This is a genomic window from Paenibacillus radicis (ex Xue et al. 2023) (assembly GCF_024722015.1).
GTDB lineage: Bacteria > Bacillota > Bacilli > Paenibacillales > NBRC-103111 > Paenibacillus_S.
In genome coordinates this window covers 115,344-173,014 of sequence record NZ_JANQBD010000007.1, presented here as the reverse complement: position 1 = coordinate 173,014, position 57,671 = coordinate 115,344, and the positions used below count along the sequence as shown (strand labels likewise).

The window sequence follows — 57,671 nt, the reverse complement described above, 5'->3', positions numbered from 1 at the left end:
ATAGGCAGTATGCCTGTTGTCCTGGATGTATCCCGTTGGTCGTTGCAGCAAAAGGACAGTACCTTATCTTCCAAGCTACTGCTCAAGCTGACGAATAAGGGGAAAGCCAGCATCCGCATGCCGGCCTATCAGTACACTCTGCGCGCCGCTAACGGTGCTATGTACCCGCTTGAGAGTGTATTGGAAACAGGTGCAGCTTCCATGCTGTTACAGCCTGAAGTGACAGAAGAATTGCAGCTGAAGGCAGTTCATCTGCCGGTGTCAGCGGCTTCAGAGGTATGGGATTTGCTGATTAATCAGACGGTGACTGTAAGCAATGAGCTCAAGCTGAGCTATCCCATGGCCGCGCTTCGAATACCAACGGATTCCTCGGATATTCCCCAATTGGGGGATAGCGTAGAGTACTTGAATTCTCAGGGAACCTATTTGTTAAAGGCTGAGAAGCTAAGCCGTACCCCTTGGGAGGATCAGGATATCCTGACTACAGATTTGGCCGTTTCCCATAATCAAGCGGATGCTCTGCCTTTTCCGGCTTTAAAAGCCTACTATGAGCTGGATGGAGGGGTCGTAGTGGAGGCGAAGGTAATTCAGACTGACAGAGCAGTTGGCGTGCCGCCGGGTGTGCCTGTCCATGTGCAAGTGGTTGCCAAAGTCCCTTATACGTATCCATTTGCCCAAACCAAGCTCGTTATTGAAGAAAAGGTGAATGCAAATCTAACGGAAGAAATGGCACAATTCAAGCTGCCTCCAGCCAGTGTCAAGCTACCCTATCTCTCGTATGGCGAGTCGCAGCCCATTACAGGTGCAGGCCGTGCAGCTCAATACGCTCCGCGCGAATTGAATTTGTATACGGATGGAAACAGTACTTTGCTGGAGGCACAGGTGGAGGTAGTCAACTTGGAGAAACGTTCCAATAGTATTCCGCGGCTGACAGCTTTTTTCAAAACAGAAGAAGACGCCTTGTATCCAACTAAAATACGTGAGGTTAAACAGAAGCTGAATCCACAAGGCAAGGCGCTTCTATCCTTCTCCAGCAAGATTCCTAAGGAGTTAAGCACTAAAGGATTAAGGCTTGTTATTGGTGAATCGGTTACCGAACAAAGACTTAGCGGTGTTGAAGATAAAGCCGATGCTTATATCAATGCTGTAGAAATGGATTTGGCGGTTTTGAACGAAGCAATTAATCCAACACTGAAGGATGTTACCTTTTATCCATATACCATTTCTTTGAGCAATATCCAGACATGGTTGGACAATAAACAGCTTAAGGTTAATTTCACGTATAATTTAAGTAAAGACAGCTATTACGAAACAAGTAACGAAGGCAGCAAGCTGGTTATTCAATTTACGGACAGTAACGGCAAAGTGAATATTGATGAAACCTTTTATCTGGAAACGGCCCCCGAGGATACTGACAAGCGGGTTACTCTGGGTGAACATGATTATAGGATAGTCCGTCAGGATGATACCCTGTTGTTTAAAATCGAGTCATTAAAGCAATTTAAAATGAGTATTTATCATGAGTTTCAAGGCAAACGAAAGCTTCTTGCTTCCCAGGTACTGGATTGGTTCGGAGTAACCAAGTAACCTGATCTGTATCGATGAGATAAGAGCATCCCTGGGTGCTTTTTTCTTTTCCTTTAGTTATGGTAAAATGAAGCAAGTTGCAGTTAATGCTTACGATGCATGTTTTGCTGAAGCAAAACTCTGCGAATGCATCCCATGCAGGCTTTCCATTCGGAAAGCCAATAGAAAGGAGAAGATCTCAGTGCGCTTAGGGATTGTATCCGACACGCATATGTTCGGGCGGGCAAAGCAGCTTCCGAAGGCTCTGGTTGCAGGGCTGCAGGGAGTAGATCAGATTCTGCATGCCGGCGACTGGATGGACGCAGAGGTTGTAGGCTTGTTTGAGCGGATTGCTCCGATCGATGGTATTGCAGGCAATAATGATGGTGCTGATATTGTTGAACGTTTTGGACGCTGTAAGGTGCTGCAAATGGGTAATTATCGAATAGGAATGGTCCACGGGGATGGAGGAAGGAAATCGACGCTGGAGCAAGCATTGGACGTATTTAACGGCATGAGTGTTGATGTGATTATTTTCGGTCACTCTCATACGCCTTACCAAGGTATGCATAATGGCGTTCTTCTGTTCAATCCGGGTTCTCCTACTGATAAACGGCGTCAATCTCAATATTCGTATGGCATTATTCAACTAGGCAAGACAATAGAAGCTGAGATCTTTTATTACAATGACAAATCTTAAAGACATGCATTTCAACTAATGGAGGGAATACCAATGACTCAATGGAAAGAAATTACAAGCCAGGATGAATGGAATGAACTGTTTGAAGGAAGCACACAAAAGCCGGTTGTCGTTCTTAAGCACAGCACTACTTGCCCTGTAAGCTCGAATGCTCTGGATGAATTTGAAAGCTATTTGCAAAAGGAACCGAATACAGGCGTTGAATACGTATTGGTCAAGGTCATCGAATCCCGTCCGGTTTCTAACCAGATTGCCGAGGATACAGGTGTCAAGCACGCTTCCCCACAAATATTGTATGTCAAGAACAAAGAAGCTGTCTGGAATACATCTCACTGGTCAGTTACACGGGCTCATATTACTGCCGTGCTTGACTAGAAGGAGCTTCTTATGACTGTCCGGCCGCATCCCTTTTTCTCCGGGGCATTGTTTGCGCGTAAATCATGTTTCGTCTATTTGCCGGAAGGCTATGAAGATACGGATCAATGTTATCCTGTTATTTATTTGCTGCACGGCATGTATGGCAGTGAATCACATTGGCTGCTTAAGGGAAACGCAGAACAGACTTTGGACCGGATGATATCCACAAGTCAGCTTCGCAAAAGTATTGTGGTTATGCCAAATGATGGCGAATACGGTCTAGGTACGTTTTATATGGATTGGTACGATGGAACCGGTAACTTTGAGCAATATTTCATTTATGATCTGATACCGGATATCGACAAGCATTATCGAACTATCAAGGCGGCTCATTCGCGTGCTGTATGCGGCCTCTCTATGGGAGGATTCGGTGCCTTCTCGCTGTCTTTACGCAACCCTGGTTTGTTCGGCGCGGCTGCCAGCTTATCCGGTGCACTGACATCAACAGCTTATGTTGCTGAGAGATTTTCCCGCAGCGACGTAGCGAGGATGATAGGGCCTCTGCAAGGACCCTATGCACAAGAGTATGATTTGCAAGTATGCGCGAGTAAACGGGTTATGGACGAACAGAGACCAGCCTTGTATTTTGACTGTGGGACAGAGGATTTTCTGTACAACACCAATGCAGATTATCATGAGCATCTCAATCAGATCGGATATGCGCACAGGTATCAGCAATTTCCTGGTGAGCATAACTGGAAATATTGGACGGAGCACTTGCCGGATGCGTTAAGCTTTATCGAAGATTATTTTGCTTCACAAGATAAGTGAAATTGGAAGTCCTGCTATTATCGTTGTGGCGGGGCAGAATAAGCCTTAAGGCCTTGGAAATCAAGGGCTTAAGGCTTTTTTAACTACCTCCGATTACTTTTTCTTGAAATGAACCGTAAATGTTGTACCGGAGCCTTCTACGGAATGACACTCAATGGAGCCCTCATAATGAAGCAAATAATTTTGTGCGATATGCAAGCCCAATCCAGAGTTGGTAGCGCCCGGCTTGGTGGAGAAGCCTTTGTCAAATATATGACTAAGATCCTCCTCTTTAACAATTGACCCTGAGTTGAACACAGAGAGCATATAAGTGTGATTCTGCTCTTCTATTGTCAGCCTCACCGTTCTTAAGAGGTCCTCCTGAGGAATGGCTTCCACAGCATTTTTAAGCAAATTATGCATAATGCTTGAAAAATAGCTGATGGGCAGCGTTAAGCTCTCAAATGTACACTCCAGATGGCCATTGACCTGAAGATCGATTTTATTGGATATGCAGGATAGGCTAATATTGTTCAAGACGACACCTAAAACCGGAAATTTGATAGAGTTTACAACAGACTGCTGAACGATCTCTTTGCACCATACCGAGATATAATCCTTTGCCATGTCGTATTTGTTCATCATTAATAATGCATGGATGGTTTGCACATTATTGATAAGCTCGTGCTGAGACTTTCGAATATTCAGCATAGTGGCTTCGGAAGATTGAACCCACTGCTCCTTCTCATCAAGCTGCAATCGAATATTTTTCTCCTGCTCCTCCAGAAGCTGAAGCTTGTAATCCTTGTATTCCAAATTGGAGTACAGCTTTGCATTTTCAATCGTTACGGCAATTTCAGCCGTCAACAGCTTCAACGTATCCAAGCGCTGCTCGTGAAAAACATGGCTGGCCAAATTGTTTTCTAAATAAAGAAGACCGACCATTTTCCCCAACTTCATAATGGGTACAATTAATAGTGATTTAGGGTGGCAACGCTGGATATAGTCGTCCTTGCTAAACATGTCGGAGCTAGCGGCGTCGTTGAGCAGAACGGTTTGCTCGGTGCGAACAGCATACTGTATAGCGGTAATAGCTGCTTGATTATACCCATCCAAAGAAATCGATTGTAAGGCTCTACAGGCCTGGCCCGGAATTTTCTCCACCTCGATATACATACCTTGTTCCCGCATCAAAAGCAAAAGCCCCTTTTCCGCGCCTGCATTCTCGATCACGATGCTCATAAAGCTTTCCAGCAGCTTATGAAACACCGCTTCATTGGAAAGAGCATGAGAAGCTTTAGCCATTGTAGAAACATCGATAACTGCTTGATCCGCAGGATTTCTGCTAATCAGATAAGGATGCATTTCCTCTAAATGAGCGACTTTTCTTAGAGCTCCCCATTGAGTGTACAACGCTTTAGCTTCATGCCAATATGTCTTGGCTATTTTTAACTTGCCGGTTTGCATGTAAAACTTCGCGGCGCATTCATTGGCAACAGCTTCATGTTGAACAAAGCCTTGTTTATTTGCGTGAAAAATGGCCTGCTCATATTGTTCAGCCGCTAATAGATGATTCCCATAGATTCGATTTATCTCGGCCTCCATCAGTAGTTTGAGATGTAAAAAGTTTTCTGGCGAGTGATCGGCCCACTTTTTCATAAGCTTCAAATATTTGCTCAGCTTTTTATCGTACAGCCTTTGGTCAGATTTGCTTGCAGCAGAATAGAGGGCGGTCATAACAAGCGAACTCATGAAGTAATGAAGATGAACATGAATAAGACCGAATACGGCTTGCAAAGTTTCCTCGGCGGCTTCCATAATTGCTTTGGCTTCCTCAAGACTGTCCAGTAAATAACAACTCATTAGCTGAAGAGCGTAGTAAGTATGTATAGGAGCTTTATTACTGAAGCTTTGCAGCTGCTGCAGCTCATCTTGGTTGATGAATAAATTGGATTTATCCATGAACAAAGGCTGAGGTGAGAGAGGATCCTCATTCATAAATAGCATAAACCTTTGCAGGACCATTAAAATATACATCGTATCCTTATCCTGTGAACGTTGGACAAAAGGTTGATATGTATCCGATTCCTCATAAACATCACGCAAAACATCACCCTTGAACAGCCGCAGGAAGAAGCTGAACGTAATGGAATAGCCGGCATATACAAAATCTCCGCCCTCTACCCCGAATAGATGGGCTTGCTTCAAGTAATCAATTTGGGTTTTAATATGCTGCTTTATGTTGCTCGTGAATGCTCCGTGGCCAAAATACACTTTGCTTTTTATTGGCAGCCAATCATAGGCATCGCTCAACCGAAGTCCGACTTCACCGTATTGTACACCGACATTGAGATTGCCCATAATGGAGCTGGTAATAACGCCGTAGGTTGAATAGGAGAGGGCGGAACCTTCTGAATTACCGTTGCGCAGCGAATAATTAAACATTTTGAGCATTAAAAATACATACAAATTTGAATCTAAATAATAGGTTGGCGGGATCAGGTTAACCATAAGCTTCATTACGGCACGCTGAACATGATCCGTCATTGGAGGCAGATCGAACAGCTGCTCTGGCTTTTTGGAAGTCATATTCCATCTGGCCTTTGCCATTTCCCACAATATGGCTGCCTTGTTAACCTTCGGAGGTATCGAAATTCCGAATAAGTGCAATCCCTCCAGCCCTATATGCATCGCCAGCTCATGCAGTCCCAGATTTGTATAGAGCACTATCATTAAATTGTAGACGTCAGCTTTCTCCAACTGGGTACATGCTTGCTTGAGGATGAGTTGGAAGGAGCGCTTGGCTGCTTCAAAATGTCCGCATAAATATTCCAGCTCAGCGAGCTCCGCATAAACGGCGTAAGATAACTCATACTGGCTAATCCAACTGTTTTTATCCAGCAGCTGTAAACTCTGAGTTGCGTATTTTAAGGCAGTTTCGTATGCCGTGTTTGCTTTGGCTTTTTTACTCGCTTTTAAGTTGAGCTCTATCAGCTGCTCTTTTTCCCGTGTTAGCGTTAGCAGCTCTTTGCCCATATTCAGTTGATTCGTCATGACGAATAAATAGTCGGAATGGTCATCCGGATTTATTGACAGCAGCATTTGTTTGCCAATTTGGTAATGAAGCTCCTGCTTCTGATCTTTGGTAACGAGCGAATACACGGCTTGATGTACACGGTCATGCAAAAACTTGTACGATGCTGCCTTGTCACCCGATTGTGCTGTATTCAACGGAAGGATCAAGCCTTCATGAAAAGCGGCAGCCAAATGAGCTTCTATATACTCAGGTGGGATTGAAGCAGTTAAAGCAAGCAGCTCGACTGAAAATAATCTCCCGATACAGGAAGCATGCATAAGCAAAGCCTGCACCGGATGGGCAAGCCTGCGGATTCTATCAAGCATAAGCTCGACTACATCGTCTGTAATGTGGAGTTCTTTCATCTTACTAATATTCCAGCTCCACTGACTGCTTTCGTAATTAAATTCAAGCAGCTGCTGATCGTAAAGCGAATGCAAAAATTGTTTGGTAAAGAAAGGATTGCCTTTCGTTTTCTGAATCATTAAGGAAGCTAATTCCTCTAGCCCGAGGTCAGAATCAGGCATTAGAATATCCTTAAGCATCTGGATGATTTCATTGATATTCAACGGCTCAAGGTCAAGATGAGTAGAATGGATATTGGACATTCGATCTAGTTTGTCAATCGTCCAGCGAAGCGGGTGTGCATCTGTAATATCATTCCCCCGATAAGCTCCAATGAACATGAGATATGAAGAAGTTGCAAGTGATGCCAGATCTTGAATCAACTGTAAGGAACAATTGTCCGCCCATTGTAAATCATCGATAAAAATAATAAGAGGCTGCTCTTTTACTGCAAAAACGTCTATAAATTGCTGCAAAGTGTGCAGGAAACGATTATGCGTTTCAACTGGAGGCCGCTTTGGAAGCGGAGGCTGCTTGCCGAGTATTTTCTCCATGTCAGGGATCAAATCAATCAGCACTTGACCATTCGGGCTGACAGCATAAGCAAGCTTCTGCTTCCAAACCGCAAATTTTTCTTCCGGCATCGTTAATACGTACTGAATGAGCTGCTGCCCAGCTTGAATGATAGCTTGGAAGGGAGTATCTCGGTTGTACTGTTCGAATTTGCCGGAAATAAACAGTACTCTCTCACGCTGAATTGATTTCTGAAACTGTTGAATAAGGTACGACTTGCCAATCCCCGACATACCTGACACAAGCACCATTTCATTACTGCCGAGCAAGGTTCTCTTGTAAGCCTCGCGAAGCTCCAGCAGTTCTGCTTCCCGGCCGTATATTGCATCAGGAATTCGGAAGCTATCGGAGACAGCAGGGGACAGATCCGGCAAGCTATCGAAGTCTTGGAAGCCTGCTTGAAGGAAGCCTTCTTGACAAGCCTCCAAATCACGTCTTAGTTCAAATACGCTTTGGTAGCGATGCTCAGGCTGTTTGGCTAAGCATTTCATAATGATGTCAGAAATCGGCTTAGGCACGTTAGAAGCGATATGCGACGGAGCATCAGGCTCCATGGCCATATGCTGGTGAACAAGCTCGGAGACATCCCGTGAAAGAAAGGGGAGCCTGCCGGTCAGCAGTTCATAAAATACAACGCCTATAGAATAAATATCGGTCCGATAATCAACCTGCCGATTCATGCGCCCCGTTTGCTCTGGAGCCATATAGGGAAGACGGCTAGATGGAAACATCATTGGCTCGTATGCAGACGGCTTGCTATTTGAAAGATGCAGCAGATCATTGAAATCGGTGAGCTGCACGATCCATTTATCCTGCTCAATGATAAAGGCATGGGAAGTGATGTTTAAATGAATGTTTTTGGATTGATGCAGTTTAAGTAAAACCGAAGTGCAAGCAATGGCCACACGTAAAAACAGTGTAATTTCCAATTGACCCGAAGCTAATAAAAGAGAGAGCGGTCGCCCATTGGAAGTTTCCATGTAAAGGTGGAAGGTCTTATTATAAGGCTCCAAGCGCAGCGGCTTAATCATCTCATCCAAATGAAGCTGCAGACTATTCTCGTATTCAGCTGTTATCCACTGAACTTCTTCTTGCGAGGGGTAATCGGCTTTTAACGCTTTGATCCAACAGTCTTCCTGAGTGGCTGGATTTATGCCTCGGTACATCGTAAAAGGATCGTGATCGTACATTTTCTGTAATTGAAAATCGTTAAATGTTAATGACAAGCAAGTAGCCTCCGATACATTACTAGTGCCTTCATTTTACTTTTTACCCGAAAAGTAATCAATATAAATTTACAGAATGTTACAATAAACGACAAATTCTTCATGTCAATGAGTTCGATTTGAAAGAATAAAACCCGGCTTAGAGGCGTTATTTGTCGGAAATAATTCGATGCGTGCGTTGTGTTTTTTGTTGTGTCCTTTTAAGGGGATTTGTTTAGGGTATAATTTGTTATATAATGCTTTTATATATAGAGATAATCTGAAAGTGAGGAACCAGAGATGAAGATTGCCATTACTGGCGGTTCCGGTTTTGTGGGTCGCCATTTGACTCAATATTTTTTAGAACGCAAACATTCCCTGATCATTATCTCTAGGCAACGTCAAGCATCGAAACATCCATTAATTCGTTATGCTACTTGGTCGGAGCTGGAGAAGGATGTTAAATTGATGGAAGGCACGCATGCTATAGTGAATTTGGCTGGAGAGTCTATAAATCAGCGGTGGACAAAAGCGGCGAAGGAAAGAATTCTTCAATCAAGGCTTGAAACGGTAGGGAAAGTCGCTAATATTGTAGACCGAATGCAGATCAAGCCGTCTGTTGTTGTCAACGCATCAGGGATTTCCATATACGGTACTTCGGAGAAGGCCTCCTTCGTGGAGCACAGCGACCCGAATGTTATGGATTTTTTATCAGGGGTCGTAGAGCAATGGGAGCGGGCTATGGATCAGATTCAGCAGACCCGCGTAGTTAAACTTCGTCTTGGAATCGTGCTGGGGAAAGACGGGGGAGCATTTCCCAAAATGATGACTCCCTATAAGCTTGGAATCGGTGGCCGAATCGGCAGCGGTAAGCAGATAATGTCCTGGATACATATAGAAGATCTATGCAGGTTGATCGAATTTTGTATCGAGAATGAGGATATTATTGAGCAGATAAATGCAACCTCCCCACATCCGGTGACCAATGATGAGTTTGGACGAGCCTTAGCTCAAGCGATGAAAAAGTCACATCGAATACCGGTGCCTGCATTTATGATGAAGCTGATCTTTGGCGAGTTATCTACGCTGCTCCTTGATGGTCAGAAGGTAATGCCTCTGCTGGCGGTTGAATATGAATTTCAATATAAGTATCCGGTTATTGAGCTCGCCTTGAAGGATTTGGTTAAATAACAAACTGCTTATCGGTAAAGCTTGGGCAGAGAATGATTGAAAAGAGGTAGCAGTATGATTCAATATGGGTCAGAGCATAATGCAGATTTGAAGTTTCTACAATTACAAGCCTCAATAGAAGTGCGTGACAGTCAATGGGTTGATGTAGAATTGAGCTTCGAGCTATCCGAGGACAGCTTGATGCCTACAGATTTAACGGATTTGACTGCGCTGCTTGTTTGTACCCGTTCCGGTGAAATTTTTCAAATCGTCCCTCAGGATGAGGGACGTGATTGTGAGTACCAATTCACCGAAGCAGAAAAGGTGCAGCTGCGTCAATTCTATGAAGCTCAGGTGAAATCCAGGCTGCTGCAGGCGGTCAAAGCTGAGGTACAGGTTTAATAAACGTTTAACATAAGCAGCAGCATCCGTTACGTTAGGATGAGAGAAGCAATTGTTAACTACAGATTAAAGAAAAGAGGAGCGGGCGAAATTCGCCTCACTCCTCTTTTTGTTTTTGCAGCGCTGCCTTCAATGCTTCTTCCAAGCTCGAGCCAATAGTAGTGTTATCGCTAAATTGCTTGATCATCTGGGCAGAGTTCCGTTTGGCGGCTTTTCCGCCCTCCCGCGGCCCGTCGGTAAGCATTTCTATAACATTACAATGACGGCATTGCGCGTATTTACCTGCCTTGCCTGTGTGTATTTCCATCTTTTTATGGCACTGAGCACAACGTTTGTTAGACAGCTGAGGCTCAGACGCTCGCTTGTAGCTGCATTCACGATCAATACAAACTAGCATTTTTCCTCGTTTGCCTTTGATCTCCTGCAAGTTTTTGCCGCATTCCGGACATTTGGAATGAGTCAGATTATGCGGCTTATACTCGATGCTGCTTTGCTTCACAAGCCGTACCATATCGGTGGTTTGTCCGCGGATGGCTTGTATGAAATCCTTCATGCTGCCTTTGCCTTTGGAGATGCGCTCCAGCTCTTGCTCCCACTTGGCGGTTAGCTCCGGGGAACGCAGTGCGGGTACTACAAGCTCTATTAACTGCGCACCTTTGCCTGTTGGCTGAAGTGTGTTCATTTTCCGTTCAATAGTATCGGTAGACAGCAGCTTTTCAATGATATCCGCACGAGTTGCTGGAGTACCTAGACTATTCTTTTCCATAACTGACAACAGAGCAGCTTCTGTATAGCGTGACGGCGGCTTAGTTGCGCGCTTATCCAGGCTGCAGCGGGCTTCGCGAAGCACATCTCCAACCTTTAGAACGGGCAGCGCTTGCGTACCGTGCAGCTCATCCTCGGATTGTCCGTCAGCATCGCTATCGGCCGAATCCGATAAGCTGGAAGCAGGCGAGCTATCCTGCCCGTACACAGCCTTCCAGCCGGTATCTTTCGTAACGCGGCCCTTGGCATAGAAGCTTTCTCCAGCCAGCTCAACCGTAACGGATGTTTCATCGTAGCGGAAGGCGGGGTAGAACAAAGCGATAAATCTGCGAGCTATCAGGTCGTACAGCTTGCGCTCATCAGCGCTTAAAGTATGAAGCAACGGTGCCTGCTCAGTAGGGATGATAGCATGATGATCCGATACCTTGCTGTCGTCGACGATCCGCTTGGTGACGGACAAAGGCTTGCGCAGCAGCGGTTTAACAAGGGCTGCATAAGGCTGTACACTGATGCTGTCCAGTCGTCCCTTTAAGGTAGGAATCATATCCGAGGTCAGGTACCTGGAGTCCGTTCTTGGATAGGTGACCAGCTTGTGCTGCTCATACAGCTTTTGCAGTACATTGGATGTCTGCTTGGCAGAAAAGCCATATTTGCGGTTGGCATCCCTCTGCAGCTCCGTCAAGTCGTAGACGAGTGGATGCGGCTCGCTTTTCTCCGTTACTCTCAGCTGTGTAACCTTAGCTTGGGCACCCTGAATCTTCGCAAGCAGTGTATCGGCAGCCGCTTTGTCGAACAAACGACCGTCCGTCTGCTGCTTGCCCCTCCACATTGCTTGAAAGCCTCCTAATTGTGCCTTGAGAAGCCAATAATCTTGCGACTGAAATGATCTGATTTCCTTCTCGCGCTCCATCATCATGGCAAGGGTAGGAGTCTGTACTCTGCCGGCAGCAAGCTGAGCATTGTATTTGCAGGTTAGGGCACGAGTAATGTTCAAACCGATCAGCCAGTCGGCTTCCGCCCGACACACAGCGGCTTGGTACAAGGCATCATAGTCTCGACCCGGCTTGAGCTTGGCAAATCCATCCAGAATGGCTTTGTCCGTCTGTGAGGAAATCCAGAGCCGCTGGAATGGCTTGCGCCACCGGATCAGCTCCATAATCCACCGTGCAACAAGCTCGCCTTCACGTCCAGCATCAGTTGCGATTATCAGCTTGTCTAAATCACTTCGCTGGGCAAGCTGTGAAATGGCGCGAAATTGAGGTGTTGTTTCTTTAATAATTTTAAGCTTCATTCGTTCTGGCAGCAGTGGAAGATCTTCAAGCTCCCAAGTTTTATATTTTGTATCATAATCTTCGGGCTCCGCTAACGTGACTAAATGGCCGAGAGCCCAAGTGACGACATATTTAGGTCCTTCTATAAAGTGCTTTGACTTCTGATGGCAGCCGAGCACGCGTGCTATTTCCTTGGCAACACTCGGTTTTTCTGCAAGTACTAGTGATTTCATACATACTCCTTATATGGTTTTATTTAACATTGTTAAGATCTTTGTCTAAAACTTTTCTAATAAGTTTTTGCTATGATGAAGCTTATATACAGGAGAAGAGGTGGTTCTATGCTGTGGGGATTATTTGTTAATCTTATTGCAAATTTAGCGTTAGTTACAGCGTTTTTATTTTTCTCAGACCGTTTTTTAAAACACAGTGAATCGAACCGGGTCCTGTCCAAATATAAGCTGACGGTGGGGGCTGCGCATGGTTTATTCGGTATTTTGTTAATGTTTTTCAGCGTCCCCATCGATTCAAACACTTTTCTGGATTTCAGGCAAATTGCCATTATTGCAGCAGCACATTTTGGAGGCTTTTACGCTTCATTAATATCAGGAATACTCATTGCAGCAGGCAGAATTTCATTGTTTGGAGGCGTAAATGTATCATCCATGACTGCAACAACAACGGTTCTAATAATGGGCATCGGGAGTGGACTGATCTCACAATATGTTCAAGATTACTGGAAAAAGTGGTATTTGTCCATTTCCTTATGCGTTATCGTTATTTGCGGCAGCATGGTATTCCTTCTGGGGAATGATCGTGTAGTGCAAATAGCGCCTTTTTTTATAGCATTAATCGTTGTTGGAGGTCTGTTCACGGCTTATTTAATTCGCTATTTATGGAAGGCCAATCAGCTTGTGCAGCAGGTGGAGCAGAGTGAAGCACGCTACCGTCAATTGCATATTTTACATGAAGCCATCTTACACTCGGCTACTGAAATGGCGATTGTAGTTACGGATGTGCAGGGGCGAATTACGATATTTAATAGTGGTGCCGAACGGATGCTTGGATACCAGGCTGAAGAACTGATTGGTAAGCATACGCCGGCCCTGTTCCATCTGGCAGACGACCTTCAAGAGCACGTGGAAAAACGGAACATGAGTATGCAACAGGAGGCAAATGCTTTTGAAGTACTTATTGCAGCAGCCAGAAATGGACAAACAACAGAGCGTGAGTGGACCTATGTGCTTAAAAATGGAAATGCCATTAAGGTTGACTTAATCATCAGTCCGGTGAAGGAAAACTATGATCATATCCTCGGGTTTATGTTTATGGCAACTGATATCACATTAAAGAAACAGTCGGAGGAGCGGCTCTTGAGAGCGAACGAAATGCTCCACCAATTAACGCTTTTGGATGGTTTGACCCAAATCCCGAACCGCAGGTCCATGGATGAAAGCTTGTCAGCTTGCTGGGAGTTTGCAGATCGCAGCTCACAGCCGATATCGCTCATTATGATCGATATCGATTGCTTTAAAAGCTATAACGATACATATGGCCATCTTGGGGGAGACCAATGTCTGAAGCAGGTGGCAAAGACCATCCAAAGCACAATTCGAATAAATGATTTGGTTGCACGTTATGGTGGAGAAGAATTTGCCGTAGTGTTACCTTCAACCACTTTGGAGGAAGCAGAAAAGCTGGCGGAAGAAATTCGTGCCCGCGTTGAACAGCTGCATATTCCACACAGCGGCTCTGTATCCTGCGGCTGGGTCACAGTTAGTCTTGGGGTCAGTTCCATTATTCCTCACTCAGGTGTTCAGTCCGAGCAGCTCATTTGTACGGCGGACAAAGCTCTTTACCTGGCCAAACAGGAGGGAAGAAACCGGGTGGCCAAGGATCATACGTTAATTTTTCCAGTATAAATCCCTGTAGTCGGAAGGTGTCATGCCTTCCTGCTCCAGAAACCTCTTGTTAAAATAGCTTGTACTAGGGTAGCCGGAATCCAGTGCAATCTGTCGGATCGTAAGCTCCCGCTTCTCCAGAAGCCATTGTTTGGCTAATTGCAGCCTGCATAGGGTGACAAAGGTCATGGGAGACATTTGAGTTACTTTACGAAAGAGTTTGCAAAAATAATAGGTGCTGACTTCCGCTTTCCCCGCCCAATACTCCAATTCAAAAGGCTTGCAAGCATCCTGCTGGATTTGTGGAAGCAAATGCAGAATTCGATTGAAGGTTTCTTCATTTTTATTGGTAGACAATGGCTCAGCTTGATTGACGAACTCGGCAATGACAGAATAGGTAAGCGTCGAGAGTCGTGTCAGCCTGTAGAACGTGTTCTCCTCCGCTTCCAGCAACAGCTCATGATAGGCTTGCACCAATGGCTTCCACTGACGAACGGTCCACAAATGGGAACGGTGAAGCCCTCTCTCCAGCAAATAATCCTTCAGCTTTGAGCCGTAAAAATGCATCCACCGAACCTCCCAGGGATCATCCTGACTGGAATAATAACGCTGCTTTTGCAGTGGGAAGTATAAAAAGGCATCTCCAGCTTGCAGGCTGTAGGTTTGATTCTCTGCGACTAAAAAGCCTTTGCCTTTTACAACCATATGAAGGCTGAAGTTGTTCAAAGCATTTTCCTGACGGTCCACTGAATGCCAGGGAGCATCCTGATACCAGCCAACGGATTCCGGCAAGCAAAAAAAGGCATGATCTGCCAAGGTCGGGAGTGTGCGCTGGCGCTGCATGATCAAAAGAACCTCCTCCGTATAATGATGACAATATTGTTATATCCTTGCGCAAAAAGCTTCTATATTCATATTAAATATTGTTTTCTATAATAGCAATATAGTCTTACTTAATATATTTCATAAGGAGTTGGAGTTGTAATGGAACAACGGAAGATACGCTGGGGGATCCTTGGCTGCGCAGGAATCGCGAAACGTGCGGTAATCCCGGGTACCAAGCAGTCGGAGACAGGCGAGGTTGCGGCTATTGCGAGCCGAGATGAGAGCAAAGCGATCCAGACGGCACAAGAATTAGACATCCCGGTTGCTTATGGAAGCTATGAAGCGCTGTTAAGCGATGACAGTATTGATGCCATTTATATCCCTTTGCCTAATCACTTACATAAAGAATGGACAATTAAAGCAGCGGAAGCTGGCAAGCATGTGCTATGTGAAAAACCGATTGGCTTAAACGCTGCGGAAGCTGAAGAGATGAAAGCAGCTTGTGAGAAGGCGGGTGTTAAGCTTGCAGAGGCCTTCATGCACCGGCATCATCCCAGATATGCCATGATTAAAGAAATTATTAAGTCTGGCGAAATAGGCCAGATTCGCGGAATTCACGGAGCATTTACATTTAACAGCTCACAAAATCATGGCAATGTCAGATTTAACGAGTCCATGGGTGGAGGCTCGCTCTATGATGTTGGTGTATATCCGATCAGCGCAGCACGGTTTCTGCTTGAACAAGAGCCGGAAGCTGCTACTGTACACGCCTTTTTCTCACCGGAACATGATAATGTCGACATGATGGCTTCTGGTCTGCTGGAATTTCCAGGTGGTGTAGCGCTGACTTTCGACTGCGGTATGTGGGCCGCGGGCCGCAATATACTTGAGGTTCTTGGCACAGAAGGGCGTATTGAATTGCCATGCGCGTATGTATCCCGATTGAATGAGGAAGATCATTTCTTTGTAACTGTGAAAGGTGAGCGCAGGGAAGTAAAGGTGCCATATATTAATCAATACTCTCTTCAGGCGGATAATTTTGGACGCAGCATTCTGGAAGGTGCTCCACAGTTATTTGACGGGTCCGATGCAATTCTTAATATGAAGGTAATTGATGCTTGCCTCAAATCCGCTAAAGAACGCAAACGTGTAGAAATCTAAGAATCCTTTGAGCATATAGAATGCTCGCTATTATACCAACCCAACTTAAAGGAGTGTTGAAACAATGAATACAATTCGTGTACAAGGCTTGGAAAAAACGGTAAGCTGTCTTATTCAAGGCTCAGACTTCTTTACACATGAGGTTTATGACAAAGTATGTACGGTATTGGATCAATTTTTTGCAATGGGTGGAAATACCATTGATACTGCCTTTAATTACCGCGGAGGCCAGAGTGAAGAGACAATCGGAAGATGGATGCAGGAGCGGGGCAATCGCAAGGATGTTGTCATCTTGACCAAAGGTGCGCATCACGATGCAACCGGACCGCGTGTTAATCCAACAGCTATCGCAAGCGATCTTGCAACAAGTTTAGGTAGGCTACAAACCGATTATGTGGATTTGTATGCCCTGCACCGCGATGACGTCAATATTCCGGTAAGTGTCATTATAGATGCGCTGAATGAACATATCCGCGCTGGCCGCATTATTGCAATTGGAGCTTCCAATTGGTCACATACAAGATTGCAGGAAGCTAATGACTATGCAGCAGCGAATGGGTTAACCGGCTTCTCTTTCAGCAGCCCTAACTTAAGCTTGGCGAAACCAAATGAGGCAAGATGGGCAGGCTGCATATCTGCTGATACAGAAACCTGCGCATGGCATGAGAAAACTCAATTGCCGCTGCTTTCATGGTCATCACAAGCAGGCGGCTTTTTCACCGGCAACTTTGCCCCGGATAAGCTGGAGAACGCAGAAATGGTTCGTGTCTATTACAGTGACGCTAACTGGGAGCGTTTGCGCCGCGCTGAAGAGCTTGCCAAGAAGAAGGGAGTCAGCCCTATTCAGATCGCGCTTGCTTATGTTTTGAATCAGTCATTCCCTAGCGCTGCCTTAATTGGTGCCCAAAACAAAGCAGAGCAGGAGTCCTGCCTGGAAGGCTCTCAAATTAAGCTGAGCCCTGAAGAGGTGCAATGGTTGGAAAATGTACAGCTTGTTTAACCCTATTCGTATTGGAGTAAAACGAAAGGTTATAAGCTGCTGAACGCTCATTCTTGATACAAAACGCCATTCTCAATCATAGACTGCATGTTGCAGTTTAGAATTGAAAATGGCGTTTTTTTGGGATGGATTCTAACTTGATGAATTCCAGCTATTAGCGGCGTTTACGATTCAGCCATAATAAACTAATGGTGAGAACCACTATAAGCAGAAAAGTGATGGGAAATACATAGGGATTAAAGCTGCCGCCACTGTTATTGAAGAAGATTCCCGTGTTTGGATTTTGAGACTTAGGGGGAAGAGGTTCTTCTTTGACTGGAAATGCATGCACTTTATTTTGACTATCGATTATTACAAATTTACCGGTTATTTTGTTGCTTTCGACTGGGCTTGTAAGAGCAGTGGTAATGGATGCTCCACGCTCAGCAGATGCAGCAGACATAATCAATAAGCTGTTGTTCGGATTAAGCGGTGATTGTGTTATTTGAATAACCGCTGAGTTGTTTTGCAGCTCACTCAATAATTGGACATCACTCTCATGAGAAAGGATTTGATCATCCTTAAATTGAACCTGGCTGCCAGAAAAGCCATTCATAAAGTCAGGCAAGCTTTTGGATGTACCCAAGTAAATAATGTTAAGGTCTTTAAGAAGTTCTTTTAGACCGGGTGTTGAAGTTTTAATCAACACTAATTGATTATTATTTATTTGTGCGTTTCTTCCAATCATTCCAGCCAGCGTCAAGGCCATGCTTAATTCGGTCGTTCCTGCTTGCTCCGGCAGCAGCAGAGCTGTTTGATCCCAGTGCCCATTTACAACAAATGGGTAAGGGAGTGATTCCAGTCTCGGGGTTTGCCTCTGAGCTGGGATATAAGTCAAAGTAGAGTTCTTATCAATTACTGCCCAGTTTCCAAGGTTGCTAGTACTGGAGCAGTAATCTTTAACGTTCTGATTTTGCGCATCGTTACTATTACCTTTGGCATTTATAAATTGAAACATTACGTCAATTTCGAGTGTCCTGCGAGAGCCGATTACACTTGGCTCCAATACCAACTCAAGCAGCCCTGAATCAGCTGTAGTTTCGGTCAGACGTTGACTTTCAACAGGAATGCCATTGAGTTTCACCGATACAACGGATTGTTTCAAATCAATGGATCTGGAATGTTTGAACAGCAGCTTAAGTCCGGCTCCGTTATCTATGTCCCAATTACCTGGAATGGGATAATTGATCCGTACATTTCCTTGCTCTGTTCCTTCTATCGTAATATTGGTATAACCCATCTTCTCCAAGGTTACGGTGTAAGGATTTCCAATCTTCCAATCAGCAGGAGCTTCTTTTTTGCTCACCTTTGCTGGAATGACAGAAACATTGCCTTGTAGTTGAGAAAATAAGGTTTCGTCTGTTAAGATGGTCGCAGCATTGGATAGTTCCTCGGCATTTCCTGTAACTGTCAGCTGCGTATTTGCGGAATTCCAAGGAGAAGGCGCTACACCGATTACCCCTTGCCATTGGTTAGCCGGAGAGCCTGTGAGCTTGCGCAATGCTTCTATTGCAGCTTGCCCGCGTTCCTTCCAGTGGTCCGATCGTCCAAACCAGATCACATTATTATCGCGTAAAAGCGTGTCTGTAAGCTCTGATTCGGAATATACAGGAAACTTAATCCGCTTATCCGATGCTAGGGAGGAGAAATACTGCGCTAGCTGGGCGACTGATGTGAACTCGTTCTGATCTATATTATCAGGTACTGCAATAATGGACTGCAGCGGGTTCGTGCTCCCCTTTTCCAAGAAAGGACTTGGGTATGTAGTCAGGTCTGCTTTATCATAGCTTGGAATTAAATTCAGGTTGACTCTGCTGTTTTTAAGGATAACCATCCAATTTGCTGTATTTTGAGGATCCACACAAACATTGTTTGCTATTTCCATGTGCGTCTGTAAAGTTACTTTGTGAAAGCCCGATTTAAGTCCCAGCTTGGAAAAATCAACCCGCCAAAGCGTTTGTTCTTTATTAGACTCATCGAGGGTAACACTGCCGATTGGAAGATCATCAATCAATACGGTTAAGGAGGAAGCTTTAGGAAGAAGCGTTGGTGAATGGCCATAATATAAATCCAAGTAGGAGCCCGCGGCAGCGGCACGCCCTTTGCCAATTTCAAAATAGGATTCGTCCCGGGCATTCTCTCCTCTTATGACTCGATCGTCAGCAAATAGGGGGAAGTTTTCCGGGGTGGCCTGTGCTTGTCCATACACACTAATGGCATGAATAGGAGTGGCGAGCATCAAACAAGCCATAAGAATACATAAGCGTGCTAGCAGCTTTAGCTTCATTTATAAGTCCCTTCCTTATAACTTTTTACGAAATGGGTACGGTCCAGGCCGCTGTAATGTAACACTAAACACTTATTATTAAATCAAGCTTGGCCTTATCGTAAATCTCTTGAAAGTTCATACCGTCCTGCGGACAAACGGATCGCCCATAGCGCAGTCTGGCCCTGACTGTTCCTTCGCGCCGAGGTCTGGACAACAGTAAGGAATTAAATTTATCATCCATCCATTCAATGGAGATGCTTATATTCATCTGCTCGGATCCGGTTAAGATAACTCCGAACAGGCCATCGCCCAAATATCCTTTACAATCTACATCGCGCATGACATCACGGATCAGCTCAGCAATTCTGTGCACCAGCATCTGTGATTGCTCATGGCCGTATTCATTTTTAAACTCTTGAAAGTATTGAACTTCAATAAGCATTAAAGTTAACGGGCGCTTAGCGCGCAACCCGCGAAATACTTCTTCTTGCAGCTTTCCCATAAACCTGGTGGAGTCTGCAAAGCCCATCATCGTATCCAATTCAATGGTTCCGTCAAAGGGGTGCTGCTCATCAAATTCGCCTTCAGCATGGTTGGCCCCGGTAGTTCTCATCGCATTTGATTTTGAGCGGACATCATTCCTGCTAATTCCACCCACAAGCGCGTAGAAAGGAAAGATGATTAGCCAGACGATATCATTCCATCCGATTTGGTAATGAGTTTTGCCCATGTAAAGCAAGTACAATGTGTAGCACCCGTATAGGAGAACTACTACCAGACAAGCGATCAAAGCTTCATTGATTATACGGAGATAACCGAATACTCCTAATGATAGAGCTAGTATAAACCACACGTAGTTGACCGGGTATAAATGGCGTGTGAAATATACATAAAGAGTCAGAAATATAACAGCCAGCAGTTGAACAAAAATATTCGCATACATCCGCCCCGACAAATTCATCTTTGTTGATCCTCTCCACTTATAATAACTGTTTCTCCATAGTTATTCCTATTTCGACATAACTAATATTCCCCGTTATCTTATCAATTCCTTTTTATAGAAATCAAGCTATAGTCAAATTTATTAGTCAATTTTCGTACTTTTTAACATGTTTTATGTATAGGTGCCCATTAAATGCCTATGGTATGATAATTGAACAAATAATGAAAACGGTTACTCTATCCTTGGGGGCTGAAAAAATGAAAATGAATCCTTTGACCGTGTTGGTTGTTGACGATGAACTGCCTCTGAGGGAGGAACTGCGTTTATTTCCGTGGTCTGCTTGTTCGGCTGAGCTCGTTGGAGAGGCGGAGAACGGGGCGGAAGCATTGGAGCTGTGCCGCAAGCTATCTCCTGATGTGGTCATTACAGACATAACGATGCCCATAATGGATGGAATGGAACTGTTTAGGATCATTAAGAGTGAATTTCCGCAAACCCAGGTTATTCTGCTTACTTGTCATAGCGATTTCGAATACGCGAGGGATGCAATAAAGCTTGGAGCTTTGGAGTATCTCATTAAAATTTCACTGTTGGACAGTGAGCTGGAGCAAGCACTGGATAGAGCCAGGCAGGCGATCGACCGTGACAGAAACCATCGTCGAAGCGAATTGGATAAGCAGCGCTGGCAGCTGTCTATGCTGCTTTCTCAGCCTGGAGCAGGAGCTATGGTACCCGATATATTGGGTCCTCTATTTAAAACCTGGAAGCTTGAATTTCCGCTGCGTTTTATTCGTATTCATCTCAATGTAAGAGCAGAGAACGAGATGTATGTGCATCATGAGCTGCAGCTTGCATTAAGTGAGTGGGAGACCGCTACACGTACTTTTTATCGCTGGCTTCCTTTAGGAAATACGGATTATTTGTTATTGTGTCATTCACCTATTCACGAGCAAGCTCCTCTCCTGCATGAACAAGTTAAAAGCATACTTGCAAGTTTACAAGACGAATTGGATCACCGATTATCCTTTGTAAGCGAAGCGGTGCGCTTGTTTGCAGTAATTAGTGAGGCGATACAGGAACCCTCGAGTTTATTGCCGGAAATAAACCGTGTCCGGCTGCCTTCGGCAGCATTTTTCTATGATAGTACTGAAATTTTGTATAACGATACGTTGGAGGGAAGCGGAGCCAATGCTCCAATGAGCGAGCAGATAAAGAACATGCTGCTGGCCCAAATTCGCGAAGCTGCAGCCTGCGGCAGAGATGAGCTTATTCATTTTGTGAGGACCGGGTTCACCGATTGGGCCAATGGATATCGTCCTGATCCCGAGGAACTGAAGCAATGGCTACTGGAATCATCCAAAGAACTATTTAAGACTAAAGGAAGCGAGCATGGGACTTATGACAAGGTGCTGCAAAGGATCGCTGTGTCAAGAACTCTGGCTGAATTGACGGCAAGCATGATCCGTGAGCTGGAGACGGCTGATGGAGCGAAGAGCAGATGCCGCAAGGAGGTTGTGATGGCCAAACAGATGATTGCCCAGCGGTTGGCGGAGCCGATAACTTTGACATTGATTTCCGAGGAAGTTGGGCTGAGCTCCTTCTATCTAAGCCGGTTGTTTCGTGAGGAAGTAGGGGAATCGTTTAACGAATACATTACTCGTCTGAGGATAGCTAAAGCGATAAGCCTTCTGCAAACAACTTCAATGAAGGTTTATGAGGTCGCAGAGCAGGTAGGAATACCAAGCTACCGTTACTTTTCCGTGTTGTTCCGCAATCGAACTGGTGTCTCGCCAACTGATTTCAAGAAAGGTTGAACGGTATGATAAAAAAAGCTTCCAAATGGTTTAAGAGCCGCAGTATTGCGATCAAGTATTTTATATTTTTATTTACGGGCTCACTTGTTTTATTCGGTCTGCTGGCTTGGAATAATTTGCAGGATGCCGAGCAGCTGTTCCGTAAGCAGGTGCTTACAGATGCAAAAGTCATAATTGATCGTACAAACTTATATTTGGATGCCTACCTTGATAATGTTCAAAATATATTGCTGCTTCTTTCCACTCGGGATGATCTGCTGGACGAAGGGAAGGAGCAGGAAGCTATCGAAGTGCTCCGCAAATATGCAGAGAAAAACAGTACTTTGTATAAAACCTTATATTTGGTCCGGGCGGATGGCAAGGTTATGTCTAATACTCAGGTTTACTTTGATATCATTGGAAATCCTCACTTATCAGCGCTATATAAGCAAGCTAAGAGCAGTTACGGCATTATGATCAGCGAGCCCTATGACTCTCCCCTCTCAGGAAAAACCGTTGCCTTCATACTGCCTATAACATCTAAATCAGACGATGAAGTAAAAGGAATGGCTGTCATAGAAATCGATTTGATCAGGCTTACTAATATGCTGGCACAATTTATGAATACGCGGAATCAGACGTTCACCATTGTCACCAATAAAAACAATGTTGTCAACACGTTCGATGCAAGCTGGCCGCTGTATTATTATGCGCTGCTACCATATAATACGGCCGTGTTTCCTCCTGAATTGGAAAGCAGCTTTGTTTCCCGGATCAGTGAGCTGCCTGTTGGCATTACCGAGTTGAATGGAGCTAAGGGGAAGCTTGTTGCAGTAAAATCTGGAATGAACAAGCTGGGCTGGTACTTCATTGCATTTATTGAGGATGGTTATTTTTATCAAAATATTATCAGTCTGTACAACAACTACAAGACAGCTGCATTTGTGTGGGTTGTCATATTGTTGATCAGCACTTATATGATGAGTCGCTATGTTACGTATCCGGTACGTACGCTGGTTGCTAAAATGGACCGAGTGCGCGATATGGAGGTACTCCCAAGCATTTCGGTTCAACGTGAGGATGAGATTGGCCGTCTGGCCAAAAGCTATAACGCTATGATGGAGCGTATTCATCATTTGCTTACCGAGACGAAGGAAATGGAAATGCGCAAAAATCAGTATGAGCTAAAAATGCTGCAAAGCCAGATTGCGCCTCATTTTCTATACAATACGTTGGCATGCATAAGCAGTTTGGCGAAACAGCATAAAACAGATGCGGTCCGGGATACTATTCGCTCACTTGTCGGACTGTTGTCATTCAGCTTCGACAAAAGCAGCGAATTTGTCACATTGGAGGATGAGCTTGAAGGCTTGAAGATGTATACACATATTCAAAAGGTGCGGTATGGCGATAAATTCAATATTGAAATGGACGTGGCTCCAGATGCATTGTCATGCAAAATATTAAAACTCACCTTGCAGCCATTAGTGGAAAATGCAATTTTCCATGGTTTGGCGCCTCAAAAGGTTCAGGGACTCATTCGTATCCGCGCCTTTGTACGCCGCGGAAAATTAATGATAATAATTCGGGACAATGGCCTTGGGATGAGCTCTCTACAGCTGGAGAGCGTATTCTCCGAACGAAGAAAGGCGCCAAGCAAACATCGGTTCACAGGTATCGGTATTATGAACGTGCAGGAGCGTATACGCCTTCATTTTGGTGCAGAATATGGGCTTCGTATTGCCAGTGTACCGGAGGTTGGTACCCTGATTCGTATTGAACTGCCTGAACTCTCATTCAAAGAATAAAGCGTTTACAAAAATTGATACACTTTCGCAAGATCACTGTATAGAACCCTGTGAGAGCGCTTGCTAAAATAAAGTTATAGTAATGACCCACCCAAACCCTCTTACACCAACCCACCCAAACCCTCCCTGAGAGGGAGGGCCCCAAGGGCTGCCGCCCTCTGGACACCCTAAAAGGCTGGGGGGAGAGTTACGCGATATGCTCCTTGGGTACGTTAGTGTAGGATCGCTTTCGTCCCTGCGGGACACACTTTCAGTTGATGCTCCAGCCTTTTAAATGTTCTTATCTCCCGAGATGCGTCAGCGATTCGATTGAATAAGCTTCAGGGCGCACTATTTCTTTGCTAATGGTGACATCCTATCGGCTCAGATGCTTATGAACACTATCCCGTTAACTCAGTGACTTATATGCACTCCCAATGTCACAGTGACTTATGGGCATTATCCCAATAGCTCAGTGACCTATGGGCACTATGCCAATGAGTCAGTCACTTATGGACACTATCCCAATGTCTCAGGATAAGAGGATCAATTGCAATGTGCCGGAAAACCCAAGGTAAAGTGTGTCCCGTAGGGACGAAAACGCTGTACGTACTTCGTTTGCAAAGGAGCGTCAACCGAAATTCCATCCCCAGCACTTAGAGGGTGTCCAGAGGGCAGAGCCCTTGGAGCCCTCCCTATAGGGAGGGTTTGGGAGGGTAAAAAGAAAAGAGGGTTTGGGTGGGTAAAAAGTTAAAAGAAATGGTTTGGTAAGAAAAGAGATTTTAGATTGAAAGAAGAGGGGAGCAAACCAATGAGAATGAATCAGCAGTTGACGATGGATAGTTTATCGGCAGCTAAGCATAAGGAATCGAAATATAAGCTCCTCGGCAAAAATGTTTGGGCACATCGAGCTTTTTACTTCATGCTGCTGCCTGGTGTTCTGTATTACATTCTTTTCCGTTACTTACCTATGTATGGGGTCATTATTGCATTTAAAGATTTTAGTATTTTGGATGGAATTTTAAGCAGTCCGTGGGCAGATCCTTGGTATAAGCATTTCACAACCTTTTTTAACTCACCTTATTTTAGCCAACTAATGATCAACACCTGTTTAATCTCGATCTACAAATTGGTTTTTGGCATGGTGCCGCCGATTGTAATGGCCTTACTTCTTAATGAATGCCGCAATCGTTGGTTCAAAACAGTGATTCAAACGTTGACTTACATGCCGCATTTCCTCTCTTGGGTCATTATTTACGGTATTTTGATTGCCTTGCTGTCCCAAAGCTCTGGGTTATTCAATCGGTGGATTGAAGAAAGCGGTGGCAACGCCATTGGCTTTATGACCTCTTTGGATTATTTTCGGGGCATTCTGGTCGGCTCAGAAATCTGGAAGGATCTCGGTTGGGGAGCTATCATTTATTTGGCTGCTATGACTGGAATTGATCCGACCCTATTTGAGGCAGCAAGAGTGGATGGGGCAAGCCGCGTGAGAATGATTTGGCATATCACTTTGCCAGGAATTCGTAATGTCATTGTGCTGCTGCTGATATTAAAGCTTGGTCACATCATGGATGCGGGCTTCGATCAAATCTATATTTTGTACAATATTCAAGTGTATCAAGTAGCGGATATTTTAGACACATGGGTGTTCCGTACCGGTCTGCAGCAGTTGAACTTCAGTCTGGGTGCGGCAGTAGGCTTATTCAAGTCGGCAATAGGCTTATTCCTGGTGTTAGGCTCTAATCATCTGTCTAAAAGATGGGGGGATGAGGGAGTATGGTAAGAGGCATGGAGGACCGTTTAATCAATACGGTTGTTTATATAGTACTAGGAATAGCGGGGTTAGCTGCAATTTTTCCACTGATGTATGTTGTATCCGTTTCCATCACACCTTTTTCCGAGGTGTTAAAAAATGGCGGTTTCCTATTGATACCGAAATCTGTGACATTCACTGCTTACCATAAGCTGTTTAGCGAATCGAACATTCCACAAGCGTTCTGGATTACCATTTTCATTACGATCGTTGGAACAATTATCAATCTGATATTGACAGCGCTGATGGCTTATCCGCTTAGTCGCAAGAAGCTGCCGGGGCGTAAATGGTTCCTTCTCCTTGTAGTGTTTACGATGTTGTTTAGTGGCGGCATTATTCCGACTTATTTAATTGTTAAAGCTTTAGGATTAATTGACTCGGTTTGGGCGATGATTTTACCTAATGCGGTGTGGAGCTTTAATGTGCTCATTATGAAAAGCTTTTTTGAAAATCTTCCTGACGAGCTGTTCGAATCCGCAAGAATGGACGGTGCGAAGGAGTTTCGCATATTGCTGCAAATTGTTATTCCATTGTCTGTACCTTCATTGCTAACGATAGGCTTGTTTTATTTGGTTGGGCATTGGAATGAATTTTTTCAAGCCGTTATGTATGTGACTGACCGCACTTTGTTCCCGCTTCAGGTTGTTATTCGTGAGATATTAATGCTCACCCAGCAGCCAATGGATAATGCGGAGAATATGCTGCCCACCGAGACGATGCAGATGGCATCCGTAGTTATCGCCAGCTTGCCGGTCATAATGATCTATCCGTTTATTCAGAAGCATTTTACAAAAGGTATGCTGTTAGGCTCTGTGAAGGGTTGAACGACGGAACCGTCGCTCCGGACTGCAGCTGGAGCCAAGGCACCGCTTCAATATATAAAATGAAATATAGGGAAGGGGATTCCAATGAAACAAAAAAAAGCAATTACGCTTTCAATGGCGTTTCTTATGATTGGGGGTACACTGCTTGCAGGCTGCGGCGGCGCAAGCACTGGGACTACGCCTGGACCTGCGGCAGCACCGGCTTCCAAGGATACACCGGCTCCAGCTCCGGCTGCTGCCAAAAGCACAGGCCCCGTGAAGCTGAACATTATCGAAACCGGAGGTGGCCTGCCTTCACCGGATCAAGATATTATTAAGCAAGAGCTGGACAAAGCACTGGGAACCGATATTAATCTGACTGTGTATGCGTCTCAGGATGACTACAAAAATCAATTGAACGTGCGTATGGCGTCAGCCAATTTCCCTGATCTGTTTGCTGTCGACAGACAACAATTGAAGCAATTTACCGATCAGGGGCTTCTATTAGATCTTACATCCTATATGGATAAGCTGAAGCCAGTTAAGGATTTTATCGGTGAGGATAGCTTGAAAAAAGGGACGATGAACGGTAAAGTGTACGCCATAGCGAAGTCCCCGCAAATCCCTTATGATACGTATTTTATCCGCAAGGATTGGTTGGATAAGTTGGGTATGAAGGTTCCTGCTACAACCGACGAGCTTCTGGAAGTGGCCAAAGCATTTGCTGACAAGGACCCGGATGGTAATGGCAAGAAGGATACTTTCGGTATTACAGGAGGCAAGTTAGGCGCGTTCTATACGATTTTCGGCGCTTACGGGGTTGGCTTTGATGCAGGCTTCCCGAGTCTTTATGTTAGGGATAATAAGCTGGTTAACGCCTTATTCGATCCGGGTATGAAGGATGCACTCGCATTTATTAAGAAGCTGACCGATTCAGGTGCTGTCGACCCTGAGCTATTGGCGAACTCAGGGCTGCAGCATCAGCAAAAAGCTATTAAAGGGCAAGCAGGCATCATTTATATTGACTGGCCGAACATGACCAAAGAGCAGTTTGATGAGCAGATTAAAGCCGTTAATCCGAAGGCTGAATGGATTCAAGTGGATGCAGTTAAAGGTCCGGGAGGGCTGAAGTTCGCAAGCGCTTGGGATATTGGCAAGACGCCTGCTTTATATGCCATTCCAAAGGCTTTGGAGAAAAATCCTGAAAAGCTGCAAAAAGTGTTCGAGCTGCTAAATTACGTTTCTGGTAAAGACGGCTCTCCATTGGTGCAGTATGGAGTGAAAGGCAAGCATTATAATCTGGACGGAAATAAAGTGATTCCAACAGATTTAATGGGAAAAGAAGGCGGATATTTCTGGCTATACCAATTTACTGGACGCCCGGAAATGGAGTATTTGCAAGTGAAGTTCGCGAAGCAGACGCCGTTCATTGAATTTGCTAACAAACAGCCAAGGATTCAAGCTTTAAACGGATTTGTCGATTATCCTAACGGGTATAACGCAGCCGACGCTACACGATATATCGAAGAAGAGCTGGCTAAGTTTATTTATGGCAAGCGGCCCTTGTCCGAGTACGACAGCTTCTTGAAAACATTGGAGACCTCGATGAATTATAAAGCTTATTTGGACGCAGCTGAGAAGCAATTGAAGGATCTGGGTTATTTAAAATAAGTATGTAAACGAAGATGAAATTCAATCATACAATGATAGCAAAGGGGAGGTTACCTCCCCTTACTCAGAAAGTATAGAAGGCTGAAGCGGGAATTAGGATAAGATTGGAAGAACATTTATGAGGAAGCCAAATTTTTTTGAAATTTATTTTACACGAGTAAATTATTATTAATATTAACAGAGGAGAGATGTTCCTATGACCACAAACACGCCCGGATTCAATATCCCTGAATTAATGAAAGAGTTTAATGAGCAAGGCTATTTACTGCTTCGTAATGTATTGACTCCAGAGAAGGTGGATCGGCTTAATGAGGCTATTGATGAGGTTATAGAACAGGAGCCGGAATCGTTAGCGCATAATATTTACAACAGCGTGGAGCGTCATGCGGAGATTGCTTCTTTAATTGATGAACCGACGCTGTTGCCGCTGATGGTGAACCTGCTTGGGTTTAACATTCAACTGCATATTTCCCATCTTACGATCCGCAAACCTAACCCGCAGGATGTTGCTACTGAATCGCACAGCTTTATTAATTGGCATCAGGATGGGCCTCACCCGCAATTTCCGCGCATTCATGACATTACCTCAAACTATTATATCAAGACCTGCTATATTTTAAGCGATATGTCTGAGCCGAACCGCGGCAATACGAAAATTATTCCGGGCTCCCATAATAAGCCTTTTACGCCTGACAAGCAGGATGTGCGAGATTCGGTATCAGGGGAGGTGCAGGTGTGTGGCAAGCCTGGTGACGTGTTTGTATTCGCACAAAATTTATGGCATGCCGGTGCGCCTAATCATTCAAGCTTCACCCGTAGGCAGCTGTTTCTCGGCTACAGCCCAATATGGATGCGTCCAATTGACTATCGAACTGCTTCAGAAAACCTGTTAAAGAATGCGACTCCTATTCGCAAGCAGCTATTAGGTGTGATAGATGACAATCCGTTTAAATATTATGTTCCGAATGAATCTATGGTACCATTAAAGCAGTTGTATCTCGGGGATGCAGGTAAAGGTGGCTATGCACATTAACATCTGATAAAGCCTGCTTTTTCGTCCCGTCCTGCCAGTTTATGAAGTATTGTAAGAGCTTACTAAAGGAGCGTATTAGAGGAATGGGCTATCATAATGAAAAAGCTGGAAAATGTGTTGGCAAACTGGCATTGGTTACAGGTGGTTCACGAGGTTTGGGCCGCTGGATATCTGTTGAACTGGCACGGCAGGGAGCGCTAGTGGCCGTGAATTATGCCAACAACAGTAAGGATGCTGAAGATACGGTACGGCTAATTGCCGAAGCAGGTGGTATTGCACAGGCGTTTCGCGCCGACATAACCGATGAGACAGAAGTAGACCGACTTATAAAGCATGCTGAGGAGCAATTTGACCGCTCTGTTGATGTGCTGGTGAACAACGCGACTGGACCCCAGCCAATGGTTCCAATCGAAGAGGAATCTTGGGAAACTTATTTGGCTCAGCTGGAGTTTTTCGTTAAGGCTCCGCTGCTGTTAACCAAAGCCGTGCTTCCTGGCATGAAAGCTAAGACGGCAGGCAGTATCATTAACATCGGGAGTGAGGTGGTACAGCTGGGAAATGAACGGTTTTCCAGCTATGTTACCGCCAAATCCGCGATGATCGGTATGACGCGCTCATGGTCTAATGAGCTAGGCTCCTTTGGCATTCGCGTCAACCTGGTAGCACCCGGCTGGATTCCGGTGGAACGCCATGAAGGAGCAGATACGGAAGGCTACCAAAGCAGCGTGCCGTTAAAACGAATGGGTGAGCCCTCCGACATCGCTGCAGCCGTAGCCTTCCTGGCATCTGACGAGGCCAAATTTATAACCGGGCAATGCTTGTCTGTCAATGGCGGTAAAACGTTCGGAATTTAAAAAAGTCAGGTGGCAATAAGTATGGCAACCAGGCAGCAGGTGGCAGACCGCGCCGGAGTATCCGTCGCGGTTGTATCTTATGTATTGAACAACAGGAAGCTGGTCAAGGAAGAAACAAGACAGAAGGTGCTGGAAGCGGTTCGCGAGCTTGGCTATCGGCCTAATCTGGTAGCGCGAAGCTTGAAAACGAAGAAGTCCAACCAAATTGCTGTGCTTGTACGTTTTCTGGGCAATCCGTTTGAGGCAGGCATTCTTCTGGCTATCGAATCAACAGCTAAAGCTAGCGGGTATTTCGTGTTTTTTCAAACCTATGAGGAAGCTCAGGAAGAACAGCTGAAGGAGCTATTTATGGGGCGGGTCGATGGGATTATTTTGTTAGGTCAATTTCTTAGTTCAGAGACATTGGATTATTTTATCTCTAGAGGAATTCCTATCGTTTCTATTACTCGTCCGTATACTGAACTAGATGATCGGGATATGGATATCCGCAGCCAATGGATTGATATTGATTGGCATGGAGCGATGCGTGAGCTAGTTCAGCATTTACGGCAGCAGGGTCATGAACGGATTGCAATCATGGCTGACAGCGCCGGCATACATCATTATGAATGGCGCTTTAGGGCGTGTATCAAGGCATTGAACAGCGAAGGCCTTAGATTCGAGCCAGCCGACAGGCTGAACGGCGGCGGACGCTTTGAGCAGGCCTATGCCGAATTGGCGCAGCGGCTCTCGCTCATAGGCAGCGTTAAGAAGCTGCCTTTCACCGCGCTCATATGCGCCAATGATTTGATGGCCGCAGGCTCCTTAGCTGCATGTCGTGACCATGGCATAGCAGTGCCTGAGCAGCTGACGATTGCAGGCTGCGAGGACATCCTGATGTCAGCGCAAACGAATCCGCCGCTGACCGTGCTCCGCTATCCCCGTCCGGAAGCAGCTGAGGCCGCCACGCGGCACTTGCTAGAGCTGATGGAAGGGAAGAACAGCTGCTCATCATCAACGTCGTTGAAGGCTGAGCTGGTAGTCAGAGGCTCAACAGCCCCATAGATTCAAACAAACGGAACAAACCTTTAAACTTACTCTAAAAGGCTGATTCACAAAGTCAAAGCAGGCTTTATGAACATTTCCTTTTAGCTGGTAGAATAAAGGTTTGTTTTGATTTGTGCGCGCTTGAGCTTAAATCGCTGGTATCCGTTCATTGCCGGAAGCTTGGCGGAGAAAAACTGCGTTGTTGTCCTGTAATTAAGGCAGCAGCATAGTTTTATTCGATTATTGATGGTATACTAGCTGCACAAAATAGTTATGATTTGTAATCGGAAAAGAGCTGATACGCAAGATGAATCCTCGTGAGCTGTTTGGCAATATCGATATTTATTTATTCGATCAGCTGCTTAAAGGTCGAATGAATCCAGAGCAGCGAATCCTTGATGCGGGCTGTGGTACAGGTCGCAATCTTGTTTATTTTTTGCGCAGCGGCTATAAGGTGTATGCTGTTGATCACTCCGAAGAAGCCATATTGGAAGTGAGAAAGCTGGGTGCGAAACTGGCGCCTGAATGGTCAGATGAGCAGGCGCAGGTGGAAAACGTGGAGAAGATGAGCTTTGCTAACGACAGCTTTGATGTTGTAATAAGCAATGCTGTTTTGCATTTTGCAGAGAACGAAGCGAAATTTCAGCTAATGGTTCATGAGCTTTGGCGCGTGCTTCGTCCCGGAGGTCTTTTGTTCGCAAGGCTGGCTTCGACTATCGGCATTGAGGATAAAGTGGAGCCGCTAGGAAATCAACGTTTTAAGCTGCCGGATGGGAGCGAACGTTTTCTTGTGGATGAAGAAAGATTGATGCGAATGACGGATAAGCTTCAAGGTATTTTTCTGGAGCCACTCAAGACAGTGAACGTCAGTAATCAACGTTGCATGACTACCTGGTGTTTGAAAAAACCGCATATTTTATTTTTTGAACCGATTGAAGAACAACGCACAGATGTTCATAAGGAACAGGGATTAAATCTCGAGAAGGATGACGTGAAGGAGCAAGAATTGGAAGGCGAAACAGTTTCGGAAAAAAATATACAATCTACTTAATCCATACTAGCTGATGATAGCAGGAGGCCAAATATGAAATTAAGGGTATCGGCAGTCCAATACCATTTACATACTATTCAAAGCTTTGAGGAATTTGCAGCTCAAGTCACTCATTATGTAAAAACCGCAGAGGAATTTGAAACTGATTTTGTGCTGTTTCCTGAGCTGTTTACGACTCAATTGATGTCGATTGGCGGTGGGAGAAATCATCCGGCTGCATTAACTATTGAGGAATTACCGGAATTTACGGAGCGATATAAGCAGCTTTTTACTGGCCTTGCTCAAAGCACGGGCATTCACTTAATTGGCGGGACGCATATTATTGAAGATCAAGGCAGCTTGTATAATACTGCTTTTCTGTTTTATCCCGATGGTACGGTCGCTGAGCAGCGGAAGCTGCATATTACACCTGCGGAAGTTAAAGGATGGAATATGGCTGCTGGAGAAGCGCTTCAAATATTCGATACGGTCAAAGGTCGAATTGCGGTTCTTATTTGCTATGATATTGAATTTCCTGAGATTGTGCGTATGGCGAGGGCTCGAGGCGCAGACGTCATTTTCTGCCCGTCTTGTACGGATGACCGCCATGGCTTTCATCGAGTCCGGTATACTTGTCATGCACGGACGATTGAAAATCAAGTATATGTGGTGACGACAGGCACGATAGGCTCTTTGCCAACGGTTGATTTTATGAGAGGCAACTATGGTCAAGCGGCTGTCATTACGCCTAATGATGTTCCGTTTCCTCCAGGCGGTATTCTGGCAGCAGGTGAAATCAATCATGATATGATTATTACCGCGGATTTGGATATAAGCTTGCTGCATCAGGTGCGGGATAAAGGCTCTGTTACTACCTGGCGCGATCGTAGGACGGATTTATATACGGATTGGAGCTAAGTCCAATGTCTGAATACTTATATAGTAAGGAATTGTATGTATTTGAGCTGGATCAGCCTGTAAAAGCACGGGTCAGGTCGTATACAAGGGAAGATTTTCCTGATCTTATATCCATTCAGCAGCAAAGCTTTCCGCCTCCATTTCCATCGGAGCTGTGGTGGAACGAAGAACAATTGAACAACCATATCACCCTTTTCCCCGAGGGGGCTTTATGTGTGGAGATCGCTGGCAAGCCGGTTGCCTCCATCACAGGGCTGCTGGTGAATTTTGACCCTGGACATACTGATCATACTTGGGAGGAAATAACAGATAGCGGTTATATTCGGAATCATAATCCAGCTGGCGATACACTGTACATCGTAGATATTTGCGCGATCCCCGCTTACCGGAAGCTGGGACTAGGCAAGCTGCTCATGCAGTCTATGTATGAAGTGGTGATTGCGTTGAATTTGAAGCGTTTGTTGGGAGGCGGGAGAATTCCGGGCTTCAGTAAATATGCCGTTACGATGACGGCCGAACAATATACAGCTGCTGTAGTAGGAGGAAGTCTCAAGGATCCTGTGCTTACTTTCCTGCTGAGATGCGGTCGAATGCCGGTTAAACTGGTACGAGGTTATCTCGACGATGAAGAATCATTGAATTATGCGATGCTTATGGAATGGCGCAATCCTTTTTATAAATGATCTTCGAAGTCATTATTAATTCCAATCAGGTTTAACTCTTCTTCAAAAGGAAACAATGGTAGTTGTTAGTTTGAACCATTACCTTTTGGAGGATTGACAGATGAACAAATTGATAAGTCAAGGGGCTCTAGGCATCAGCTTCATGCTGCTGCTATCATCATGTGAGTGGGGAGCCACTCAGCCTACTGTAGTAACTCGTGGTTCTTCAGCTACAGTACAGCAGCCACAGCATCATGTAAGCGATAGTCAAGGAACTCCAGCTCCCACAGCTTCAGCCGAAGCTGCTGCGAAAGAACCTGCACCCGTTGTGAAACGGATTGACATTATGGACAGCAAGGGAGCCAAGGTTGGTACAGCAGCATTGTCTGAAGCAGTTGAGGGTGTCAGGCTGCAGGTTGAGGTATCGGGTCTCCCGCCAGGTGTTCACGGTATCCACATTCATCAAACCGGGGTTTGTACTGCACCGGATTTTAACTCTGCCGGTGCACATTTTAACCCGGAAGGCAAAAAGCATGGTTTTGAAAATCCCGAAGGCTACCATGCCGGTGATCTTCTTAATCTGGAGATCGGCTCCGACGGCAAGGGAAAGGCGGAATTGATCGACAAGAAAGTTACGCTAGTCAAGGATAAAGCCAATTCACTGTTGAAGCCGGGCGGTACCGCCTTGGTTATTCATGAAGCTGCCGATGATTACAAAACAGATCCCGCAGGAAATTCCGGAGCGCGGATTGCCTGCGGTGTGATTTTGTAGGTCTGAGGGGTAAACCCGTTTTTGCCACCAGCGAATCATTGCCGCTTTTTTGAACCTGTGTTAGGATGAAAGAGAACCCACCTTGGAGGCTGTTCATGGCCTATGGGGTGGGTTTTTACTGTCATTCCAGATATTTTCATACGCATAGGGGAGCTATAAATAATGAAGTTCGCAGTTGAATACATTTCATTTTTCGTTATTCAGGTTGATGGGGAAGAAGGGCAGGGAGGCAAACGCTGCAAGCATTACCAGACCTTGGATGGGGATGACTATACCGAAAGCGAGTTAAGCTCGTTTCTTGGCGGAGAGTTTACGAAGACCGCTAAGCGCGCGGCAGAGCGCAATCCTAAGGCGGAGCAGGTTCCGACCAAGATCGGTCGATTTGCCGTTGAGCCGGGCTATGAGCTGGACAGCAATCCTAACTATAATTTATTTGCGCGTTTGCGCACGGCGGAAACCATGGACTTATACATGGAGTATGCTGATTCGTTAGTACAAGCTTATATGGACACAAGCGCGATACGCGGTGGAGCGGTATTTATCGTTCGGGCCAAGCATGAGAAGCTGTTTGATGAACCTTTTATTTTCGTGCTGAAATGCGACTTTGAACAAAAAATTGCCCGGATCACCGATGAACGAAGTCTGTTAAATAAAGTGGAAATGGCGATTAATGCCAAAAATATGAAATCGATAATGTACCCTCATATGCCTGAAGAAGGCACACTGGAGCCTTGGGAAATCAAAATTCACCAATCTTCGCATGCGCGCTACTTTGAAGACTTTTTGAAATATGTAGAGTATGAAAAATCGATGCCTGAGATCATGAATGAGCAGGTTCTCGGCTTCGTGCATCAATACATTGAGGAAGTTTATGAGAATAATGCGGAAGGGCGGGAGAAGGAGCTGGAGGAAGTGGAGCTGTGGGCTTGCAGCGAGCAGCGGCAGCTTCAAGAAAAGTGGTCTCATGAGCAGGTTATGGAAGCTTCATCCGTAATGATTGAGCAGAAGCCTGACATTGAAATGAAGCTGAAGGTCGGACATATGTCCGTAAAAGCTCTATTGGCGGACTTTGGAGACCGGCTGCATATTGCCAAGGTTGACGATCGTTATGTAGTTGTCATTGAAGGCGAAGATTTGATGTTTGACAAGGGGATTTTGCCCGTAGAGCTGCTTCAACCGGAGCCCTTACAGCAGATTGTGGACAAAATAGTTCGAAAATCCGATGAGGATTAAAAAGGATTCCTTCCAAGATAAGTGGAATTTGTAAAGGGCTAACCAATTATCCATTTGATCGATTTTACGTTGAGAGGGATGACTTGTGTGGGAAATCTGTTTGAAGTGGTAAAAGCGAATTGGGAAACTAAACTGAATGATATTCAGCAACGGATGATTGCGGCAATCAGCCAGTTAAACGATGAGCAGCTGAATTGGCGTCCAAATGAAGAATGCAACAGCATTGCAAATCTTATTTTGCATATAGAAGGAAACATCCAGCAAAGGATCGAAGCTACCGTGTTGGGTGGCGTGGACCGTCGTGACAGGGATGCGGAATTTGATATTCGTCTTCATGCCAGTGGAGAAGAATTGCTTCAACGGTTTAACAAGTCCTTCGATTTATTGAAGCAGATTGTTTCAACTATTAGCGAAGAGCGTCTGTTGGAGACCGTAGAGGTTCGGGCCAGACAAGTGACGGTGTTCGATGTGCTGAACGGATGTGCGACTCATTTCTCGGAGCATTTGGGTCAGGTGATTTATTTGGCGAAAATCCAACTAAGCGAGCGTTATCAGACGAGTTCGATCCCCAGGAAAAAGAGTTAATGCGGAATAAAAAACAGGTGCATATCCCTTGCAGGGAACTGCACCTGTTTTTCTATCTTTTGCGAAAAACATCAAGCAGAAGCTCATTTTTGTCTGTATCCTGCGACTCCCATGTGGCAGCGAAGCGAACTTGATGAGATACGCCAAGGATGTCGTATTGATTCACCAAGTGCCTGCGAGCGCTGCCGATAATAAGCGAGTGCAGCCGCACTTGCTTGCGCGCACCGAGTTCGGCCAATTGCTGCCGAACCGCGACGCTTATGGTCCCGATGCCATCGGTGACCATTACGAAATCGGCATCCGCGAAGCGGGGATGCCCCTCCACAAGCTCGATGCCGCGGCGTATCGGCGCATCGAAGTGAGTGCCGCCGCCGAAGGCGAGCTGCGTGAGCGCGTAGAACGCGGGCCAGTCCGGCTTGCGCCAGTAGAGCGGCTGCTCTACGAGCTCGCCGCGCGCGCCGAACAGCAGCAGCACGAAGTCGCGGCGCTCCAGTAAGCTGAAAGCGGCGAAGGTGGCAACAAAGATTTGCGCGACCCGCAGCTTGCTGCCGCGCATGGAATGGGATGTATCGAGCATACAGATAACCGGACCTCTCTGGGGTTCGTCTGTAAAGCCCGATATGTTGTAAGTGAGCAGCTTGCGGTCCAGCCATTTTACCGCAAAATACATCTCATAGTCTTCATCAGCCAGCAGACTGGCCTCGCTTGCCAGCATATGTGAGATGTCGCCGGATTGGCGAAGATCATCGTAGGCTTCCGGAATATGAGGGGAGCGCATTTTTTTGCGCTGCACCTTTAAGTGCTGCAAGTTGCGGCCAACCTCCTGCAGAAAGGCGACCAGCTCCGGATGCCTTTTCAGCTTGTCTATCCACTGCAAGTAGTTATTGAATTCCTGCCGGTGCAGCCTGCCTAAATCACTTCCCCATTTGCGGTTAGCTATACGCTGGCTCGCTTGCAGCAGCTCATGAACGTTTAAGCTTTCGTGATCCTCACGGCTTAAGCTTTCCTTCAGTGAGCGGCTGAGCCATTGCCCCAGCTGCTCCTCCAATTGGCGGAATGTTTCCCGATCACGCTTCGTAAAGCGTTCAAGCTGCCGTTCGCGCTGCTCCAGCTCGGTCTCCGCTTTCTTAAGCTTCTGCTTCGCTTTATCCCGCTTGAGGAAATCCGTGCGCACCTCCTCCCGGAGAGCCTGGATTCGCTCCTTCATCTGGATGATCTCCGCCTCAACGAGAGGGCGAGAATCCAGTCCAGCCTGTTTATCTTCGACATTCTGCTTTCCCTGCTGGAGAGTATAGCCGACCAGCTTCAGCTTCTCAATCTGCTTCTCAGTCAGATGCTCGTTAATTTGCGAGCTATCCTGGCCCTGCATCTGTTTTTTCTCATTCAGGCCAATAGTTAGCAGCTGCTCATCCTGCTTGCGCCGCGTTACTTCTTCAGAATAGCTGGCAGTCAGCCACATCAGTGCCTTCAATGCTGTTTTAAAGGAGGCATTAACTTCTCCAATCGTTCTCGGGTGAATGGTTAAGTAAAAAAACTGTTTGCGCAGCTGCCCAATCAACCACCGGTGGAAGGGAGCGGCATCCTTCGAACGGTCAATTTCCGGCTTAGGCAAATAGAAGCACATGAAAAAGTCGGCAAACAGCTCTACAGAAAACCAAGCAGTGGATGCTTGCACCTCACGGACCCACTCCTGTGCGGTACGGGAGGAATGGACATAGCCGTCAAAAATGTAGCGGTCAATTCTCGCGCATTGTATGATCATTTTCGTTCACCGCCACTATACTGGATGGGTTCAATTAAAGAGTGTAATCATATTGTATGCCTGGTATCTCCCGGTCAAATAGCGTTCGGTACAGCCCTTGAATAGTTTGCAAAATACGCTCGCCCTGGATACGAAGATGGGTGTATTTAACTGCATATTGGTCCGTGTGCATCAATAAGAAGTTTTGATTACGTATATATCCAGGCAAATCTTTCTCTCGCTGCTGCCACTGTACTAGCTTGCCGCGCAGCTGTCTGGCAGTTTCCTCAAGCTCAGTCCGGCAATCCTCCAGACGCTCCTTGGTCTGTTCTTGTGTGTCCTTGCTCATCCTGGCGCCGACTTCCTTCTTGAATTGAAAGGAATGAAGCTCATCCTCCATATCCAACCATCGTTTGGCAGTCTGATCATAGGTACTTAAAGGAAGCTCTCGCTCTGATTCCTGCTTTAATGCGTCTTGAAACCGTTTCTGAAACATTTCTTGAAGCACGGTCAAGTCCTCTGGGAAATCCCATAGCATATGCGAGGTGTAAACGGTATCCCACACATTCACGTTATTGCGTCCATTTAGAGCTGCTGAAGTTTTCCAGACATGCCCAATCTTGCGCCAGCGACGATCGGAGAGTGCAAATTCCTTGGCTTCCATCTCTGTTTTCAGTTGGTAGAGCATATAAATGAGCGGTTCAGGAATAGTTACCTGTTCGGCTGCTAAACGGACCGCCTGTACATCCTTTGTAGAGATCAGGGCGGGGAGCGGTTCTGTGGGAAGCTGGAACATCCGTTCATAGCTCGACATTTGCTTCAAAACGCCGACCTCATAGCGGATAAGAAAGCGGTCATAGAGTGCGGTCAGCTGTTCGTTTTCCTCAGGCAGCTCATTAGATGCAGCCATGAGGAATACAAGGGGGACGTTTTCCTTTTCACGGCCATTGAAGAAAATGCGTTCATTTAGAATCGACAATAGAGCGTTGAGGATGGCACTGTTAGCCTTGAAAATTTCGTCCAAAAAAGCAAAGTCTGCCGAAGGCAAATAACCGCTTGTTTTCCGAACATATTGATCCTGCTTAAGCTGCTGCAAGGATACCGGTCCGAATAGCTCATCAGGCGTTGTGAAGCGGGTCAGTAAATAGTCGTACCATTGTCCGCCTCCGCATAGCTGGGAAACGGCTCTTGCCAGCTGGGATTTTGCCGTGCCTGGAGGTCCGATTAATAATACATTCTCATTGCTCATCAAGCCAAGCAGCAAAAGTCTGATCAGCTCTTCGCGCTCAAGAAAACGGCTCTCCAGCAGCTTGAAGGCTTGCTCTAATTTATTTTGTATGGTTACAATTTCATTCATAACATGTAATCGCGTAAGCCGGTTCTATATATAAACCGATACGCTAACCCCCTGGTTTCAAAATGAGTAATTTTTAAAGCTATTGTATCAAAATTGATCTGCATATACGAATCGAGGGGGCATTTTTATTACAAACACTTCCATGGTATGCTTAGGAAGCTAAAGGATAGCTTATCTTTCACAAGTCCTTTTTGCTAAGTTGACTCGAATGGCAGTGCAGTGTCAGCTTCATTCCAGCAAAACACGAAGGAGGTTTTTTGATGTCATCTATTTATGATATTTCTGTGCAAACCGCAGACGGTGGAACCAAGGCTTTAAACGACTTTAAAGGGAAGGTTCTGCTGATTGTGAACGTTGCGTCCAAATGCGGCTTTACCCCTCAGTATGCAGGTCTGGAAAAGCTGAATCAGCAGTATAAGGACCAAGGTCTTGTCATTCTGGGAGTTCCTTGCAATGATTTTGGTGGTCAAGAACCTGGCACAGCCGAAGAGATCCAGCAGTTTTGCAGCATGAATTACGGCGTAACCTTTGAGGTTTTAGCCAAGGTTGATATTTTGGGAGACAACAAGCATCCATTGTACAAGCTGTTGACTGAACAGTCAGAGCCTCAAGGCGATGTGAAATGGAATTTTGAGAAATTCCTCATTGCCAAGGATGGTTCGATTGCTGGGCGCTTTTCGAGCAAAGTCACACCTGAGGATGCAGAATTAACAAATGCGATCGAGAAGCTTTTGTAATTGAACGCTGCTATTCATTCTGGGAAAATCAAATAATTTTACAAGTCATTCCAATTAAAAGAACCGTCCGATGGGTAATTGTCGGGCGGTTTTATTCCGTTCAATTAGTTTCAAGTTTAATATGCCATAATTCGACATTTTACTAAATTTTAATTATAAGTTGTGGTATAATATACCAAACAATTATATACTCGTAAACTTAGCATTGCACTAATTGGAGTAGCCACCTTTCGGAGCAGTTGGGGAGAGAACATCATGGATGAATCAGTAATGTTGGCAGCGGTTGCGTCACACCCTTTGTTTATGTTCAGTGGTGATGGTGTCATACTGCTCGACTCACAAGGAAACATACGTCAAATGAATGAAGAATGCTGCAGATTAACAGGAGTGGAGTCAGGTTATTGGTTGAACCATTCGATCAATGAGCTGTTGGATATGCAATATATGGATTCGTTCTCACGTCATCTTGACGGAGCTTTACAAGGGAGATCCAGCAATATGGAAGCGGATATTCGCCATCGCGCCGGGCATACCATTCAACTAAGCCTGCGGTTTATTCCAGAACAGACGGAACAATCGAATTTAGCTTATGTTGTCTTGAGGGATGTTACTGAACTTAAACGATCGGTGCAGCTTATTGAACATATGGCATACCATGATACATTGACAGGCTTACCTAACCGGACGTTGTTTCAAATTCAACTGGCTCAGATGCTTGCTGCCGCGAACGCAAACTCAGAGTCAGCGTCTTTTGCTATTCTGTTGATTGGATTGGATCGGCTTCACATCGTTAATGACTCGCTTGGGCATAACTGGGGGGACCTTCTGCTTAAGCAGGTTGGGGAGCGGCTTCAGCTGATGTTAGGCAGAGACCACTCCGTCAGTCGTATTGGAAACCATGAGTTTGCCGTTATATATAAGCGCTTTGCGGATACATCGGAAATTGTCGAAAAGACGAGGCTGCTTCATCAGCATTTAATGTCACCTTTTACTGTTAGAGACCGGGAATTTGTTGTTGTCGGCAGCATTGGCCTGGCTGTGTTCCCAACAGATGGCACGGACATGGATAGCCTCATGAGACATGCGGCGTTAGTTCAAACAGCAGAGAAAGAAAATGGGCAAGGCATCTACCAATTGCAGCAAGATGATGTTACTACGGATTCGCTCCAGCGACTTGAGCTGGAATATGATTTGCGAAAAGCTTTGAAGCGTGATGAATTTGAACTGTACTATCAGCCTCAATATAATATTCAGACCAATCAGTTGATTGGCATGGAGGCGCTGATTCGTTGGCATCATCCTGAGCAGGGAATGGTGCCGCCTGGGAAATTCATACCGCTCGCTGAAGAGACGGGACTTATCGTACCTATTGGCGATTGGGTGCTTCGCACAGCCTGCTTGCAAAATAAACAGTGGCAGGACGCAGGAATGCCGCCGCTCACGGTCTCTGTTAATTTATCCTTGCGTCAGTTTCAGAAGCATAATTTAATTGGCGATATTGTAAAGACGCTTAAGGAAACAGGCCTGGATCCACGTTATCTGGAGCTGGAGATTACAGAAAGCATGGCGATGGATAATATCGAAAGGGTTATTCGTAAGCTGAACGAACTTAAGGATTTGGGTATTCGCATATCGATGGATGATTTTGGAACTGGCTACAGCTCCTTGCAATATTTAAGGAAAATACCGATACATAAGCTCAAAATCGACCAATCTTTTATTCGCGACATAACTAAAGATCCTGATAACGCAGCAATCGTAAGCACAATCATTGCAATGGCCAATCATCTGAAGCTGGAGGTTGTGGCAGAAGGCGTGGAAACATTGGAGGATCTGAGGTTTTTACTCAATAAGGATTGCCGGCATGCCCAAGGCTACTACTTTAGCAAACCTTTGCCCAAAAATCTATTTGAAGAACATTTTAGACAACAATGATTGTGAGTAATTACTATTTTAGGTTGTTTGGCGAACAGCCTCTTTTTCTATCGGGAAAAAAGGACTATAATGAAAACGTCAATGAAGCAGCACTTAGAAGAAAGCTTCAGGAGGGATATATATGGAAAGTATTGAACAGAAGTATGAAAAGCTAGGTAGCATCCTGAAGTCAATGGACCGGGTTGTCGTTGCTTTTTCAGGCGGAGTGGACAGCGCTTTCCTGTTAAAGGCAGCGTTGGAGTTTCTGGGACCTGAGCGAGTATTGGCTATTACGGCCGATTCCGAAACTTATCCTGTACGGGAAAAGGAAGAAGCTATCGCTTTGGCAAAAGAGCTGGAAGCCCCGCATGTGGTCATTCATACCAGCGAGTTGGACATTCCGGGTTATGCGGAGAATCCAACGAATCGTTGTTATTTTTGTAAAAATTCGCTGTTTGATCATTTGATTCCCATTGCCAAAGAACGCGGCTTCGAGCATGTAATATTTGGCGCCATTGCGGATGATCTCGGTGAGCATCGTCCTGGCTTGCAGGCTGCCCATGAGCAAGGTGTTCGTGCGCCATTGCTTGAGGCTGGTATTAAAAAATCGGAAATCCGCCATTTGTCCCGCCAATTTGGATTGCGGACTTGGGATAAGCCGTCATTTGCTTGTTTATCATCAAGAATACCTTATGGCGAAGCGATCACTGCTCTAAAATTGTCGATGATCGATCAAGCTGAAGATTTCCTTATTCAGCTAGGGTTCCGTCAAGTTCGTGTACGTCAGCATGATAACCTGGCTCGGATCGAAGTTCCTGCAGCAGAGCTGGCGGAAGTTATTGCCGTAGCTGAAACCATACATGCCAAGCTCAAAGAGATTGGATATGCTTACGTTACTATGGATTTAAAGGGTTATCGTTCAGGCAGTCTCAATGAGGTGTTGAGTGCCGAACAGCAAGCGATTAGTGCTGAAGCGGTAAAATAATCATCTACTAGTTGGAGGAATAGACGTGTCGAGTAAACCGAAAGTACTCATTAATCGAAAGTTGCCGGAAGCTATTATTTCTTATTTAAATGAACATTGCGAGTGCACGGTTTGGGATGGCGAGGGAGTGCTTCCACGTCCTCAATTGCTGGAAATGATCAAGGATTATGAAGGCTTGTTTGTAAACAATGAGCAGATTAACGCTGAATTGCTGGAAAGAGCCCCTAAGCTTCGCGCAGTAAGCTCTTCTTCCGTGGGTTATAACCATTTTCACATTGAAGATATGAAAGCAAGAGGGGTAATCGGAACACATACTCCTTATGTTTTGGACGATACGGTTGCAGATCTCGTATTCTCATTAATACTAAGCTCAGCCAGAAGAGTAGCAGAGCTGGATGCCAAAGTGAAGCAGGGCAAATGGCAGCGTGGCACGCTTAAGGAAGATGAATGGTTCGGTATGGACGTTCATCATGCTACTATCGGGATTATTGGGATGGGCAGAATCGGAGAAGCGATTGCCAAACGCGCTGTACATGGCTTTGATATGAATCTTGTCTATTACAACCGCAGCCGCAAGCCGGAGGCGGAGGAGCGCTATGGTGCCCAGTTCCGTTCACTGGAAGATGTACTTAAGGAATCCGACTTCGTCGTCCTTATGACACCGCTCACTCCAGAGACTGTGCAGTACATACGCAAAGAACATTTTGAACTGATGAAGCCGACGGCGTTCTTTATCAACGCTTCACGCGGCCAAACGGTTGACGAGCAAGCGATGATCGAGGCGCTGCAGAATGGAACGATTCGGGGAGCAGGACTTGATGTTTTCGAGCAGGAACCGGTTTCACCCGATAATCCATTGCTTAAGCTGCCAAACGTTGTTACGCTCCCGCATATCGGTTCGGCTACAACGAAAACCCGCTATGACATGGCGATGCTAGCAGCACAAAACCTGGTAGGCGCATTAACAGGCGGCAAAGCTTATGTTGTACAGGAATTGAAGGAATTAGTTAGGTAGATTCTCTTTTAATAAACCCTCGTCTAACGCAAAAGTCTATAACGGACTTGCGGGAGACGGGGGATTTTCGTATATATATCCATAAAAAGGATATGGCAAGTGGTTCACGAATATATAGCATAATTTTATAAAATAATGTAAGAAAATTGAATAATCAAAGATGATCAAAGTGGAGGTGTATACTCATGGAGGAAAATAAATATAAAAATACTGCGCATCTGTATGATCTTGACCCACGTAACATAGTGAATGATGACATAAACTTCTATATTAACTATGCACTTCGAATTAATGGAGAAATTCTTGAAATTGCTTGTGGGACGGGCAGAGTAACTTTGCCGTTAGCTCGCGCCGGATATAAAATTACAGGTATAGATTTATCTGAAGATATGATAGCTGTATTAAACGAGAAGCTGTTGAAGGAAGAGAAAGGTACAAGAGAGCTAGTCGAGGTATTTATTGCTGACATGACCAACTTTGATCTCGGCAAAAAATTTCCGTTAATTATTATACCCTTTCGAGCATTCCAACTACTGACTGAAATGGATCAGCAAAATAGTTTTTTTGATCGGATTAAGGAACACTTGACAATGGACGGTATATTTATAATCAATACCTATAAACTGTCAGGACAATTAGATGATAGCTGGGTACGACCAGAGAAAGAGGACTGGGTAGTTGAAGATCCAAAATCCAATACAAGAGTAAGGAGGACTCATATACAACGAGCTATCGATGTTAGCAAACAAATAAATTACCCAGAATTGATTTATTACGTTGAAGAAGTTAGTGGAAGAATTAATAAATACGTAGAAAAGCTGGCTATGAAATATTATTACGAGGACCAATTAAGAGAACTGCTTCAATTACAAGGATTCAAAATAGAAGAGGAACTTGGATACTATGATGGACGTTCTATAAACGAAGGACCTGAGTTAATTTTTGTATGTAGCCAGGCACTCACTGAAAGTTGTACATAATAAGTAATAATAAGGATGTGAATATTATGAACTCCAAAAAACTTGCCGCTGAGAAAGCTGTTGAATTTATTGAAGACGGCATGACCGTTGGGCTGGGTACGGGATCAACAGCCTATTGGGCGATTCAAAAAATCGGCGAAAGAATTAAGGAAGGGCTAAGTATCCAGGCAGCAGCTAGCTCAGTCGGCTCTGAGGACTTAGCCAAGCAATTAGGAATTCCTTTAATTCCTCTGGCTAATCTAGATTTAATTGATATAACTATTGATGGTGCGGATGAGGTAGATAATAACTTGAACTTAATTAAAGGTGGGGGAGGGGCTTTATTAAGAGAGAAGATTATCGCTTCAAACAGCAAGAAATTTATAGTGATAATTGACGAATCCAAACAAGTAGATCAACTGGGTCGATTTCGACTATCTGTTGAAATAGTCCCGTTTGCGTCCAATTTGACAATAAACAAATTAAGAGAGTTAGAATGCGATCCACAAGTTCGAAGTCTTAACAACAAACCCTATATTACCGATAATGGAAACCTAATTATTGATTGCGACTTCGGTAAAATACCGAATCCTGAGGCTTTAAATGGTCAAATCAACCTGATTCCAGGTGTTGTTGAGAATGGGCTGTTTATTCAAATGGCAAGCTTAGTTGTAGTGGGATTTAACGATGGGGCTGTAAAAGCTTATCCTGGCCAGTCAGCTCGAACTTAAGGCGTGAGTATTTCATACGCTTATAATGCGAAAGGTGCTGTTCCAAAGTAGCTTTAGCTGCTTGAACTGCACCCCGTCAATTAGATAGTATATAAAATGAAATCAGTTAAGCGGTCTTTGTCCTGAATTCCATGGGACTGAGGCCGTTTAGTTTTGTTTGCAATCGTTCGTAATTGTAGAAGTGAATGGTGTCATCGATGTCGCTCTGTCAGCTTGCATAGGTTTCCTCTGCCTGCAAGAACAGATGTCCAAAGTTGCCTCATTCCAGAGGAGAATAGGATTTTCACGGACGGATATCGGAAAGAAAGGGAAATAGATGGAGATCCTCACGTTAAATTCAGCTTGGATATCGTTTGAAAGCAATTTAACTGGAAAAAGTACATCTAAAATAGGTAATATTGGTGGTATTAGCACAAATACGTAGAATTAACATGAGAAATTCCAGTTATAGGGCTAGAAACGCTATTTTCGGAGCAATTAACGTGACATTTTCCTGATAAATGCGGTGGAGTTCTCTAGGCTGCCCTGCCATGCTGTAACCGAACCGCGAACCGCGAGCCCCAAACCGCAAACCCCAAGCCCCATACCCGGGATTAGCACGTGAACGTGACCTTATCTCTGCATTTCACTGTGCATACCCGAGAAGGGGCTGCCTCATACGGGTAAACTCTGTGTAAATCCCATGAAATGTGCAAAAGAACCCTCACCATAAAAAATGCACCCCTAGAATTTCATCGGATAAACCATAGGATAACCATGGGATTATTCCAATGCCTATTCTAACGGGTGCACCCATGGAATGGGCTCGAATAGAAGGCTCTCTTAATGGCCGTGTAAACTAACGAAGTCGCCTTCAATTGAAGCAATTAATGGAGACGGCGTATTTTCGTACCATAGCTGAAGCGAATGCAAGGCCCGGGTACAGCCTACATACAGCAGCTTCGCATCCTGTTCAGTTGCTGTGTAGTTATTTGCGTCAACGTCGGCAACGATTACCCCGTCGAATTCGAGACCCTTGGCCATGAAAGCCGGCACAATAGAGATCCCGCCTTTATAATGCTGCTGGCCCGCAGCAATCAAGTTGACCTGCATCCCTTGGCTGCTCAGCTGCTTATAGAGCGCTTCACAACGCGCTTCTGTGCGGGCAAGAACTGCAACAGTCGAAGCAACGCCTGACTGAAGCTGTTCAACAGCCGCTTTCAGCGAAGAGATCAGCTCGGTTTCTTTCACCTGCACAAGCTGAACAGGGTCGCCGCTGCGGAATACCGGGACTGCCAAGGTGGCAGGCTCCTGAATGCCATTCTTCAGCACTTCATTGGCGAAGTATATAATCTCCATCGTTGAGCGGTAGCTGCGGTTTAACTGGAAATAAGCGGTTTTACCATCCTCGAAAAGGTCGGTAAATTCCGACCAATCGCGAATTCCTTGATAATCGTGAATGCCTTGGGACAAGTCGCCTAATATAGTAAATGATTGATTCCTCGTATGCTGGCTTAACAAGGCAATTTGAAAAGGAGAGAAATCCTGAGCTTCATCAATAACGGTATGATCGAAGGTTAGATCGCCATGGATGCCATGAAATTTGGAACGAATGTAAAGCAGTGGAGCCATATCCTCAGGCTGGACGAGTTTCTTCTTCAAGTAAACCCCTGTAGAAGCTATCAGTTCAGGAGGGAGCTCTGCATGAAGCTGCTCGGATAGAAATGATGGTCGGGCGTTACTTTTGAACAGCTCCTTGTAAAAGCTGAATGGCGTATACTCCGTCCATAGCTTGCCAAAGTCGCGGAGCCGTGCGGAGCCTTTCTTTTTATACTCTTTTTTCACATGCGCTTCCCATACTTTATCCAGTTCCATTTCCATCCAACGTTTAATTCGCGCTATTACTCGCTCACGGCGCTTCATTAACGGTTCATGTTTATTTTCTACATCATGCCATTGACGTATCGTTTGTTTGCTTAGCTTGGCTCCGTCCCATGGGCTAAAGTCCGAATTGGGAACTGCCGTAGCTTCATATTGCACTAGAGCCTCGTTCAGCCAGTGCATGAACTTGATGGAGCCTTTCCAGCGTCCTGGTGCATGATCATCCATCAGTGGGCGGGAGCTCCCGGTTTGAAACCAGTAACGAAGCCTTTCGGCCGGGTCGGCGAGCTTCATTTCGTGATCCAGCAGATCAAGCGCCCAATCGGAGAAGGTTGTTTGTTGAATATGCCCGACACCAAGCTCAGGTAGAACACCGGAAATATAATCAAGGAACATTCGGTTTGGCGCAAATATGATCATTCGTTCAGCCTTAACCTGATCCCGGTATTGATAAAGCAAAAAGGCGAGTCTATGCAGCGCCACTGTTGTTTTACCGCTTCCGGCTACACCTTGAATAATGAGGGCGCTGTTCTTGACCGCCCGGATAATAGCATCCTGCTCAGATTGTATCGTGGATACGATATCGCGCAGCTTGTTGTCCTTATTTTCGCCTAAGCGATATAACAGGAACTCATCAGTGACGGCCATACTGTCGCTGTCCCGGTTAAACGTGTCAACGACACGCTGTAATATTTGCTTCCGGATAACCAAATTTCGTTTTAAATAAACAAGCCCCTCAACTAAACCGTCGGGGGAATCATATTCAACAGGAGCCATGCCACCTGTAAAGGAGTAGAATAAGCTAGCTACAGGCGCGCGCCAATCAATAACCATGAGTTCAAGGGAGGGATCTTTCTCAACGCCAACCTTTCCGATGTAAAGAGGGGAAGGCGCGTTTTGACCTGTTTCATGAAAATCCAGTCTGCCGAAGTAAGGTTCAACTTGTGCTACTGCTAGATTGTGGCGTCGGGTCTCACGAATCGAATCAAGCACCTGTTCGGTATGATCGGTTCCTGTGTAGGGCGGAATGTCTCTAAGCACGGTCAGCTGTCGGTCAATTTCCGAGAACGTTTCTTCTAATCGTTGCATTTCTTCCTTATATGCGGTTTGCACACTGGTTTCCAAGAATAGTACCTCCGTTCATTCTTTAGGTATTAGATTTTGCAGAAGAATAAATATATCATAACAGGATTGGGAATTGCAACCATAAAAAGGGTTTGGAGAGCTTACGAGTTCTGTAGCGTTTATAAATTGTCCTCTGGAGTGCTATTATATTACTATAAGTACTATAGAGAGACTGTTATGTCCAATAAGGAGTGTTTGATATTATGAGAACAGAGAATCAGATTAAAAGAAAGCTGAATGAATTGATTATGTCGAAAAAGTCGTTGGAATCGAGAATAGCGGCTTTACTGGAGTCAGAAGAGCAGCATCATTCAGAGGCGGCTAAATCACTTCGTGTGCAAGCTGAGCAGGTGGAAGAATCCATTACTTTGCTGGAGTGGGTATTGGATGAGCCAATAGGGAAATATCACGCATAGGCTGCTGGAATGGAGTGAAGTGGAATTTATGGATAAGAAGAAAGTTCTGATTATCGAAGATGAAGAAGCCATTGCGGATCTTCTTGCCTATGGTCTGAATAAAGAAGGCTTTCATACGGTAACAGCGAGCAATGGAGCAGAAGGGCTCCGAAGCCTGGAGCAGTTCAAACCAGATCTGCTGCTGCTGGATTGGATGCTTCCCGATTCAAGCGGGCTCGATATTTGTAAGAAAGTTACGTCGACAAACAATATTCCAATCATTATGATAACTGCCAAGTCGGACATTACGGACAAAATATTAGGTTTAGAGTTTGGAGCCGATGATTACATAACCAAACCGTTCGACTTACGGGAAGTCGTTGCCAGAATTCGAACCATCTTCAGAAGAATAACCCAGGCTAACAGCCCTTCTCAGGAGCAGATAGACAATAAAATCCGGTTTCTTGATATTGAAATTACAAAGGATGAACGAGTAGTCAAGAAAAATGAAGAAATCATTGAGCTTACCCCCAAAGAATTTGATCTCCTAATCACTCTTTACTCATATAAAGGTAAAATATTTACCAGAACCGAGCTGCTGGATTTTGTTTGGGGCTATGAATATGCGGGAGATACAAGAACCGTTGATATTCATGTCCAAAGATTGCGTAAGAAATTGGATGCCAATGACTGGATCACAACGGTTTTTGGTGTTGGCTATAAATTTGAAAAACAGGTGGATTAACTTACATGATCCCGACAATTAAAGTTAAATTTCTAGTGGGCTTCTTCATCATTTTTTCCGTATCCCTCCTTCTGCTGAACCATTTCGTCGTCCAAATCATTGAAACGAGCAACGAAAAAATCATTACACAGGACCTGGTTAGTTTAAAGAAGAACAGCAGTGTGTATGTTAAGCAAACTTTTATGATTAATCATTACAATAATGATGAGATCTATTTTCAGCAGATGGCCAAAGAAATGGTAGAGGACTTGCATCATGTAAGTTCCAGTGAAGTCAGTGCTTATACCGTAAGCGGTGATAGGATATATACCTCCAATGACCAGAAATTTATGAGTGGAATTGATGAAGATTTAAAGAATGCTCTCAACGGAAAGACGGCCTATACGATCTACTATACGAACAGCGCGGCTGAAGTTTATTATTCGTATCCTGTTGTGATGGATGGGAAAAAAGTGGGTATATTGCGGTTTGCCAAAGATTTCTCATTACTTCACGAGCAAAGTAAACATATATTAGATTTTATATATTATGTCACTATAGCGATCTTTGCTGTCGCATTTATATTTTCCTATATTTTATCAAGAAACATTACCATACCTATCATTAAGCTTACCCAGGCATCCACCGAAGTGACCAATGGAAATCTGAACATACGTATTGCTTTTAAACGAAAAGATGAAATAGGCAAACTCGCAAATAACTTTAGTAAAATGATTGAAAAAATCAAGATGCAGATTGGTAAAATTGAAAATGACAGGGACCGTTTGGAAGAGCTGAACCGCCACCGAAAGCAGTTTTATGACAATGTTACTCACGAATTAAAAACGCCGCTCACCTCCATATTGGGATATGCAGAGATGATCCAAGAAAATGGACAGGATGACAAGGTTTTTTTCGACAAAGGAATGAATCACATCGTAGACGAGAGTAAAAGGCTGCATGAAATGGTAGTGAACCTGTTGGAGCTTTCCAAGGAAACGACGGCTCAGGAAGCATTTGAATGTATCGAGGCAGGTCGAATTTTGCAAGATGTATGCGAGGGCATGTCCTTTAAAGCCGAGAGGTATAAAAAGACTATTCAATCCACGGTGGAAGAGTCTCTGTACGTTTACGGCAATGCGGACAAGCTTAGACAGGTTTTTATCAACGTTATCGATAATGCTATCAAATACGGTTATTCGCAATCGGATATCCTTGTACAGGCTCATTTTTTGCATGGTTTCGTTCAAATTACAATCATCAATAAGGGGGAGGAAATGAAGTCGGAAGACCTGATTAACGTTTTTGAACCGTTTTATCGGGTGGATAGACGTTTGTCCAAGGAAACGGGAAGCCGCGGCTTAGGTCTTAGCATTTGCAAGGCGATCGTTATCGAGCATGGAGGAAGTATTCATATCATGAGTGAAAATCAGGAAACAAGTGTTCATATACAATTACCGTACAGGGTGCTAAAGAGGGATCCGGTATGATCAAACAGATACTCAAGTTCATTGTACCTTATGTTATTTTCGGCTTAGTGCTGTCAGGTTGTTCTGGAGAGCTAAAAACTAAAACGATTATCATTCCTGATTCAGAGGAAAGCAACCCGATTCAGACAGTAAACGAAGATTTTGTGGTGAATAAAATATATAAGCTTATGGAAGAAGATACTTCAAATGGAGATATACTCGGATGGGCGGATAAGGAACAGGTGCTGGGCGTATTCGGGAGAAAGGATAAGGAGCGCAGCCTGGAGCGTATAGATTATTCCTATAATTCTCGTCAGAAGCTGATTAATATAGCAGCAAATACGGAAGTTGAAAATGTATCTCCGAATGGAGTGTATCTTGTCAAGACAGCTGCAAATGAGGACGGACAACGAAAGCTATTGCTCCATAATCTCACGGATAACAAAGAGGATGTAATAACTGAAATTGTAAAAACCAATATAAGAACGAATCCAGTTACCTGGTCGAATAACAGCAGATTTGTTGCCTCCCTGCAGTGGGATCGGAATAAAGCAGAAACTAAGCTGATAATTTATGATGTGATCAGTCGGAGTGCAAATGAATTATTATTTCCCAATCGTAACGAAAGGGATATGATATACAATGTTAAAGTTTCCGATGATGGAAAAAGCGTATTGCTGATGAAATTTGCGGATGGGCAGACTTATGTTGTATATGGAAAATTGGTCGGCAGCGAAATGGCAAATCAATATGAGCAGCCTGTAAATAGTGAGGGAAGCTTTGATTTTATTAATGATGATCAGATCATGTTTGTCGGGCAAAAGGGTACTCTTTATTTGTATGATATCCGCAATGCCAATACCACGATTTTACTAGATCAAATTGGCAGCTTTGGACTCTCGAGCGACAGGAAATATATCGCTTTTTCCAAGGGGAGGGAAAGTATTTATGTTGCTAAATTACAAGGGAATACGGTCGTAAATGAAATAGAGATTTATAAAGGAATGATTCCTTTTCAAATGAATTGGAGTAAGGATAACAAGAAGATTTTAATATACGGCTGGAGATCCTATGGACCTCTTCCTGTTGCAGTGCCTCGTCCCGCATTAACGACTACTCCGGAAAGAAATGGACCTTTCATCATTGAATTTAAATGAACCAATGGCTGTGATGACTTGGAAAATCATAGCCACACTTCACCTCCGAAGGCAGCCGCTGTAGGCAGCTATAGTTGTTGATGTAATTACAATTACAGGACTTATTCTACCGTAACGGCTAGAATAAGTCCTTTTTCCTATTTGTGGAAAATGGAGTCACTGGAAAGTCATCATTACCATTCTTGTTAGACGTATGACTGAGTCATGACTTTATATGTCTTACAGCTCAATTCAGTCCAAACAGGAAGGTAACGAATATTCCTTCACGAATACGAAGCGAATAAAGGAATATATAAAGACGTAGAAAGTTCCGAATCAAAGGAGGGATAAAAACTTAGGAATCTTGTATGGCTAGCTCTAATCGTTTGTTTTTCGCTATTTTCGAAGAAAGAGGGATAGAATGATGAAACAATTGACGGCCTTTTTACTTGTCGCTAGCCTACTGCTGCAGCTCGTCGTTCCGCCTGGTCAATCCTTTGCAGCAGCTCCTTATACTGAGCCGAAGGATAGCCTGATCGCTGCAAATGGAAGAAGCATAACGGAAAAAGTGGGAGAGCTGGTTTCAGCTGTAACCGGTAGCGTGTACGGAGGAGCTTCCATGCCGGATAAAGCTCCGGAAATAGAGGCAAGTGTAACGAAGGTGGTATACCTTCAATCCGGGCCCTTGCCGCCTGTTTTATTTTCTTTAACGCCGTATGTGACTACTGAATCCGCTGAGGTTGCCGGAACGGCCGCATTGAACGGCATTGTCAGGCTATTTGCAAGCTATGAGGGCACAACTTCCGTGGAGATCGGGGATACGGTTGCATCTGAAGTTTATGGACCGAATATAGGTCGCTTCAAGCTGAACATTCCGTTTCCGCAGGAGGGTAATTACGAATTGACGGCATCCGTTGAGGTGAACGGGGAGGTGAGTGCAGCTTCAGGACCGCAGCGATTTATTGTTGACCGAACCCCGCCTGCAGATCCATGGTCAATTGAATGGTCCAATGTGACATACAACTCCATCGAGCTGAAGTGGGATCACCCGATGATCAATGATCCTAACCATCCCGGCTCCTATATCGAGGATCCTACTGTTGACCATTACATTATCGAGAAAGATGGGCAGGAGGTAAAAACGACTACGGAACGCAACTATTTTGAAGGTAATCTGGGAGAAATGGAAAAGCTCCTATACACAATCCGCACTGTAGATAAGGCTGGAAACAAGTCTCCAGGAACAGACCAATGGGTGGCGACGTTCCACAAAAATGCAGTGCTAATTGCTAAAATTCCTGATCATGCAGAATATGCGCACATGTTTTGGAAACCAACCATTAGCAAGGACGGGAGCACAGTTGCTTATATCGGGTCATTAAATCCTCAGTTTCGCGAATATGAATTATTCGTGTACGATATGAAATCGGGTGAAACGGAACGGATCGCCGCTATGCAAGAATACATGGCCGAAACGGAGCAGCTGTTTGATATAAGTCCGGACGGACGGTATATTGCTTATTCCGAGTTTTTCGAAAAGGAGAATGGAGCAACAGCTTACAACATTGTAATCTATGACCGTGTCACCAAAAGCAAGGAGAGACTGCCTAAATCATTTAGCGGCTCAGCAACCTCTATTTCCATGAGTGACGATACACAATGGATCACGTTCTCTTCCACAGCCGACGACATTGTAAGCGAAGATACGAATGAATACGGCGATGTGTTTCTTTATAACCGCTTCAGCGCAGATAAGAAGATTGTACGGATTTCGGTATCGGCTGATGGAGTTCAAGGGAATGATTCCAGCACGGGATCTGTCATTACTGACAATGGCCGGTATGCTATGTTCCTCTCTTACGCGAATAATTTAACTCCGGAAGCAACAAAAAGTATGGTGAAGCTGTTTATTTATGATACATCAACAGGGAAGCTGGAATATGCCCCCTTCATTAATAATGGACAAGAAAGTATGGTTTGGGATGTGAGTCCTTCTGCGGACGGCAGATACATCGTGTTCACTTCCGCTTGGCAGACGGAGGATAAGAGACTGTATTTCATGGATCGCCAAACCGGAAACAGTGAGATCGTAATTTCATTTCCGAGAAATGAAGATATCGGGATAAGAAATCCTCGATTGAGCAGCGATAACCGTTATATAAGCATGAACTATTACAACTACAACCCTGAGAGCAGACCAGGACCATATGAAGCATTCGACTCTCAATGGGGCTCCGTTCGTTATGACCTTACTAACAAGGAGTTTAAACGAGTGGGCAATCGAGCAGGATCTACATACGATACCAGTATGTCCGGCAACGGCTCTATTGTGGCATTCACATCCGGCCACTCTGATGTATACGCGGTATGTCTGGAGGTCGAGGAGTTATGCAAAACCAAGCCGCAGCAGGAGGATGAGATACTTAGGCCAGGCTGGTCAGCCACGCCGTCAGTCCATGGCTTGCCTGTCATGGGCGGCAGCTTTACTGTACGTGCTTACAGTCAGGCAGGTAAACAGCTTGAAGCTCTTGTCGACTATAAAGTCGAGAACGGCAGCAGCATAGAAACGAAACAATTGACACTTCCGATGAACGAGACTGTTGGAACTCCAGAGCAATATACGGCCAATGTTCAGATTCCGGCTGGTACAGTGGAGCTGTCAGCGATACAAATCAGGTTGAAACAGCAGCCTTCTGTATCTGTCCAGCTTGATTCATTGCCGCAAAAGGTGGCCGGCAGGTTGAAGGTAACCGTAAACTCGGAGTTTTTGGATGCACTTCAAGGAGCTTCGGTACTGCTTTGGAGCAAAGGGAAAAACGTGGGCAACAGCAGCAAACTGACCAAGCCATCGGGGCAATCCGGGTATTTGGAGGCAGTGGTTGATTTGGCCGAAGGTTCCGATTACCGTTTAACGATCGTAGATCCCGCCGGACAGAGCTTGCTTTTACAAGAAGGTGTAGCTGTGGTTAGCGGCAGGGAGATTCGTAAAGAAGTGACGGTAAACCCGCAAGCGGAAGTAAAGGTGAAGCTGCTTTCGGGACAATTAGAGGTTTCCAATCAATATGTTGAATTTTATAATTCGCAGGATCAATTATTATTTACAGGACTAACTGAATACCACGGACATGTAAGTTTGAGAGGGAATTATTATGCAGGCGACATCATTAAAATACGGCCTGCGGTTCGACCGCCTTATGCAGTGCCGCAAACGGCTTCCGTGCGCCTTCAGCCGGGTTTAAATGAACAAACTATCCAGATTGAGAAGCTGACTAAAGGAAGTTTGGCTGGGATCGTTACCGACGCCAAAGGAGCTCCTCTAGGTGGAGTGAAGGTGTTACTGCAAGGGAATAATGCTCAATTCGAAGTGGAAACGGATGAATCGGGAACATACGCAATCGAGGCGGATGTAGGGAGCTATGCGAGCAGCGCCCATACAACAAAAGGCATACCGTTGAAAACGTTGGAGATCAGTTACTTTTATGTAGGAGCAGGAGAACAATTAAGGTATAGTCCGGTTCTTTATAATATTGATGCCGGCATGTTGACGATTGATGCAAAGATGAAGCCTGTGGATGGAGATTGGCAGACTATCAATATTTCCGATTGGAGAGAGGCTGTTCATTACGGCTTCACAATTGAGGGATCAGGCAAAAATACATTCCATTCAGTTGGTCATATAGAAGGAAACCGCGTTAAAGTAAAGGGTTGGGGAGGCTCGGTTGCGAATGTTTGCTTGTCTGGCAATGAGGCTGGACTCTCCAGGTCTTGTGATGAAGTTGTACTGGATGAGCAGGTAAGCGGAACAGCGGAGCTCCGGTTGGTGGAGAAAGGAAGAATCCGGGGTGCGATTGCTGGAGCAACCCCGACTTCCAATTACCGGGGTGAACTTTATCAAAAGCTGGATGGCGGGTATATGAGTTTCCGTCGTTACATCAATTTGGATCAGAACGGGAATTTCTGGACTTCGGTACCGCAAAGCGGCGATTATAGGATCACCCTTGCAGGAGCTAATAGCAATCTTGAGCCGTGGCAAACTTATTCGTTCGATGTCACTGTCAAGGAAGGTGAACTCAAGGATCTTGGACCTGTAGCGATCCCACGGTCCGACGACTTATTTCAAGGAAAGAAGGGCAACGGATTAAGTACAGAAGAGCTGAAAGCTATGCCTGGCGATACAGTCACGCTGCGTGGAAGCTACAGCCTTACGGGTATTAACTCCGTGGACGATGCTGTTCTAGCCATAGGGATTCCTGCTGGAACCCAGCTTTTGGCGGACAGCGTTATGCTAAACGGTATCCAAGTAACGCCAACAGTGAATGGTGGAACAGCAGATGCAAGGGTAGGAAGTATCGTAAATGGCAAGGAAGGCTCGTTCAGTTATAGGCTTAAAATTGACAATGCCGCAGCTTTCGATGTTCACGCAATGGTTCGTATAAATTACAAGCGGGCTGGCAAAGCCGCGGTTGAGCAACTCGGAGCCTCATTTATAAGAATAGGAGACGTGTCGTTGGAAGCACCTGAACGGTCTGTGGGGAACTCCATCAAAGTAACTGGGCGTGCTCCGGCTGGACAAAAGGTAACGGTTCATACAGATGAACAGCTAGTCGGATACGCGGAAGCGACACCGGGCGGGATCTGGTATGCCAACATAACCTTACCGACAAAAGCAGTTGATAAAGTATGGGGAGAAAGCAGCAGGTACAGACTGACTGCACAAATAGAATCGCCTCAAGGTATCAAACAATCCCAACCGGTTATTGTATCGGTTGATTCAAATTATGCCGCCATCACGAAGTTCACAATGAGACAATCCGATGGCAGAGTGCTGAGCTTCGATCCAGGCCAAGGAGTCGCCAGATTTCCCTATGTTATTGTTCCAGGCATGACGATGTATTTTTCGATTGACTTTAATCAGCCGCAGAATGTGTCTAACGTTAAAGTTACAGTGGGAATGATAGAGGCGAAGGCAGCCTGGAATGAATCAACCCAAGCCTTCGAGGCGTTGTTCGTTCCGCCCTATTCACTAGGCACGGGCATTTTCGTCACTTATGATGAGAAACCGAAGGAATACCAAACAGGACCGGTTCCTTCCCAATCGGACTGGGAGACTTCACGCAGCAATCTTCCGGATGTTTGGCGCAACGCTACTTACGAAGTTATCG

The 57,671-nt window shown here is 45.1% G+C and carries 43 protein-coding genes (2 of these 43 cut by a window edge); 34 read left to right on the top strand and 9 right to left on the bottom strand.

The features are described 5' to 3' along the window. The 4 genes from NV381_RS11475 to NV381_RS11460 all read left to right on the top strand — a co-directional run. Positions 1-1,587: the 3' portion of a hypothetical protein gene (locus NV381_RS11475; protein ID WP_258213422.1), read on the top strand. Its footprint begins 552 nt before the window's first position; only the last 1,587 of its 2,139 coding nucleotides appear in the window; its start codon lies beyond the left edge, outside the window; the stop codon is at positions 1,585-1,587. Between the two features lie 181 nt (positions 1,588-1,768). Next, on the top strand, positions 1,769-2,266 hold the full coding sequence (locus NV381_RS11470) for a metallophosphoesterase family protein (protein WP_258213421.1): 498 nt from the start codon (positions 1,769-1,771) through the stop codon (positions 2,264-2,266). Between the two features lie 33 nt (positions 2,267-2,299). Beyond that, on the top strand, positions 2,300-2,641 hold the full coding sequence (gene ytxJ, locus NV381_RS11465; protein WP_258213420.1) for a bacillithiol system redox-active protein YtxJ: 342 nt from the start codon (positions 2,300-2,302) through the stop codon (positions 2,639-2,641). A gap of 12 nt (positions 2,642-2,653) precedes the next feature. Then, on the top strand, positions 2,654-3,454 hold the full coding sequence (locus NV381_RS11460) for an alpha/beta hydrolase (RefSeq protein ID WP_258213419.1): 801 nt from the start codon (positions 2,654-2,656) through the stop codon (positions 3,452-3,454). A 93-nt stretch (positions 3,455-3,547) separates the two neighbouring features. Here the strand turns inward: NV381_RS11460 and NV381_RS11455 are convergent, their stop codons facing one another. Beyond that, positions 3,548-8,653, bottom strand: a complete 5,106-nt coding sequence (locus NV381_RS11455) for an AAA family ATPase (RefSeq protein WP_258213418.1) — start codon at positions 8,651-8,653, stop codon at positions 3,548-3,550. A 279-nt stretch (positions 8,654-8,932) separates the two neighbouring features. On the opposite strand from NV381_RS11455, the gene NV381_RS11450 reads away from it, so the two are divergent. Together NV381_RS11450 and NV381_RS11445 are read left to right on the top strand one after the other, a co-directional pair. Beyond that, positions 8,933-9,823 (top strand): TIGR01777 family oxidoreductase, encoded by an 891-nt coding sequence (locus NV381_RS11450; protein WP_258213417.1) that lies wholly within the window; start codon positions 8,933-8,935, stop codon positions 9,821-9,823. Positions 9,824-9,877: 54 nt separating this feature from the next. Continuing rightward, complete coding sequence (locus tag NV381_RS11445) at positions 9,878-10,204, top strand: hypothetical protein (RefSeq protein ID WP_258213416.1); 327 nt, start codon at positions 9,878-9,880, stop codon at positions 10,202-10,204. A 97-nt stretch (positions 10,205-10,301) separates the two neighbouring features. Here the strand turns inward: NV381_RS11445 and NV381_RS11440 are convergent, their stop codons facing one another. Further along, complete coding sequence (locus tag NV381_RS11440; protein WP_258213415.1) at positions 10,302-12,473, bottom strand: DNA topoisomerase III; 2,172 nt, start codon at positions 12,471-12,473, stop codon at positions 10,302-10,304. A 108-nt stretch (positions 12,474-12,581) separates the two neighbouring features. Here NV381_RS11440 and NV381_RS11435 point away from each other — a divergent pair, with 108 nt between their 5' ends. Next, positions 12,582-14,162, top strand: coding sequence for a diguanylate cyclase (locus tag NV381_RS11435; RefSeq protein ID WP_258213414.1), 1,581 nt, complete (start codon positions 12,582-12,584; stop codon positions 14,160-14,162). Here NV381_RS11435 and NV381_RS11430 read toward each other — a convergent pair. Further along, on the bottom strand, positions 14,145-14,984 hold the full coding sequence (locus tag NV381_RS11430) for an AraC family transcriptional regulator (RefSeq protein ID WP_258213413.1): 840 nt from the start codon (positions 14,982-14,984) through the stop codon (positions 14,145-14,147). The genes NV381_RS11435 and NV381_RS11430 overlap by 18 nt on opposite strands. Positions 14,985-15,125: 141 nt before the next feature. Between NV381_RS11430 and NV381_RS11425 the strand changes: the two genes are divergently transcribed. Together NV381_RS11425 and NV381_RS11420 are read left to right on the top strand one after the other, a co-directional pair. Then, positions 15,126-16,127 carry a Gfo/Idh/MocA family protein gene (locus NV381_RS11425; RefSeq protein ID WP_258213412.1) on the top strand — a complete coding sequence of 334 codons (1,002 nt, stop codon included), beginning with the start codon at positions 15,126-15,128 and terminating at the stop codon, positions 16,125-16,127. Positions 16,128-16,191: 64 nt separating this feature from the next. After that, positions 16,192-17,127, top strand: coding sequence for an aldo/keto reductase (locus tag NV381_RS11420; protein WP_258213411.1), 936 nt, complete (start codon positions 16,192-16,194; stop codon positions 17,125-17,127). A 154-nt stretch (positions 17,128-17,281) separates the two neighbouring features. Here NV381_RS11420 and NV381_RS11415 read toward each other — a convergent pair whose 3' ends face one another. Further along, on the bottom strand, positions 17,282-19,453 hold the full coding sequence (locus NV381_RS11415; protein ID WP_258213410.1) for a cellulose biosynthesis cyclic di-GMP-binding regulatory protein BcsB: 2,172 nt from the start codon (positions 19,451-19,453) through the stop codon (positions 17,282-17,284). Between the two features lie 64 nt (positions 19,454-19,517). Then, complete coding sequence (locus tag NV381_RS11410; RefSeq protein WP_258213409.1) at positions 19,518-20,396, bottom strand: GGDEF domain-containing protein; 879 nt, start codon at positions 20,394-20,396, stop codon at positions 19,518-19,520. Between the two features lie 239 nt (positions 20,397-20,635). Here NV381_RS11410 and NV381_RS38185 point away from each other — a divergent pair, with 239 nt between their 5' ends. From NV381_RS38185 to NV381_RS11335, 14 genes are all read left to right on the top strand, one after another. Continuing rightward, positions 20,636-22,192, top strand: a complete 1,557-nt coding sequence (locus NV381_RS38185) for a response regulator (protein ID WP_308861788.1) — start codon at positions 20,636-20,638, stop codon at positions 22,190-22,192. 5 nt (positions 22,193-22,197) lie between these two features. Further along, positions 22,198-23,979 carry a cache domain-containing sensor histidine kinase gene (locus NV381_RS11395; protein ID WP_258213408.1) on the top strand — a complete coding sequence of 594 codons (1,782 nt, stop codon included), beginning with the start codon at positions 22,198-22,200 and terminating at the stop codon, positions 23,977-23,979. Positions 23,980-24,775: 796 nt separating this feature from the next. Then, positions 24,776-25,744 (top strand): ABC transporter permease, encoded by a 969-nt coding sequence (locus NV381_RS11390; protein ID WP_258213546.1) that lies wholly within the window; start codon positions 24,776-24,778, stop codon positions 25,742-25,744. After that, a complete protein-coding gene (locus NV381_RS11385; protein WP_258213407.1) occupies positions 25,738-26,598 on the top strand; it encodes a carbohydrate ABC transporter permease in 861 nt (286 codons plus the stop codon). Before NV381_RS11390 ends, NV381_RS11385 begins: the two co-directional genes overlap by 7 nt. A gap of 84 nt (positions 26,599-26,682) precedes the next feature. Then, the gene (locus tag NV381_RS11380) at positions 26,683-28,248 is read left to right on the top strand and encodes an extracellular solute-binding protein (protein ID WP_258213406.1); all 1,566 of its coding nucleotides are present in this window, start codon (positions 26,683-26,685) and stop codon (positions 28,246-28,248) included. Positions 28,249-28,444: 196 nt separating this feature from the next. Then, positions 28,445-29,281 (top strand): phytanoyl-CoA dioxygenase family protein, encoded by an 837-nt coding sequence (locus NV381_RS11375; protein ID WP_258213405.1) that lies wholly within the window; start codon positions 28,445-28,447, stop codon positions 29,279-29,281. A gap of 83 nt (positions 29,282-29,364) precedes the next feature. After that, positions 29,365-30,135, top strand: a complete 771-nt coding sequence (locus tag NV381_RS11370) for an SDR family oxidoreductase (RefSeq protein ID WP_258213404.1) — start codon at positions 29,365-29,367, stop codon at positions 30,133-30,135. Positions 30,136-30,156: 21 nt separating this feature from the next. Beyond that, positions 30,157-31,179, top strand: a complete 1,023-nt coding sequence (locus NV381_RS11365; protein WP_258213403.1) for a LacI family DNA-binding transcriptional regulator — start codon at positions 30,157-30,159, stop codon at positions 31,177-31,179. A gap of 289 nt (positions 31,180-31,468) precedes the next feature. Next, complete coding sequence (locus NV381_RS11360) at positions 31,469-32,212, top strand: class I SAM-dependent methyltransferase (RefSeq protein ID WP_258213402.1); 744 nt, start codon at positions 31,469-31,471, stop codon at positions 32,210-32,212. A 33-nt stretch (positions 32,213-32,245) separates the two neighbouring features. Continuing rightward, a complete protein-coding gene (locus NV381_RS11355) occupies positions 32,246-33,109 on the top strand; it encodes a carbon-nitrogen hydrolase family protein (protein WP_258213401.1) in 864 nt (287 codons plus the stop codon). 5 nt (positions 33,110-33,114) lie between these two features. Next, the gene (locus NV381_RS11350; protein WP_258213400.1) at positions 33,115-33,792 is read left to right on the top strand and encodes a GNAT family N-acetyltransferase; all 678 of its coding nucleotides are present in this window, start codon (positions 33,115-33,117) and stop codon (positions 33,790-33,792) included. 100 nt (positions 33,793-33,892) lie between these two features. Further along, positions 33,893-34,543, top strand: a complete 651-nt coding sequence (locus NV381_RS11345) for a superoxide dismutase family protein (protein WP_258213399.1) — start codon at positions 33,893-33,895, stop codon at positions 34,541-34,543. 162 nt (positions 34,544-34,705) lie between these two features. Then, complete coding sequence (locus tag NV381_RS11340) at positions 34,706-35,776, top strand: DUF3900 domain-containing protein (protein WP_258213398.1); 1,071 nt, start codon at positions 34,706-34,708, stop codon at positions 35,774-35,776. Between the two features lie 87 nt (positions 35,777-35,863). After that, positions 35,864-36,361, top strand: a complete 498-nt coding sequence (locus tag NV381_RS11335) for a DUF1572 domain-containing protein (RefSeq protein ID WP_258213397.1) — start codon at positions 35,864-35,866, stop codon at positions 36,359-36,361. Between the two features lie 52 nt (positions 36,362-36,413). Here the strand turns inward: NV381_RS11335 and NV381_RS11330 are convergent, their stop codons facing one another. Together NV381_RS11330 and NV381_RS11325 are read right to left on the bottom strand one after the other, a co-directional pair. After that, on the bottom strand, positions 36,414-38,123 hold the full coding sequence (locus tag NV381_RS11330; RefSeq protein WP_258213396.1) for a hypothetical protein: 1,710 nt from the start codon (positions 38,121-38,123) through the stop codon (positions 36,414-36,416). Between the two features lie 34 nt (positions 38,124-38,157). Next, entirely contained in the window at positions 38,158-39,459 is a 1,302-nt protein-coding gene (locus NV381_RS11325; RefSeq protein WP_258213395.1) for an AAA family ATPase, read from the bottom strand. Positions 39,460-39,719: 260 nt separating this feature from the next. On the opposite strand from NV381_RS11325, the gene NV381_RS11320 reads away from it, so the two are divergent. The 6 genes from NV381_RS11320 to rpiA all read left to right on the top strand — a co-directional run bounded on the left by NV381_RS11320 (position 39,720) and on the right by rpiA (position 45,800). Next, positions 39,720-40,196, top strand: coding sequence for a glutathione peroxidase (locus tag NV381_RS11320; protein ID WP_258213394.1), 477 nt, complete (start codon positions 39,720-39,722; stop codon positions 40,194-40,196). A gap of 255 nt (positions 40,197-40,451) precedes the next feature. Further along, a complete protein-coding gene (locus NV381_RS11315) occupies positions 40,452-42,131 on the top strand; it encodes a GGDEF domain-containing phosphodiesterase (RefSeq protein ID WP_258213393.1) in 1,680 nt (559 codons plus the stop codon). A gap of 121 nt (positions 42,132-42,252) precedes the next feature. Further along, positions 42,253-43,095 carry an ATP-dependent sacrificial sulfur transferase LarE gene (larE, locus tag NV381_RS11310; RefSeq protein ID WP_258213392.1) on the top strand — a complete coding sequence of 281 codons (843 nt, stop codon included), beginning with the start codon at positions 42,253-42,255 and terminating at the stop codon, positions 43,093-43,095. Positions 43,096-43,114: 19 nt separating this feature from the next. Continuing rightward, on the top strand, positions 43,115-44,110 hold the full coding sequence (locus NV381_RS11305; RefSeq protein WP_258213545.1) for a 2-hydroxyacid dehydrogenase: 996 nt from the start codon (positions 43,115-43,117) through the stop codon (positions 44,108-44,110). A 185-nt stretch (positions 44,111-44,295) separates the two neighbouring features. Further along, the gene (locus NV381_RS11300) at positions 44,296-45,090 is read left to right on the top strand and encodes a class I SAM-dependent methyltransferase (RefSeq protein ID WP_258213391.1); all 795 of its coding nucleotides are present in this window, start codon (positions 44,296-44,298) and stop codon (positions 45,088-45,090) included. A 26-nt stretch (positions 45,091-45,116) separates the two neighbouring features. Continuing rightward, a complete protein-coding gene (gene rpiA, locus NV381_RS11295; RefSeq protein WP_258213390.1) occupies positions 45,117-45,800 on the top strand; it encodes a ribose-5-phosphate isomerase RpiA in 684 nt (227 codons plus the stop codon). Positions 45,801-45,906: 106 nt separating this feature from the next. Here rpiA and NV381_RS38430 read toward each other — a convergent pair whose 3' ends face one another. Continuing rightward, positions 45,907-45,999, bottom strand: coding sequence for an IS3 family transposase (locus NV381_RS38430; protein WP_419182261.1), 93 nt, complete (start codon positions 45,997-45,999; stop codon positions 45,907-45,909). A gap of 623 nt (positions 46,000-46,622) precedes the next feature. Further along, positions 46,623-48,785: a HelD family protein gene (locus tag NV381_RS11290; protein WP_258213389.1), complete on the bottom strand. Its 2,163-nt coding sequence runs from the start codon at positions 48,783-48,785 to the stop codon at positions 46,623-46,625. 203 nt (positions 48,786-48,988) lie between these two features. On the opposite strand from NV381_RS11290, the gene NV381_RS11285 reads away from it, so the two are divergent. The 5 genes from NV381_RS11285 to NV381_RS11265 form a co-directional block, all read left to right on the top strand. Beyond that, positions 48,989-49,201 carry a hypothetical protein gene (locus NV381_RS11285; protein ID WP_258213388.1) on the top strand — a complete coding sequence of 71 codons (213 nt, stop codon included), beginning with the start codon at positions 48,989-48,991 and terminating at the stop codon, positions 49,199-49,201. Positions 49,202-49,229: 28 nt separating this feature from the next. Next, a complete protein-coding gene (locus tag NV381_RS11280; RefSeq protein ID WP_258213387.1) occupies positions 49,230-49,925 on the top strand; it encodes a response regulator transcription factor in 696 nt (231 codons plus the stop codon). A 5-nt stretch (positions 49,926-49,930) separates the two neighbouring features. Then, a complete protein-coding gene (locus NV381_RS11275) occupies positions 49,931-51,394 on the top strand; it encodes a sensor histidine kinase (RefSeq protein ID WP_258213386.1) in 1,464 nt (487 codons plus the stop codon). Further along, on the top strand, positions 51,391-52,530 hold the full coding sequence (locus NV381_RS11270; RefSeq protein WP_258213385.1) for a hypothetical protein: 1,140 nt from the start codon (positions 51,391-51,393) through the stop codon (positions 52,528-52,530). The genes NV381_RS11275 and NV381_RS11270 overlap by 4 nt, the downstream gene beginning before the upstream one ends. A 400-nt stretch (positions 52,531-52,930) precedes the next feature. Beyond that, on the top strand, positions 52,931-57,671 hold the 5' portion of the coding sequence (locus NV381_RS11265; protein ID WP_258213384.1) for an S-layer homology domain-containing protein. Its footprint extends 3,413 nt past the window's final position; only the first 4,741 of its 8,154 coding nucleotides appear in the window; the start codon lies at positions 52,931-52,933; its stop codon lies off the right edge, out of view.

Excerpts from the sequence above, each read along its gene's own strand:
- ytxJ (WP_258213420.1), top strand. The coding sequence starts at position 2,300 with ATGACTCAATGGAAAGAAATTACAAGCCAGGATGAATGGAATGAACTG.
- NV381_RS11460 (WP_258213419.1), top strand. The coding sequence starts at position 2,654 with ATGACTGTCCGGCCGCATCCCTTTTTCTCCGGGGCATTGTTTGCGCGT.
- NV381_RS11450 (WP_258213417.1), top strand. The coding sequence starts at position 8,933 with ATGAAGATTGCCATTACTGGCGGTTCCGGTTTTGTGGGTCGCCATTTG.
- NV381_RS11445 (WP_258213416.1), top strand. The coding sequence starts at position 9,878 with ATGATTCAATATGGGTCAGAGCATAATGCAGATTTGAAGTTTCTACAA.
- NV381_RS11440 (WP_258213415.1), bottom strand. The coding sequence starts at position 12,473 with ATGAAATCACTAGTACTTGCAGAAAAACCGAGTGTTGCCAAGGAAATA.
- NV381_RS11435 (WP_258213414.1), top strand. The coding sequence starts at position 12,582 with ATGCTGTGGGGATTATTTGTTAATCTTATTGCAAATTTAGCGTTAGTT.
- NV381_RS11430 (WP_258213413.1), bottom strand. The coding sequence starts at position 14,984 with ATGCAGCGCCAGCGCACACTCCCGACCTTGGCAGATCATGCCTTTTTT.
- NV381_RS11425 (WP_258213412.1), top strand. The coding sequence starts at position 15,126 with ATGGAACAACGGAAGATACGCTGGGGGATCCTTGGCTGCGCAGGAATC.
- NV381_RS11420 (WP_258213411.1), top strand. The coding sequence starts at position 16,192 with ATGAATACAATTCGTGTACAAGGCTTGGAAAAAACGGTAAGCTGTCTT.
- NV381_RS11415 (WP_258213410.1), bottom strand. The coding sequence starts at position 19,453 with ATGAAGCTAAAGCTGCTAGCACGCTTATGTATTCTTATGGCTTGTTTG.
- NV381_RS11410 (WP_258213409.1), bottom strand. The coding sequence starts at position 20,396 with ATGAATTTGTCGGGGCGGATGTATGCGAATATTTTTGTTCAACTGCTG.
- NV381_RS38185 (WP_308861788.1), top strand. The coding sequence starts at position 20,636 with ATGAAAATGAATCCTTTGACCGTGTTGGTTGTTGACGATGAACTGCCT.
- NV381_RS11395 (WP_258213408.1), top strand. The coding sequence starts at position 22,198 with ATGATAAAAAAAGCTTCCAAATGGTTTAAGAGCCGCAGTATTGCGATC.
- NV381_RS11390 (WP_258213546.1), top strand. The coding sequence starts at position 24,776 with ATGAATCAGCAGTTGACGATGGATAGTTTATCGGCAGCTAAGCATAAG.
- NV381_RS11385 (WP_258213407.1), top strand. The coding sequence starts at position 25,738 with ATGGTAAGAGGCATGGAGGACCGTTTAATCAATACGGTTGTTTATATA.
- NV381_RS11380 (WP_258213406.1), top strand. The coding sequence starts at position 26,683 with ATGAAACAAAAAAAAGCAATTACGCTTTCAATGGCGTTTCTTATGATT.
- NV381_RS11375 (WP_258213405.1), top strand. The coding sequence starts at position 28,445 with ATGACCACAAACACGCCCGGATTCAATATCCCTGAATTAATGAAAGAG.
- NV381_RS11370 (WP_258213404.1), top strand. The coding sequence starts at position 29,365 with ATGGGCTATCATAATGAAAAAGCTGGAAAATGTGTTGGCAAACTGGCA.
- NV381_RS11365 (WP_258213403.1), top strand. The coding sequence starts at position 30,157 with ATGGCAACCAGGCAGCAGGTGGCAGACCGCGCCGGAGTATCCGTCGCG.
- NV381_RS11360 (WP_258213402.1), top strand. The coding sequence starts at position 31,469 with ATGAATCCTCGTGAGCTGTTTGGCAATATCGATATTTATTTATTCGAT.
- NV381_RS11355 (WP_258213401.1), top strand. The coding sequence starts at position 32,246 with ATGAAATTAAGGGTATCGGCAGTCCAATACCATTTACATACTATTCAA.
- NV381_RS11350 (WP_258213400.1), top strand. The coding sequence starts at position 33,115 with ATGTCTGAATACTTATATAGTAAGGAATTGTATGTATTTGAGCTGGAT.
- NV381_RS11345 (WP_258213399.1), top strand. The coding sequence starts at position 33,893 with ATGAACAAATTGATAAGTCAAGGGGCTCTAGGCATCAGCTTCATGCTG.
- NV381_RS11340 (WP_258213398.1), top strand. The coding sequence starts at position 34,706 with ATGAAGTTCGCAGTTGAATACATTTCATTTTTCGTTATTCAGGTTGAT.
- NV381_RS11330 (WP_258213396.1), bottom strand. The coding sequence starts at position 38,123 with ATGATCATACAATGCGCGAGAATTGACCGCTACATTTTTGACGGCTAT.
- NV381_RS11325 (WP_258213395.1), bottom strand. The coding sequence starts at position 39,459 with ATGAATGAAATTGTAACCATACAAAATAAATTAGAGCAAGCCTTCAAG.
- NV381_RS11320 (WP_258213394.1), top strand. The coding sequence starts at position 39,720 with ATGTCATCTATTTATGATATTTCTGTGCAAACCGCAGACGGTGGAACC.
- NV381_RS11315 (WP_258213393.1), top strand. The coding sequence starts at position 40,452 with ATGGATGAATCAGTAATGTTGGCAGCGGTTGCGTCACACCCTTTGTTT.
- larE (WP_258213392.1), top strand. The coding sequence starts at position 42,253 with ATGGAAAGTATTGAACAGAAGTATGAAAAGCTAGGTAGCATCCTGAAG.
- NV381_RS11300 (WP_258213391.1), top strand. The coding sequence starts at position 44,296 with ATGGAGGAAAATAAATATAAAAATACTGCGCATCTGTATGATCTTGAC.
- rpiA (WP_258213390.1), top strand. The coding sequence starts at position 45,117 with ATGAACTCCAAAAAACTTGCCGCTGAGAAAGCTGTTGAATTTATTGAA.
- NV381_RS11285 (WP_258213388.1), top strand. The coding sequence starts at position 48,989 with ATGAGAACAGAGAATCAGATTAAAAGAAAGCTGAATGAATTGATTATG.
- NV381_RS11280 (WP_258213387.1), top strand. The coding sequence starts at position 49,230 with ATGGATAAGAAGAAAGTTCTGATTATCGAAGATGAAGAAGCCATTGCG.
- NV381_RS11275 (WP_258213386.1), top strand. The coding sequence starts at position 49,931 with ATGATCCCGACAATTAAAGTTAAATTTCTAGTGGGCTTCTTCATCATT.
- NV381_RS11270 (WP_258213385.1), top strand. The coding sequence starts at position 51,391 with ATGATCAAACAGATACTCAAGTTCATTGTACCTTATGTTATTTTCGGC.